This window comes from Kosakonia sp. H02, from assembly GCA_030704225.1.
In the GTDB taxonomy this organism is placed as follows: Bacteria; Pseudomonadota; Gammaproteobacteria; order Enterobacterales; family Enterobacteriaceae; genus Kosakonia.
In genome coordinates, this window is the sequence record CP131915.1 from 4,318,856 (window position 1) to 4,373,934 (window position 55,079).

The 55,079-nt window shown below is 53.9% G+C and carries 62 protein-coding genes and 1 other annotated feature (2 of these 63 running past the window's edge); of the genes, 20 read left to right on the top strand and 42 right to left on the bottom strand.

Annotated elements, in window-relative coordinates:
* The 26 genes from rpsD to rpsJ form a co-directional block, all read right to left on the bottom strand.
* Positions 1-535, bottom strand: partial view of a 30S ribosomal protein S4 gene (rpsD, locus tag Q5705_20300; protein ID WLI76876.1) — the 5' portion only. It extends 86 nt beyond the left edge of the window; 535 of the gene's 621 nt are visible here — the first part of the coding sequence; the start codon lies at positions 533-535; the stop codon falls past the left edge of the window.
* 34 nt (positions 536-569) lie between these two features.
* Positions 570-959: a 30S ribosomal protein S11 gene (rpsK, locus tag Q5705_20305; protein WLI76877.1), complete on the bottom strand. Its 390-nt coding sequence runs from the start codon at positions 957-959 to the stop codon at positions 570-572.
* Between the two features lie 16 nt (positions 960-975).
* On the bottom strand, positions 976-1,332 hold the full coding sequence (gene rpsM / locus Q5705_20310) for a 30S ribosomal protein S13 (GenBank protein WLI76878.1): 357 nt from the start codon (positions 1,330-1,332) through the stop codon (positions 976-978).
* Positions 1,333-1,478: 146 nt separating this feature from the next.
* Positions 1,479-1,595, bottom strand: a complete 117-nt coding sequence (gene rpmJ, locus Q5705_20315; GenBank protein ID WLI76879.1) for a 50S ribosomal protein L36 — start codon at positions 1,593-1,595, stop codon at positions 1,479-1,481.
* Between the two features lie 30 nt (positions 1,596-1,625).
* Positions 1,626-2,957 (bottom strand): preprotein translocase subunit SecY, encoded by a 1,332-nt coding sequence (gene secY, locus Q5705_20320; protein WLI76880.1) that lies wholly within the window; start codon positions 2,955-2,957, stop codon positions 1,626-1,628.
* A gap of 7 nt (positions 2,958-2,964) precedes the next feature.
* On the bottom strand, positions 2,965-3,399 hold the full coding sequence (gene rplO, locus Q5705_20325) for a 50S ribosomal protein L15 (GenBank protein ID WLI76881.1): 435 nt from the start codon (positions 3,397-3,399) through the stop codon (positions 2,965-2,967).
* 3 nt (positions 3,400-3,402) lie between these two features.
* Positions 3,403-3,582 carry a 50S ribosomal protein L30 gene (gene rpmD / locus Q5705_20330; protein ID WLI76882.1) on the bottom strand — a complete coding sequence of 60 codons (180 nt, stop codon included), beginning with the start codon at positions 3,580-3,582 and terminating at the stop codon, positions 3,403-3,405.
* A 6-nt stretch (positions 3,583-3,588) separates the two neighbouring features.
* Positions 3,589-4,089, bottom strand: a complete 501-nt coding sequence (gene rpsE / locus Q5705_20335) for a 30S ribosomal protein S5 (GenBank protein WLI76883.1) — start codon at positions 4,087-4,089, stop codon at positions 3,589-3,591.
* A 14-nt stretch (positions 4,090-4,103) separates the two neighbouring features.
* A complete protein-coding gene (rplR, locus tag Q5705_20340) occupies positions 4,104-4,457 on the bottom strand; it encodes a 50S ribosomal protein L18 (protein ID WLI76884.1) in 354 nt (117 codons plus the stop codon).
* Positions 4,458-4,466: 9 nt separating this feature from the next.
* Entirely contained in the window at positions 4,467-5,000 is a 534-nt protein-coding gene (rplF, locus tag Q5705_20345) for a 50S ribosomal protein L6 (protein ID WLI76885.1), read from the bottom strand.
* A 12-nt stretch (positions 5,001-5,012) separates the two neighbouring features.
* Positions 5,013-5,405, bottom strand: a complete 393-nt coding sequence (rpsH, locus tag Q5705_20350; protein ID WLI76886.1) for a 30S ribosomal protein S8 — start codon at positions 5,403-5,405, stop codon at positions 5,013-5,015.
* 33 nt (positions 5,406-5,438) lie between these two features.
* Positions 5,439-5,744, bottom strand: coding sequence for a 30S ribosomal protein S14 (gene rpsN / locus Q5705_20355; protein ID WLI76887.1), 306 nt, complete (start codon positions 5,742-5,744; stop codon positions 5,439-5,441).
* 14 nt (positions 5,745-5,758) lie between these two features.
* The gene (gene rplE / locus Q5705_20360) at positions 5,759-6,298 is read right to left on the bottom strand and encodes a 50S ribosomal protein L5 (protein ID WLI76888.1); all 540 of its coding nucleotides are present in this window, start codon (positions 6,296-6,298) and stop codon (positions 5,759-5,761) included.
* A 14-nt stretch (positions 6,299-6,312) separates the two neighbouring features.
* A complete protein-coding gene (rplX, locus tag Q5705_20365) occupies positions 6,313-6,627 on the bottom strand; it encodes a 50S ribosomal protein L24 (protein ID WLI76889.1) in 315 nt (104 codons plus the stop codon).
* Positions 6,628-6,637: 10 nt separating this feature from the next.
* A complete protein-coding gene (gene rplN, locus Q5705_20370; protein ID WLI76890.1) occupies positions 6,638-7,009 on the bottom strand; it encodes a 50S ribosomal protein L14 in 372 nt (123 codons plus the stop codon).
* 165 nt (positions 7,010-7,174) lie between these two features.
* Positions 7,175-7,429 carry a 30S ribosomal protein S17 gene (rpsQ, locus tag Q5705_20375; protein WLI76891.1) on the bottom strand — a complete coding sequence of 85 codons (255 nt, stop codon included), beginning with the start codon at positions 7,427-7,429 and terminating at the stop codon, positions 7,175-7,177.
* The gene (rpmC, locus tag Q5705_20380) at positions 7,429-7,620 is read right to left on the bottom strand and encodes a 50S ribosomal protein L29 (GenBank protein WLI76892.1); all 192 of its coding nucleotides are present in this window, start codon (positions 7,618-7,620) and stop codon (positions 7,429-7,431) included. The genes rpsQ and rpmC overlap by 1 nt, the downstream gene beginning before the upstream one ends.
* Positions 7,620-8,030, bottom strand: coding sequence for a 50S ribosomal protein L16 (rplP, locus tag Q5705_20385; GenBank protein ID WLI76893.1), 411 nt, complete (start codon positions 8,028-8,030; stop codon positions 7,620-7,622). The genes rpmC and rplP overlap by 1 nt, the downstream gene beginning before the upstream one ends.
* A 12-nt stretch (positions 8,031-8,042) precedes the next feature.
* A complete protein-coding gene (gene rpsC, locus Q5705_20390) occupies positions 8,043-8,744 on the bottom strand; it encodes a 30S ribosomal protein S3 (GenBank protein ID WLI76894.1) in 702 nt (233 codons plus the stop codon).
* Between the two features lie 17 nt (positions 8,745-8,761).
* Positions 8,762-9,094 carry a 50S ribosomal protein L22 gene (gene rplV, locus Q5705_20395; protein WLI76895.1) on the bottom strand — a complete coding sequence of 111 codons (333 nt, stop codon included), beginning with the start codon at positions 9,092-9,094 and terminating at the stop codon, positions 8,762-8,764.
* A 14-nt stretch (positions 9,095-9,108) separates the two neighbouring features.
* Positions 9,109-9,387, bottom strand: a complete 279-nt coding sequence (gene rpsS / locus Q5705_20400; GenBank protein ID WLI76896.1) for a 30S ribosomal protein S19 — start codon at positions 9,385-9,387, stop codon at positions 9,109-9,111.
* 16 nt (positions 9,388-9,403) lie between these two features.
* Entirely contained in the window at positions 9,404-10,225 is an 822-nt protein-coding gene (gene rplB / locus Q5705_20405; protein ID WLI76897.1) for a 50S ribosomal protein L2, read from the bottom strand.
* 17 nt (positions 10,226-10,242) lie between these two features.
* Positions 10,243-10,545, bottom strand: coding sequence for a 50S ribosomal protein L23 (rplW, locus tag Q5705_20410; GenBank protein ID WLI76898.1), 303 nt, complete (start codon positions 10,543-10,545; stop codon positions 10,243-10,245).
* Positions 10,542-11,147 (bottom strand): 50S ribosomal protein L4, encoded by a 606-nt coding sequence (gene rplD / locus Q5705_20415; GenBank protein WLI76899.1) that lies wholly within the window; start codon positions 11,145-11,147, stop codon positions 10,542-10,544. The genes rplW and rplD overlap by 4 nt, the downstream gene beginning before the upstream one ends.
* A gap of 10 nt (positions 11,148-11,157) precedes the next feature.
* Complete coding sequence (rplC, locus tag Q5705_20420) at positions 11,158-11,787, bottom strand: 50S ribosomal protein L3 (GenBank protein WLI76900.1); 630 nt, start codon at positions 11,785-11,787, stop codon at positions 11,158-11,160.
* 32 nt (positions 11,788-11,819) lie between these two features.
* Complete coding sequence (gene rpsJ / locus Q5705_20425; GenBank protein ID WLI76901.1) at positions 11,820-12,131, bottom strand: 30S ribosomal protein S10; 312 nt, start codon at positions 12,129-12,131, stop codon at positions 11,820-11,822.
* A gap of 378 nt (positions 12,132-12,509) precedes the next feature.
* Here rpsJ and Q5705_20430 point away from each other — a divergent pair, with 378 nt between their 5' ends.
* Entirely contained in the window at positions 12,510-12,965 is a 456-nt protein-coding gene (locus Q5705_20430; GenBank protein WLI76902.1) for an A24 family peptidase, read from the top strand.
* Here Q5705_20430 and bfr read toward each other — a convergent pair.
* The 11 genes from bfr to tssB all read right to left on the bottom strand — a co-directional run bounded on the left by bfr (position 12,962) and on the right by tssB (position 27,464).
* A complete protein-coding gene (gene bfr, locus Q5705_20435) occupies positions 12,962-13,438 on the bottom strand; it encodes a bacterioferritin (protein ID WLI76903.1) in 477 nt (158 codons plus the stop codon). The two genes, Q5705_20430 and bfr, sit on opposite strands and share 4 nt — an antisense overlap.
* Positions 13,439-13,510: 72 nt before the next feature.
* The gene (bfd, locus tag Q5705_20440; protein WLI76904.1) at positions 13,511-13,705 is read right to left on the bottom strand and encodes a bacterioferritin-associated ferredoxin; all 195 of its coding nucleotides are present in this window, start codon (positions 13,703-13,705) and stop codon (positions 13,511-13,513) included.
* Positions 13,706-14,068: 363 nt separating this feature from the next.
* Complete coding sequence (locus Q5705_20445; GenBank protein WLI76905.1) at positions 14,069-15,751, bottom strand: DUF2235 domain-containing protein; 1,683 nt, start codon at positions 15,749-15,751, stop codon at positions 14,069-14,071.
* Positions 15,748-18,306, bottom strand: coding sequence for a type VI secretion system tip protein VgrG (vgrG, locus tag Q5705_20450; GenBank protein WLI76906.1), 2,559 nt, complete (start codon positions 18,304-18,306; stop codon positions 15,748-15,750). The genes Q5705_20445 and vgrG overlap by 4 nt, the downstream gene beginning before the upstream one ends.
* On the bottom strand, positions 18,303-20,954 hold the full coding sequence (tssH, locus tag Q5705_20455; GenBank protein ID WLI79071.1) for a type VI secretion system ATPase TssH: 2,652 nt from the start codon (positions 20,952-20,954) through the stop codon (positions 18,303-18,305). Before tssH ends, vgrG begins: the two co-directional genes overlap by 4 nt.
* Positions 20,955-21,127: 173 nt before the next feature.
* Positions 21,128-21,619: a type VI secretion system effector Hcp gene (gene hcp, locus Q5705_20460; GenBank protein ID WLI76907.1), complete on the bottom strand. Its 492-nt coding sequence runs from the start codon at positions 21,617-21,619 to the stop codon at positions 21,128-21,130.
* A gap of 4 nt (positions 21,620-21,623) precedes the next feature.
* Positions 21,624-23,360, bottom strand: a complete 1,737-nt coding sequence (locus Q5705_20465) for an OmpA family protein (GenBank protein WLI76908.1) — start codon at positions 23,358-23,360, stop codon at positions 21,624-21,626.
* A gap of 2 nt (positions 23,361-23,362) precedes the next feature.
* Positions 23,363-24,016, bottom strand: coding sequence for a type VI secretion system protein TssL, short form (gene tssL, locus Q5705_20470; GenBank protein ID WLI76909.1), 654 nt, complete (start codon positions 24,014-24,016; stop codon positions 23,363-23,365).
* Positions 24,013-25,350 carry a type VI secretion system baseplate subunit TssK gene (gene tssK, locus Q5705_20475; GenBank protein WLI76910.1) on the bottom strand — a complete coding sequence of 446 codons (1,338 nt, stop codon included), beginning with the start codon at positions 25,348-25,350 and terminating at the stop codon, positions 24,013-24,015. The genes tssL and tssK overlap by 4 nt, the downstream gene beginning before the upstream one ends.
* 15 nt (positions 25,351-25,365) lie before the next feature.
* On the bottom strand, positions 25,366-26,913 hold the full coding sequence (tssC, locus tag Q5705_20480; protein ID WLI76911.1) for a type VI secretion system contractile sheath large subunit: 1,548 nt from the start codon (positions 26,911-26,913) through the stop codon (positions 25,366-25,368).
* Between the two features lie 32 nt (positions 26,914-26,945).
* The gene (tssB, locus tag Q5705_20485; protein WLI76912.1) at positions 26,946-27,464 is read right to left on the bottom strand and encodes a type VI secretion system contractile sheath small subunit; all 519 of its coding nucleotides are present in this window, start codon (positions 27,462-27,464) and stop codon (positions 26,946-26,948) included.
* A gap of 461 nt (positions 27,465-27,925) precedes the next feature.
* Here tssB and Q5705_20490 point away from each other — a divergent pair, with 461 nt between their 5' ends.
* The 16 genes from Q5705_20490 to Q5705_20565 all read left to right on the top strand — a co-directional run bounded on the left by Q5705_20490 (position 27,926) and on the right by Q5705_20565 (position 46,741).
* Entirely contained in the window at positions 27,926-28,906 is a 981-nt protein-coding gene (locus Q5705_20490) for a DUF2931 family protein (protein WLI76913.1), read from the top strand.
* A gap of 14 nt (positions 28,907-28,920) precedes the next feature.
* Entirely contained in the window at positions 28,921-29,598 is a 678-nt protein-coding gene (locus tag Q5705_20495) for a DUF2931 family protein (GenBank protein ID WLI76914.1), read from the top strand.
* Between the two features lie 339 nt (positions 29,599-29,937).
* Positions 29,938-30,204 (top strand): PAAR domain-containing protein, encoded by a 267-nt coding sequence (locus tag Q5705_20500; protein WLI76915.1) that lies wholly within the window; start codon positions 29,938-29,940, stop codon positions 30,202-30,204.
* A 3-nt stretch (positions 30,205-30,207) separates the two neighbouring features.
* Entirely contained in the window at positions 30,208-31,368 is a 1,161-nt protein-coding gene (locus tag Q5705_20505; GenBank protein ID WLI76916.1) for a type VI secretion protein, read from the top strand.
* Entirely contained in the window at positions 31,352-34,753 is a 3,402-nt protein-coding gene (locus Q5705_20510) for an ImcF-related family protein (protein ID WLI76917.1), read from the top strand. The genes Q5705_20505 and Q5705_20510 overlap by 17 nt, the downstream gene beginning before the upstream one ends.
* Positions 34,753-36,330 (top strand): type VI secretion system protein TssA, encoded by a 1,578-nt coding sequence (tssA, locus tag Q5705_20515; protein WLI76918.1) that lies wholly within the window; start codon positions 34,753-34,755, stop codon positions 36,328-36,330. The genes Q5705_20510 and tssA overlap by 1 nt, the downstream gene beginning before the upstream one ends.
* 24 nt (positions 36,331-36,354) lie before the next feature.
* Positions 36,355-38,118 (top strand): type VI secretion system baseplate subunit TssF, encoded by a 1,764-nt coding sequence (gene tssF, locus Q5705_20520; GenBank protein WLI76919.1) that lies wholly within the window; start codon positions 36,355-36,357, stop codon positions 38,116-38,118.
* Positions 38,073-39,173: a type VI secretion system baseplate subunit TssG gene (gene tssG, locus Q5705_20525; GenBank protein ID WLI76920.1), complete on the top strand. Its 1,101-nt coding sequence runs from the start codon at positions 38,073-38,075 to the stop codon at positions 39,171-39,173. Before tssF ends, tssG begins: the two co-directional genes overlap by 46 nt.
* Positions 39,154-39,690, top strand: a complete 537-nt coding sequence (gene tssJ / locus Q5705_20530) for a type VI secretion system lipoprotein TssJ (GenBank protein ID WLI76921.1) — start codon at positions 39,154-39,156, stop codon at positions 39,688-39,690. The genes tssG and tssJ overlap by 20 nt, the downstream gene beginning before the upstream one ends.
* Position 39,691: 1 nt before the next feature.
* Positions 39,692-40,135 (top strand): type VI secretion system baseplate subunit TssE, encoded by a 444-nt coding sequence (gene tssE, locus Q5705_20535; GenBank protein WLI76922.1) that lies wholly within the window; start codon positions 39,692-39,694, stop codon positions 40,133-40,135.
* Positions 40,136-40,217: 82 nt separating this feature from the next.
* On the top strand, positions 40,218-41,432 hold the full coding sequence (locus tag Q5705_20540) for a VasL domain-containing protein (GenBank protein WLI76923.1): 1,215 nt from the start codon (positions 40,218-40,220) through the stop codon (positions 41,430-41,432).
* A 134-nt stretch (positions 41,433-41,566) separates the two neighbouring features.
* The gene (locus Q5705_20545; protein WLI76924.1) at positions 41,567-42,004 is read left to right on the top strand and encodes a DUF2946 domain-containing protein; all 438 of its coding nucleotides are present in this window, start codon (positions 41,567-41,569) and stop codon (positions 42,002-42,004) included.
* A gap of 62 nt (positions 42,005-42,066) precedes the next feature.
* Entirely contained in the window at positions 42,067-43,419 is a 1,353-nt protein-coding gene (locus Q5705_20550) for a PepSY-associated TM helix domain-containing protein (protein ID WLI76925.1), read from the top strand.
* Positions 43,420-43,598: 179 nt separating this feature from the next.
* Positions 43,599-44,669: a 3-deoxy-7-phosphoheptulonate synthase AroF gene (aroF, locus tag Q5705_20555; GenBank protein WLI76926.1), complete on the top strand. Its 1,071-nt coding sequence runs from the start codon at positions 43,599-43,601 to the stop codon at positions 44,667-44,669.
* 9 nt (positions 44,670-44,678) lie between these two features.
* Positions 44,679-45,800 (top strand): bifunctional chorismate mutase/prephenate dehydrogenase, encoded by a 1,122-nt coding sequence (gene tyrA / locus Q5705_20560; GenBank protein WLI76927.1) that lies wholly within the window; start codon positions 44,679-44,681, stop codon positions 45,798-45,800.
* A gap of 68 nt (positions 45,801-45,868) precedes the next feature.
* Complete coding sequence (locus tag Q5705_20565) at positions 45,869-46,741, top strand: SMP-30/gluconolactonase/LRE family protein (GenBank protein ID WLI76928.1); 873 nt, start codon at positions 45,869-45,871, stop codon at positions 46,739-46,741.
* Here the strand turns inward: Q5705_20565 and pheA are convergent.
* From pheA to bamD, 4 genes are all read right to left on the bottom strand, one after another.
* A complete protein-coding gene (gene pheA, locus Q5705_20570; GenBank protein WLI76929.1) occupies positions 46,738-47,898 on the bottom strand; it encodes a bifunctional chorismate mutase/prephenate dehydratase in 1,161 nt (386 codons plus the stop codon). The two genes, Q5705_20565 and pheA, sit on opposite strands and share 4 nt — an antisense overlap.
* Before the next feature lie 22 nt (positions 47,899-47,920).
* Positions 47,921-48,046 (bottom strand) — a sequence feature (Phe leader region).
* A complete protein-coding gene (pheL, locus tag Q5705_20575; protein WLI79072.1) occupies positions 47,995-48,045 on the bottom strand; it encodes a pheA operon leader peptide PheL in 51 nt (16 codons plus the stop codon). Its footprint overlaps the feature before it by 51 nt.
* Positions 48,047-48,147: 101 nt before the next feature.
* Entirely contained in the window at positions 48,148-48,486 is a 339-nt protein-coding gene (gene raiA / locus Q5705_20580; protein WLI76930.1) for a ribosome-associated translation inhibitor RaiA, read from the bottom strand.
* Positions 48,487-48,754: 268 nt separating this feature from the next.
* The gene (bamD, locus tag Q5705_20585; protein WLI76931.1) at positions 48,755-49,492 is read right to left on the bottom strand and encodes an outer membrane protein assembly factor BamD; all 738 of its coding nucleotides are present in this window, start codon (positions 49,490-49,492) and stop codon (positions 48,755-48,757) included.
* Between the two features lie 131 nt (positions 49,493-49,623).
* Here bamD and rluD point away from each other — a divergent pair, with 131 nt between their 5' ends.
* The 3 genes from rluD (at position 49,624) to clpB (ending at position 54,035) form a co-directional block, all read left to right on the top strand.
* Positions 49,624-50,604 carry a 23S rRNA pseudouridine(1911/1915/1917) synthase RluD gene (gene rluD, locus Q5705_20590; GenBank protein WLI76932.1) on the top strand — a complete coding sequence of 327 codons (981 nt, stop codon included), beginning with the start codon at positions 49,624-49,626 and terminating at the stop codon, positions 50,602-50,604.
* The gene (yfiH, locus tag Q5705_20595) at positions 50,601-51,332 is read left to right on the top strand and encodes a purine nucleoside phosphorylase YfiH (GenBank protein WLI76933.1); all 732 of its coding nucleotides are present in this window, start codon (positions 50,601-50,603) and stop codon (positions 51,330-51,332) included. Before rluD ends, yfiH begins: the two co-directional genes overlap by 4 nt.
* A 129-nt stretch (positions 51,333-51,461) precedes the next feature.
* Positions 51,462-54,035, top strand: coding sequence for an ATP-dependent chaperone ClpB (gene clpB / locus Q5705_20600; protein ID WLI76934.1), 2,574 nt, complete (start codon positions 51,462-51,464; stop codon positions 54,033-54,035).
* 260 nt (positions 54,036-54,295) lie between these two features.
* Here clpB and Q5705_20605 read toward each other — a convergent pair whose 3' ends face one another.
* Positions 54,296-55,079, bottom strand: the 3' portion of a protein-coding gene (locus tag Q5705_20605; protein WLI76935.1) for a site-specific integrase. 266 nt of this gene lie beyond the right edge of the window; the window shows 784 of its 1,050 coding nt (coding positions 267-1,050); its start codon lies off the right edge, out of view; its stop codon occupies positions 54,296-54,298.

Genomic DNA, 55,079 nt, shown 5'->3' on the forward strand with positions numbered 1-55,079 from the left:
CCATCTTGCCAGCATCAACTTCCAGCCAGGTTGGCTTTTCACGCTGCTCAGCCAGCTCCAGAGCGGCTTTCACGCGAGACTGCTTTTTCGCTTTCTCACGAATGCTAACCACGTCATTCGGACTAACCTGATAAGAAGCGATGTTAACAACACGACCGTTTACCATGATTGCTTTATGGCTAACCAGCTGACGTGCTTCTGCACGAGTGGCACCAAAGCCCATACGGTATACAACGTTGTCCAGACGACCTTCCAGCAGAGCCAACAGGTTTTCACCGGTGTTGCCTTTCAGACGTGCTGCTTCTTTATAGTAGTTACGGAATTGACGCTCCAGCACACCGTAGATACGGCGAACTTTTTGCTTTTCACGCAACTGCACACCATAGTCAGACAGACGCGGTTTACGCGCACCATGCTGGCCAGGAGCTTGTTCAATTTTACACTTGGTATCGATCGCGCGAACGCCAGACTTAAGGAACAGGTCTGTGCCCTCACGACGGCTCAGCTTGAGCTTAGGACCCAAATATCTTGCCATTTTCTTTCTCCAACAATCCTAGAAAACGAGCGCGTTATACGCGACGTTTTTTCGGCGGACGACAACCGTTGTGAGGGATCGGAGTCACATCAGTAATATTAGTGATGCGGAAACCAGCGGCGTTCAGAGCACGAATAGTAGATTCGCGACCCGGACCCGGTCCCTTAACCATAACTTCCAGATTCTTGATGCCGTATTCTTTTACGGCTTCAGCGCAACGCTCTGCTGCAACCTGAGCTGCAAACGGAGTGGATTTGCGAGAACCACGGAAACCGGAACCACCGGCTGTTGCCCAACCCAGTGCGTTACCCTGACGATCAGTAATAGTAACGATGGTGTTGTTGAAAGAAGCATGGATATGAGCCACGCCGTCAGAGACTTGTTTTCTTACACGTTTACGTGCACGAATTGGTGCCTTTGCCATTATTCAATCACCCCGATTATTTCTTGATCGGTTTGCGCGGACCCTTACGGGTACGTGCGTTGGTCTTGGTACGCTGACCGCGAACCGGGAGACCACGACGATGACGCAAACCGCGGTAGCAACCAAGATCCATCAGGCGCTTGATGCTCATGCTAACTTCACGGCGCAGATCACCTTCAACGACAAATTTGGCAACTTCGTCACGCAGCGTGTCGATTTGTTCTTCAGACAGCTCACTGATCTTAACATTCTCAGCGATGCCCGCAGCAGCCAGGATGGCTTGAGAGCGGGTTTTGCCGACACCGTAGATCGAGGTTAATGCGATCACAGCATGTTTTTGATCAGGAATGTTAATGCCTGCTATACGGGCCACTATGCACTCCTATAATTTTACTTGCACGCCCCATGCTGAAAAGCCCGTTTTCAGGATACTCAAATGGAAACGTACAGACATACAAAAGATTGGCTGGCTAATCTAGCCAGCTCAACCCAACTTTGCAAGAAAAATATGCGAAATAATCAGCCTTGGCGCTGTTTATGTTTCGGCTCGGCACTGCAAATCACACGGATGACACCATCACGTTTAACGATTTTGCAGTTACGGCATAATTTCTTGACGGAAGCACGAACTTTCATTTTTACTCTCCGTAACTTCTCGGGCGACCATTAACGGCCATAGCCTTTCAGGTTCGCCTTCTTCAATGCAGACTCATACTGACTAGACATCATCAGAGTTTGCACTTGAGCCATAAAGTCCATAATCACGACAACAACGATAAGCAGTGACGTCCCACCGAAGTAGAACGGTACTTTCATCGCATCACGCATGAACTCCGGGATCAGGCAGATAAAAGTAATATAAAGCGCACCAACCAAAGTCAGGCGGGTCATTACTTTATCGATATACTTCGCCGTTTGTTCTCCCGGACGAATTCCTGGTACAAATGCACCGGACTTCTTCAGGTTATCTGCTGTTTCACGCGGGTTGAAAACTAACGCCGTGTAGAAGAAACAGAAGAAGATGATTGCAGACGCATAGAGTAACACATAAAGCGGTTGCCCAGGCTGCAAATACAGCGAAATTGTTGTCAGCCAGTTCCAACCAGTACCGCCCCCGAACCATGACGCGATGGTTGCCGGGAACAGAATAATACTGGAAGCGAAGATTGCCGGGATTACCCCCGCCATATTCACTTTCAGCGGTAAATGTGTGCTCTGAGCAGCATAGACACGACGGCCTTGCTGGCGTTTAGCGTAGTTAACCACAATACGGCGTTGACCACGTTCAACGAAAACAACAAAGAACGTCACTGCGAATACTAATACTGCAACCAACAGCAACAGGAGGAAGTGCAGGTCGCCTTGACGCGCTTGCTCGATTGTATGGGCAATGGCTGGCGGGAGTCCCGCCACAATGCCGGCAAAGATAATGATCGAAATACCGTTACCGATACCACGTTCAGTAATCTGTTCACCGAGCCACATCAGGAACATTGTTCCTGTAACCAGACTCACAACAGCGGTGAAGTAGAATGCAAAGCCCGGGTTCATTACCAGGCCTTGCATACCAGGCATATTCGGTAAACCGGTAGCAATACCGATCGACTGAAATATGGCCAACACCAGAGTACCGTAGCGGGTGTACTGGCTGATCTTGCGACGACCAGACTCCCCTTCTTTCTTCAACTCTGCCAGAGTCGGATGAACGACCGTTAGCAGCTGGATAATAATCGACGCCGAAATGTACGGCATGATACCCAGAGCAAAGATAGAAGCACGGCTGAGAGCACCACCAGAGAACATGTTAAACATTTCAATGATGGTGCCACGCTGTTGTTCAAGCAGTTTGGCAAGTACAGCGGCATCAATACCAGGGATCGGAATAAAAGAGCCAATACGGAACACAATCAACGCACCGATAACAAACAGCAGTCTGCGTTTCAGTTCGCCAATTCCACCCTTGGCACTTTGAAAATCTAATCCCGGTTGTTTAGCCATCTGCTACTTATTCCTCAATTTTACCGCCAGCAGCTTCGATAGCAGCACGAGCGCCTTTAGTCACACGCAGGCCACGCACAGTTACCGGACGAGCTACTTCACCAGCCAGGATCACTTTCGCGAACTCGATCTGGATACCGATAATGTTAGCCGCTTTCAACGTGTTCAGGTCGACTACGTCGCCTTCTACTTTAGCCAGATCGGACAGACGAATTTCTGCCGTGATCATTGCTTTACGAGAAGTGAAACCGAATTTCGGCAGACGACGGTACAGAGGCATCTGACCACCCTCGAAACCACGACGTACGCCACCGCCAGAACGAGAATTCTGACCTTTGTGACCACGACCGCCGGTTTTACCGAGGCCAGAACCGATACCACGACCCAGGCGTTTACCCGCCTTTTTGGAGCCTTCGGCCGGAGACAGAGTATTTAAACGCATCTCTTACTCCTCAACTTTAACCATGAAGGAAACCGCGTTGACCATACCGCGAACCGCAGGAGTATCCTCACGTTCAACAGTATGACCAATACGACGCAGACCCAGGCCAAGCAGCGTTGCCTTGTGTTTCGGCAGACGACCGATTGCACTGCGGGTTTGAGTGATTTTAATAGTCTTTGCCATGGTCAATTACCCCAGAATTTCTTCAACGGATTTACCACGCTTGGCAGCGACCATTTCTGGAGACTTCATATTTTCCAGACCATCAATAGTTGCACGAACCACGTTAATCGGGTTAGTGGAACCATATGCTTTGGCCAGAACGTTATGAACCCCAGCGACTTCCAGAACGGCGCGCATTGCACCACCGGCGATGATACCGGTACCTTCGGAAGCCGGCTGCATGAATACACGAGACCCAGTGTGAGTACCCTTAACAGGGTGCTGCAGGGTGCCGTGGTTCAGCGCGACGTTAATCATATTGCGACGGGCTTTTTCCATCGCTTTCTGGATCGCTGCCGGAACTTCACGCGCTTTACCGTAACCAAAACCTACGCGACCGTTACCATCGCCAACAACAGTCAGAGCTGTGAAGGAGAAAATACGACCACCTTTTACGGTTTTAGATACGCGGTTAACCGCGATCAGCTTTTCCTGCAGTTCGCCAGCTTGTTTTTCGATGTGAGCCATCTTACACCTCTACCTTAGAACTGAAGGCCAGCTTCACGAGCAGCATCTGCCAGTGCCTGGACGCGACCATGATATTGGAACCCGGAACGGTCAAAAGACACATCTTTAATGCCTTTTTCCAGAGCGCGTTCAGCAACAGCTTTACCTACAGCTGCGGCCGCGTCTTTGTTACCGGTGTACTTCAGTTGTTCAGAGATAGCTTTTTCTACAGTAGAAGCAGCTACCAGAACTTCAGAACCATTCGATGCGATTACCTGGGCGTAAATATGACGCGGGGTACGATGTACCACCAGGCGGGTCGCACCAAGCTCTTTGAGCTTGCGGCGTGCGCGGGTCGCACGACGGATACGAGCAGATTTCTTATCCATAGTGTTACCTTACTTCTTCTTAGCCTCTTTGGTACGCACGACTTCGTCGGCGTAACGAACACCCTTGCCTTTATAAGGCTCAGGACGACGGTAGGCGCGCAGATCTGCTGCAACCTGGCCGATCACCTGTTTATCAGCGCCTTTCAGCACGATTTCAGTCTGAGTCGGACATTCAGCAGTGATACCCGCCGGCAGTTGATGGTCAACAGGATGAGAGAAACCCAGGGACAGGTTTACAACATTCCCTTTAACCGCTGCACGATAACCTACACCAACCAGCTGCAGCTTCTTAGTGAAGCCTTCGGTAACACCGATAACCATTGAATTCAGCAGGGCACGCGCGGTACCAGCCTGAGCCCAACCATCCACGTAACCATCACGCGGACCGAAGGTCAGAGCATTATCTGCCTGGTTAACTTCAACAGCATCGTTGAGGGTACGAGTCAGCTCGCCGTTTTTACCTTTGATCGTGATAACCTGACCGTTGATTTTTACATCAACGCCGGCAGGAATAACGACCGGTGCTTTAGCAACACGAGACATTTTTTCCTCCGATTAGGCTACGTAGCAGATAATTTCGCCACCAAGACCAGCCTGGCGCGCTGCACGATCAGTCATAACACCTTTAGAGGTAGAAACAACTGCGATACCCATACCACCCATAACTTTCGGCAGCTCATCTTTTTTCTTATAGATGCGCAGACCTGGGCGGCTGATACGCTGAATGCTTTCTACCACAGCTTTACCCTGGAAGTATTTAAGAGTCACTTCCAGTTCCGGCTTGGTGTCGCCTTCAATTTTGAAATCTTCAATAAAACCTTCTTCCTTCAGCACGTTGGCAATTGCCACTTTCAGCCTGGAGGAAGGCATGGTGACCGCAGCTTTGTTCGCGGTCTGACCGTTACGGATACGGGTCAGCATATCCGCGATCGGATCTTGCATGCTCATCTGTCTTTACTCCCGTGATTCAATTGGTGACAATTACCAGCTAGCCTTTTTCAGACCCGGGATTTCACCGCGCATAGCGGATTCACGGACCTTGATACGGCTCAACCCGAACTTCCGCAGGAAACCATGCGGACGACCAGTTTGACGGCAGCGGTTACGCTGACGAGACGGGCTGGAATCACGCGGCAGACTCTGCAGCTTGAGAACAGCGTTCCAACGATCTTCGTCGGAAGCGTTCACATCAGAAATGATCGCTTTCAGTTCAGCGCGTTTCGCGAAGTATTTTTCAGCTAAAGCTACGCGTTTAACTTCGCGTGCTTTCATAGATTGCTTAGCCATGGAGTAACCCTACCTTACTTGCGGAACGGGAAGTCAAAGGCAGCCAGCAGAGCACGGCCTTCTTCGTCAGATTTCGCAGTAGTGGTAATGGTAATATCCAAACCACGCACGCGATCGACCTTATCGTAGTCGATTTCTGGGAAGATGATCTGCTCACGGACACCCATGCTGTAGTTACCACGACCGTCGAAAGACTTAGCGGACAAGCCACGGAAGTCACGGATACGAGGTACAGCAATAGTGATCAGGCGCTCAAAGAACTCCCACATGCGTTCGCCACGCAGAGTCACTTTACAGCCGATCGGATAGCCCTGACGGATTTTGAAGCCCGCAACGGATTTGCGCGCTTTGGTGATCAACGGTTTTTGACCGGAGATTGCTGCCAGGTCAGCTGCTGCGTTATCCAGCAGTTTCTTGTCAGCGATCGCTTCACCAACACCCATATTCAGGGTGATCTTCTCGACCCGAGGGACTTGCATGACAGAATTGTAGTTAAACTCAGTCATGAGTTTGCTAACTACTTCGTCTTTGTAGTAATCATGCAGTTTCGCCATCGTACTACTCCAAATTACTTGATAGTTTCGCTGTTAGACTTGAAGAAACGGACTTTTTTGCCGTCTTCGAATCTAAAGCCTACACGGTCAGCCTTGCCAGTTGCCGCATTGAAGAGCGCAACGTTAGAAACCTGAATTGCAGCTTCTTTTTCAACGATGCCACCCGGTTGGTTCAGGGCCGGAACCGGCTTCTGATGTTTCTTAACCAGGTTAATACCTTCAACAATGATCTTGCCGGAAGACAGAACATTTTTTACTTTACCGCGTTTACCTTTATCTTTACCGGTTAACACGATAACTTCGTCATCACGACGGATTTTCGCTGCCATGATTCGCTCCTTAGAGTACTTCTGGTGCCAGAGAGATAATTTTCATGAACTTCTCGTTACGAAGTTCACGAGTTACCGGCCCAAAAATACGCGTACCGATAGGTTGCTCGCTATTATTGTTCAAAATAACGCATGCATTACCATCGAAGCGAATGACAGAACCGTCCGGGCGACGAACACCCTTCTTGGTGCGCACCACTACCGCCTTCAGCACATCACCTTTTTTGACCTTACCACGCGGAATTGCTTCTTTGATGGTGATCTTGATGATGTCGCCTACGCCTGCGTAGCGACGGTGCGAGCCACCCAGAACCTTGATACACATTACGCGACGTGCACCGGAGTTGTCGGCGACGTTCAGCATAGTCTGTTCTTGGATCATTTTAGTGCTCCGCTAATGTCAACTACTACTGAAGACCCTAAAATCAGGGTCGATAAAAAGCCCCATATCGGGGGCGCGGCATTATAACACCGGTTCCCAGAGATGGGTAGAAAAAATAAACGGCCCATTTCTGAGCCGTTTATTCGTTAGAGAACGCGTACTGTATTACAGAACCGCTTTCTCTACAACGCGAACCAGCGTCCAGGATTTAGTCTTGGACAGCGGACGGCATTCGCGGATTTCAACCACGTCGCCGGTGCCGCATTCGTTGTTCTCGTCATGTACGTGCAGTTTAGTCGTACGTTTGATGAATTTACCGTAGATCGGGTGTTTCACGAAACGTTCGATAGCTACAACAATGGATTTCTCCATTTTGTCGCTAACAACACGACCTTGCAGAGTACGGATTTTATCGGTCATTACGCACCCGCCTTCTCAGTCAGTAAAGTCTTAACGCGTGCGACATCACGACGCACTTGCTTCAACAGGTGAGTCTGTTGCAGCTGGCCACTTGCAGCCTGCATACGCAGGTTGAACTGCTCGCGCAGCAGGTTAAGCAGCTCGGTGTTCAGCTCTTCAACGCTCTTTTCACGCAGCTCTTTTGCTTTCATTACATCACCGTCTTAGTTACAAAGGTGGTTTTAATCGGCAGTTTTGCTGCTGCCAGCTCGAAGGCTTCACGGGCCAGCTCTTCCGGAACACCGTCCATTTCGTACAGGACTTTACCCGGCTGAATCAAGGCAACCCAATACTCTACGTTACCTTTACCTTTACCCATACGAACTTCCAGCGGCTTCTCGGTGATCGGTTTGTCCGGGAATACACGGATCCAGATCTTGCCCTGACGCTTAACGGCACGAGTCATAGCACGACGTGCTGCTTCGATTTGACGAGCGGTCAGACGACCACGGCCAACAGCTTTCAGACCGTAAGTGCCGAAGCTCACATCCGTGCCCTGCGCGAGACCACGGTTGCGGCCTTTGTGCACTTTACGGAATTTTGTACGCTTTGGTTGTAACATCAGCGACGCTCCTTATTTACGGCCTTTACGCTGCTGCTTTTTAGGTTGAGCAGCCGGTTTTTCCGGTTGTTCAACTGCAGCCATACCACCAAGGATCTCACCTTTGAAGATCCACACTTTTACGCCGATTACACCGTAAGTGGTGTGCGCTTCGGAGGTGTTGTAGTCAATGTCAGCGCGCAGAGTGTGCAGCGGAACGCGACCTTCACGGTACCATTCGGTACGTGCGATCTCAGCGCCACCCAGACGGCCGCTAACTTCAACTTTAATACCTTTAGCGCCCAGACGCATGGCGTTCTGTACAGCACGCTTCATAGCACGACGGAACATAACACGACGTTCCAGCTGAGAAGTGATGCTGTCAGCAACCAGTTTTGCGTCCAGTTCAGGTTTACGAACTTCGGCGATATTGATCTGAGCAGGAACGCCAGCGATATCCGCTACGACCTTGCGCAGTTTTTCAACGTCTTCACCTTTCTTACCGATAACGATACCCGGGCGAGCAGTGTGAATGGTTACACGAATGCTTTTAGCCGGACGCTCGATAACGATACGAGATACAGACGCTTTAGCCAGTTCCTTCGTCAAGAACTGACGTACTTTAAAATCGCTGTCCAGGTTGTCAGCGAATTCTTTGGTGTTCGCAAACCAGGTAGAGTTCCATGGTTTTACAATACCCAGGCGAATACCATTAGGATGTACTTTCTGACCCATTGCTAGTCTCCAGAGTCTCAGCGATCGGACACAACCACAGTGATGTGGCTGGTGCGCTTCAGGATGCGATCTGCACGACCTTTTGCACGCGGCATAATGCGCTTCATGCTCGGGCCTTCGTCTACGAAAATTTTCGTAACTTTCAGATCGTCAATGTCAGCGCCATCGTTGTGTTCAGCGTTAGCAATGGCAGATTCCAGAACCTTCTTGACCAGTACAGCCGCTTTCTTGTTGGTGTAGGTCAGAATATCCAGGGCCTGCGACACTTTCTTACCGCGAATCAGGTCAGCAACAAGGCGAACCTTCTGAGCAGAAGAACGAGCATGGCGATGTTGAGCTAAAGTTTCCATCTCTTCCTCCTACCTTATTTCTTCTTCGCTTTTTTATCAGCAGCGTGGCCGCGATAAGTACGAGTCGGTGCGAATTCACCCAGTTTGTGACCGACCATTTCGTCGGAAACAAATACCGGAACGTGCTGACGACCATTATGGACAGCGATGGTCAAACCGATCATGTTAGGAAAGATCGTTGAACGACGGGACCAAGTGCGCAGGGGCTTCTTGTCTCCGCTTTCCACCGCTTTCTCTACCTTCTTCAGCAAGTGCAGGTCAATAAAAGGACCTTTCTTGAGAGAACGTGGCATGGCTTATCCTCTAAAATTATTTGCTACGGCGACGTACGATGAATTTATCAGTACGCTTGTTGCTGCGGGTCTTCTTACCTTTGGTCTGAACGCCCCACGGAGTTACCGGGTGCTTACCAAAGTTACGACCTTCACCACCACCGTGTGGGTGGTCGACCGGGTTCATCGCAGTACCGCGAACGGTAGGACGAACACCACGCCAGCGTGCAGCACCTGCTTTACCCAGAACGCGCAGCATATGCTCAGCATTGCCAACTTCGCCCAGAGTAGCACGGCACTCTGCTTCTACTTTACGCATTTCACCAGAACGCAGACGCAGAGTGACATAGGCGCCATCGCGAGCAACGATCTGAACGTAAGTACCAGCAGAACGCGCCAGCTGACCGCCTTTACCTGGTTTCATTTCTACGTTATGAACGGTAGAACCAACCGGGATATTGCGCATCGGCAGGGTGTTGCCTGCTTTGATTGCAGCATCAACGCCAGACTGAATCTGGTCGCCAGCTTTCAGGCCCTTAGGGGCCAGGATGTAACGGCGTTCGCCATCTTTGTACAGAACCAGCGCGATGTTCGCGGAACGGTTCGGATCGTACTCAAGACGTTCAACAACTGCCGGGATACCATCTTTGTTGCGTTTGAAGTCAACAAGACGGTAAGCCTGCTTGTGGCCACCACCGATATGACGAGTGGTGATACGGCCATTGTTGTTACGACCACCGGATTTGCTGTTTTTTTCCAGCAACGGAGCAAAAGGTTTGCCCTTGTGCAGCTCAGGGTTAACCACTTTAACTACGTGGCGACGACCCGGAGATGTCGGTTTACATTTAACAACTGCCATTGTATTACTCCTCCGACTTACTCAGCGCCGCCAACGAAGTCCAGATTCTGGCCTTCTTTCAGGGTGACGTAAGCTTTTTTCCAGTCGCTACGACGACCGATACGCTGTCCGTGACGTTTAACTTTCCCTTTAACTACCAGGGTGTTAACGACTTCGACTTCGACTTCAAACAGTTTCTGCACAGCAGCTTTGATTTCTGCTTTGGTCGCGTCTTTTGCAACTTTGAGAACGATGGTGTTGGTTTTTTCCATCGCAGTAGACGCTTTTTCAGAAACGTGCGGTGCACGCAGCACCTTCAGCAGACGTTCTTCACGAATCATGCCAGCATCTCCTCAACTTGCTTAACAGCATCAGCAGTCATTACGACTTTGTCGAAGGCGATCAGGCTAACCGGGTCGATACCAGTCGCGTCGCGAACATCAACCTTGTGCAGGTTGCGCGCGGCCAGGAACAGGTTCTCGTCCAGCTCACCGGTGATGATCAACACATCTTCCAGAGCCATGTCTTTCAGTTTCTGAGCCAGCAGCTTGGTTTTCGGTGCTTCAACAGAGAACTGCTCGACAACGATCAGACGATCCTGACGTACCAGTTCGGACAGGATGCTTTTCAGCGCGCCGCGGTACATCTTTTTGTTAACTTTTTGACTGTGGTCCTGCGGACGCGCAGCGAAGGTTACGCCACCAGAACGCCAGATCGGGCTCTTAATAGAACCTGAACGAGCACGACCGGTGCCTTTCTGGCGCCACGGTTTTTTACCGGAACCAGTTACTTCAGCACGGGTCTTCTGAGCACGAGTACCCTGACGAGCACCAGCTGCGTAAGCTACAACAACCTGGTGTACCAGCGCTTCGTTAAAGTCACGACCGAAGGTAGTTTCGGAAACAGTCAGCGCGCTCTGCGCGTCTTTCAATACTAATTCCATTGCTATCTCCTCACGCCTTCACAGCTGGTTTAACGATCAGGTCGCTACCGGTTGCACCCGGGACAGCACCTTTAACCAGCAGCAGGTTGCGCTCAGCGTCAACACGTACTACGTCCAGGCTCTGAACGGTTACGCGCTCATTACCCAGCTGACCTGCCATTTTCTTGCCCTTGAACACTTTGCCCGGAGTCTGGTTCTGACCGATAGAACCCGGAACGCGGTGAGACAGGGAGTTACCGTGGGTAGCATCCTGGGTACGGAAGTTCCAGCGCTTAACGGTACCTGCGAAACCTTTACCTTTAGAGGTGCCAGTTACGTCAACTTTTTTAACTTCAGCAAACAGCTCAACGCTAATATCCTGACCTACGGTGAACTCTTCGCCTTCAGCAAGACGGAATTCCCACAGACCACGGCCAGCTTCTACGCCAGCTTTAGCGAAGTGACCCGCTTCCGGCTTGGTTACACGGTTAGCTTTTTTAGCACCGGTGGTAACCTGAATAGCACGGTAGCCATCGTTAGCCAGATCTTTAACCTGAGTAACGCGGTTTGCTTCAACTTCGATTACGGTTACTGGGATAGAAACGCCATCTTCAGTGAAGATGCGAGTCATGCCCACTTTTTTACCGACTAAACCAATCATTGTTTCAACCTCTCAATCGCTCGATGACCTGATCAACCCAGGCTGATCTGCACGTCTACACCGGCAGCCAGATCCAGACGCATCAGAGCATCAACGGTTTTCTCGGTTGGCTCAACGATGTCAACCAGACGCTTATGAGTGCGGATTTCGTACTGATCACGCGCATCTTTGTTGACGTGCGGAGAGATCAGAACGGTAAAGCGCTCTTTGCGGGTCGGCAGCGGGATCGGACCACGTACTTGCGCACCAGTGCGCTTCGCAGTCTCGACGATTTCGGCGGTTGATTGATCGATCAGACGATGATCAAACGCTTTCAAGCGGATACGGATTCTTTGGTTCTGCATGAGACCAGAGCTCCAATTATTTATAGACGGAAATAATTACTCCTCACACCCATTACGATTGATGGGGGAGTGTAATCGTTCTTACGTAGCCCCCCGATTGGGGGCATTGTTAGCGGTTAAAAACCCCGCCATGGTTCAAATCGAACCAGCCGTCAATTACGACAAGCCCGCGCATTATACGTAAATCTGAGTCAGACGCAAGTGCCGTTTAGAAATTACACAACTCAGGGCACACGCTCGCAAGAACAATGAAGATGTAACTCGCCAGTATGCTTTCCTGGAAAGCCTCTCGCAATTTCGTCACTACCCGCTTTGTTTTGTTCTTCTTTTTGCCCATTCTTCGCTCATCGGATTGATTATTCATAAGGCAGGGACGCTATGCTTTTTCTTTCTATTTATCTGTTACTGAACTTGATTCTTGTCGGGTATGACATACGCCGTGGCTTGTTACCCGATCGTTTCACCTGCCCTCTTCTCTGGTCAGGTCTCATTTGGCATTGCACTTCCCGCGTATCGTTTTTACCGCAGGCGGTCATGGGTGCCGTGGTGGGTTATGCAGGGTTTGCTCTTCTCTATTGGGGTTATCGGTGGTTGCGAGGTCAGGAAGGTCTGGGATATGGCGACGTAAAATACCTCGCCGCGCTTGGTGCATGGCATGGTTGGGAGAACCTCCCTGCACTGGTGTTGATCGCGTCACTCCTTGCCTGCTGCGTTGTTGGCATCAAAGCGCTTCGTTACCGGAAGTGGCAGGCAATAAAAAACCCACTGCCTTTTGGGCCATTTCTGGCAGCAGCGGGTTTACTGATCGGCTATCCGATTTTGATGCAGTCTTAATCTTCAACTTTGATTTGCGACTGGAGGTAATTCTGGACACCAATTTTAGCTATCAGATCGAGTTCTGTTTCCAGCCAGTCAATATGATGCTCTTCATCAGCCAGGATCTTAATCATCATGTCGCGGCTAACATAATCATGAATGCTGTCGGCATAAGCGATAGCTTCACGCAGGTCTTTTGCGCCTTCCAGTTCCAGACGAAGGTCTGATTGCAGCATCTCTTCGACATCTTCGCCAATCCCGAGCTTGCCTAAATCCTGCAAATTCGGCAGTCCTTCAAGAAATAAAATGCGCTCAATATACAAATCGGCATGTTTCATTTCATCGATGGATTCATGGTATTCGACATCGTTGAGGCGCGTCAGGCCCCAGTTTTTAAACATTCTCGCGTGGAGAAAGTATTGGTTTATTGCGACAAGCTCATTTCCCAATAATTTATTGAGATAATTTATGATTTTAACATCACCTTTCATTATATAGTCCCTCCGCTTCCACTTATTGAAGCGTAGATGGGGCTACAAGGATGTCAAAAAAAAGATAGAGCTTCAGGCGATCTCTTTGTATTCCGGCATCTGCGTCAGCTCGTCCTGCATAATCTCTCTTGCTGCACGAACGCATTTACCGCACTGGTTTCCTACCGGAATAAATTTACGGAGTTGTTGAAAGGACTGAGGGTGAAACTGGCGCACTGCCTGGCGGATTTTCTTATCACTTACACCATTACACAAACAAACGTACATGAATCACTCCCGTTCACTTTATGCACAAAATTCTAAATGAGAATGGTTACGATTACAATAGCACGACTGTAAAGGTGTTCAGAGAGGTAATCAAAATGCGAACAAAAATGTCTGGCGACAAATTGCGGGTAACAAAAAGGGCACCGGAGTGCCCTTTTTAATTCGAAGCTAAATAATTAGCTCAGAACTTTTGCTACAACGCCCGCGCCAACGGTACGGCCGCCCGGCGTAGGGCAGCTTCCTATAGCCCCACGCCGTCGTGCCGTCGGCTGACGGGGAATTCCCTGTGGTGCAACTGGTCACTGACACGAATAAAAGCGCAGTAAGAAACTTTTTATGCATAGATATTTTCCAGCCTGTGCATTAATGGTCGGATATCGCAACGTCACTGTTTTCTACCGCGCTATCCTGTATCCGCTGCTGGTCGTCCATGTACCATACAGAACGTATCCAGTGGTCGTTAGGCTTATGTGGGAAGAGAAAGGCTTTATCTTCTTTCGGGCCAAAGCGTTGGATAAATACTTCTCCTGTTTTAGGATCAACCCATACATTACGATCCGACTCAATATTCCAGTGGGCTGAGCAATGGGTATATTTACCAATAAGGTTTAATTCCACGTCGGTAAAGGGTTGATATTCCTGCCCCAGACGCACCGCCTTTCCTTGTGCAATTGCTTTGTCAGACAGAATAATTAACTCAGTTGGAAGTTGTAATTCTGTATTGGTTTGGCGTATAGGCTCAAAAAAAACCCCGGCCTCCTGAGCCGCATCCAGCATTACGCGCAAACTGACGTTGGCCCAGTTATTCGGGATGGCCATTCGCTCAAAAAAGACTGCGGCCCCCACTTGCTTTTGAATAATTCCAGCCCGGCGCTGGTTATTATTTTTTACACCAACAGAACGCACTTTAGTCGTTAATTTTCCGTGCGGTAATAGGTATTTTAATGACGGAAGAGAACCCAATATTTCTCTGTCTTTCTCCGCGTTACGATACACCTGAGTATCCGTTTCTCTGGTATCGTCACTCACTATTTCGAACTGGGGGCAACTCAGAAACTGGCTTTCATTTTCCTGCAATGGTGAACCGGGTGGGTTATAACCTCCGCCAATATCTGAATGTGCACCAGGCAATGCCAGCTCAGGCCACATGTCTCTAATGCTATTCAGGCTGAAGTTATAACGGTATTCATTCATGGCTGTTATCTGAAAGACCTTCTTCGCGACAGAAGGTCGCAACTCCAGATTCACCTGCGGATTACTGCGTCCATGAACATCGAAGAAGTTGTCGATGCCCCCGATAGCCGCCACGGTGTCGAAAAGGCCAATAAACCTGACTTCACCCGATGGTTTCCCGTCATAAAAATCGCCGCGCAACCCGTCAAGAATAGCGTCTGCAATGGCTGGGTCTTGCTCCATGACGCGATTGGCAAAGTGCCTTGCGGCAGCGGCACCGCGGCTAAAACCAAAAATATCAAACTGAATTTTTGCGATACAGAAATCTGGGTTCGTATTAAACCCCATAAATTCTGCTATTACGTTTGCTATACCTGTTATCGCCTCATCAGTTTTTGTCACTACCCCTTCATACCTATCCAGAACACTTGTACCCAACCCCATACCAATGTTCGAATCTGCTTTCCCTGCCGCCGTACCGATCCCGGAAATATAAGTTTTGATTTGAGCTGATGTTTGGTTATCTGATAGAGCCTGAGTTGGTAAATAGAGTATATTCAACCAGTGAATATTCGAATAATATCCGCGATAGCTGCCATTCGAAGTATTGTCCTGGCTAATTTCTTTGTAAAAAGCTTCGCAGCTTTGCGCATCGTTTTGGTTTATCCCCTGATGGAAAGCGCTACAGCCATTGAATTGTAGTAACCGGAATGCAGTGTTTTCTCTGTTATTCCCCGTACCGTCGAAAAATAGCCCGATGGTTAATGTTACACCGCGCACCGGTCTTTTTTTTGCGATAACCGTTTTCAGTTCCTGATGAATACTGGTTTTATGAGTGCCGTTTGCGACATCATTAGCCTGGTATTTTATCATTCCGCACCTCCACTGTTTTTCCCAACTGGAGTACTGGCTTTAACGTTACCGAATTCAATATTTAGCGATGAGGGAAATGACGTATTTATCAGAGCTGTTTTGCCATTATTATCCGTCACGCCCTGCAATACTTCACCTTCTGCTGTTGTTATCCGATAAGGCGTTGACGGCTGTGGTTTTCCTGCCTCATCGGTCAGGATAAATCCGCCCCCAAACCCAGATGGCATTTCAACAGGCGCTATATCCAGACTGGCTGCGCCCAGCTTTTGCACATTGGTACCTTTCAGCAGGATATTTCCCGGACAACCCAGTTCGATATTCCCCCCGCTCAGTTTGATCCAGGCTCCGCCACAGGTGAGGACGAGTTCCTGGCTGGCAGAGACAGTTACTTTTCCTTCAGCGCTTTGAATATTAATGTCTTTTTGAGCGCTGACTGATAAAGCGTCACTCTGCGCCTGCACAGTCATTAGACCTTTTGCCGCCACCATTTGCATACCCTGGCCATTCGCAAGCAAGCTAACAGACCCGCCTGCCGCAACGGTGAACGACTGACCCGTGCTGATATCAGTGTTATCTCCCGACATAATTCCTACACTTTCACTTCCCGAGGCGATACGCAGTGCCCTGGCACTGACCATGCCAATCCCCTCAGGCGCATGCAATAACATTCCCGGCGCGGTGAGATCGCTCAACGAGGCGCTTAACCGCTGTTGACTAAGCACATCGCCTTCGGTTGTTTTCGCTGAGATTGCTGCCTTTGCCATACTTCTGGCCAACGTTAACGCCTGCTCAAGTTGCCGGATGGCATCACCCATCTCAATCATCTGCTCTTTTGCATCAGGTTGAAGATCAGCACTAATAAAGACGCCTTTACCACCGCGGATACTTATCCAGTCATCCGTTCTCAGCTCAGCCCCTTCGCCCCGCAATTTTCTTGCGGCATCGACATTGTGGCCTAAATTCAACTGCGTCTTGCCGCCATACTCCGTGCTGAGCTTGATATGCTCTTCGCCACGTTTGTCTTCCATCCGCAGTTTGTTCAGCCCTGCGGTTCTTATCACGTTCCGGGTGCTGTTCTTTTCCGTCACATGATCAACATGACGTGAGTCATGCAGGGCATGGGCTATATAGGGCCGGTCCGGGTCACCTTCGTGGAAGGCAATCGCCACTTCGGTACCCTGGATAAGCGGAAAGTGAAAACCGTAGGCATCTCCGCCGTAGGGTTTGGCCAGACGCACTGGCATGCTCTCCTGGCCCTGGCTTTTTTCATCTGTATCCGCATCAAATTTCACCCGGTAATGCCCGGCGTCGTCCTGCCAGGCGTAGATTTCCGCCTCTTTCGCGCTGGTCACGCGGGCCATCATCGTGCCGGTCACTTTCGGGCGGGGAAGCAGGGGCGGACGCCAGCAGAGCCTTTCATAGTACGGTACGCCAGTGAACCTCACCTGTAGCGATACTTCCCGGCTGCCGGTGAAATTGAGCTTCGTCAGCAAGATCTGCTCCCGGAACGAGGCCGGTAACGTCGGAGGAAACGTGTCGGTGATAGTCAGCACCTGCGCCGGAAAGAGAGTGGAATCCGTGCTTTTCCCGGTCACGGTTGTCTGGTTCGCCAGAAAGCGTTCGTGATCAAGGCGGGCATAAAAGTTGGCTGTTTCAGAGCCCGGATCCCATTTATCACCCAGTTGCGTATGACGAGGAAAGTAGTGATACACCTCACCGTAATTTATGTCGTCACCCTCGCCGTACGTCATGTCCGCCGGTGCGGAATGCAACAGATATTGTGCTTCGCGGTGGTTGTAGTCTTTGGTGGTGACGTTAGCCTCTACCACGTTATGCTCCACACCCAGACCCCAGACTGAATCCGCCCCGCTGTCACTCATACCGGACGGGCTGTTAATCATCAGTTTTTTGTCAAATAACAGCGCCGACTGGTTGTCCCCGAAGTGGATCACTTCGGTCTGCGTATCCGGTTGCAGGGTGAAGAAGTAAAAAATCCCCACTTCAGCGAGCAGACGCTGAATGAACGCCAGATCGCTTTCCTGGTACTGGTTAATCTGTTCCCGTTTCGGGTAGACCTTTTGAAGGCTGAATTCAGACTCCCAGCCTTTAAGTCCGTGCTCCGTCAGGATCTGCGCCACCACATCCGGCACGGATTTGTTCACGAAAAAACGGTGAGAGCGGTACTGGCGTTGCAGCAGCGCCAGAAAAGGCTGTAGCACGATTTCATAGGTCACCTGATCGCGGGAGCCGCTAAGGCGACGAAATGCGGTGACCGTACCATGAACCGTTTTCATGGTGGCCGACGGCTGAAGCGCGCCCGCCAGAGTATCCGGCAGGGTTCGCATGGTAAAGGTGGCGCCTTTGCGCAAAACCTGCCGGGGCTGAATATCGGGGTCAGAGCTGGTAAAGCGAATGGTGTAGTGGTAAAGCTCGCTCAGACCCTCATGGCCTTTAAAATCTTCCACATCGGCAACCACCCCACTGTCGGCAACCGTCAGGGTGTAGCGATTCAGAACGCCGGTAAGGGCATTTTTAAGCGTATCTGTCAGACTCATGCGGTGGCACCTTCTGTCGTCAGCGCCATGACAATGCCATCCTCTTCTTGCCAGCTCAGATGCAAGTAGTCCGGGCGCGTTTTTGCGGCCAGATGTGTCAGCAGCTGCTGGCTCAGTACCGGCAGTATTTGCTGGTTAAGCAGACTGTCGATATTGCGTGCCCCGGTGTCCGGCAACAGGCAGGCGACGGTGAGCGCACCATACAGACTTTCATCAATGATGGTGCGGATGCCGTAGTGGTTAGCCAGACGCTGTGCCACTTTATCCAGCTTCATGGCCACAATGGTGCGCATAGCCGGTTCGCTTAACGGCCGGTAAATGATGGTCTGAAAGCGTGCCAGCAGTGCGGGCTGGAAGTGATCACGCAGCAGCGGGCGCAGGTGTTCCTGCAAATCTGTATCCGTGGCTTCCGGCTGCGCTTGCAGCAGATCCATCATCGGGTCACTACCGAGATTAGAGGTCATCAGGATCACGGTGTTACGGAAGTCGATTTCACGCCCTTCGCCGTCGCGCATAAAGCCGCGATCGAAGATCTGGTAGAACAGGTTCATTACATCGCGGTGGGCCTTCTCCACCTCATCAAGCAGTACCACGCTGTAAGGACGCTTACGTACCGCTTCAGTGAGAATACCGCCCTGCCCGTAACCCACATATCCCGGTGGTGAGCCCTTAAGTTGCGAAACGGTATGTGGCTCCTGATACTCTGTCAGATTAATGGTGATGAGAGACTTCTCGCCGCCGTACAGGGCATCGGCCAGAGCGAGTGCAGTTTCCGTTTTGCCGGTCCCGCTGGGCCCGGTCAGCAGAAAAACCCCCTGCGGCGCGTTGTCTGCCGTCAGGCCCGTTTTTGATGCCCGCAGGCGCTGCGCAATGGCGCTAAGCGCCGCATCCTGGCCCACCACCCGCTTGCCCAGCCCGCTTTCCAGGGTAAGCAGCCCGGTCTGCTCATCTTTCATTAATGAAGAGAGAGGCACACCGGTCCAGTCGGCAATCACTTCCGCCACGGTGTGGGTATCCACATCCGGCCGGATAAGCGCACCGTCCTGTTGCAGAACATCCAGCTCTTGTTGCAGGGCGTGAAGGTCAGCCTGGCGACGATTATCCTGGCGGCAGTCCATCAACTGCCGGATAAGCTGCATCTCCACCCGTGCCCGGCCTTCCTGCCTCTCCAGTTCAGCCTGAAGTTCCCCGCGCAGGGTTTCAATCGTATTCAGACGTTCGTTATGCTGGCTGGTACCGATCGCCGTGTCTTCACCCAGCGCCTGCGCTTCCATGCCGAGGGCCGTCAGCTGTGCTTTCAGGCGGGTGATGGCTTCCGGTACGGTATCAAGGTTCATACGTACCCGGGCGCTGGCTGTATCAAGCAAATCCACCGCCTTGTCCGGTAACTGGCGGCCGGTCAGGTAACGGCGGGAAAGTGAGACAGCGGCTTTCACTGCCTCGTCAGTGATATGCACACCGTGATGTTGCGCATAGCGGGATTTCAGCCCCCGGAGCATCAGGCAGGCGGTATCGTCGTCCGGTTCGTCCACTGACACCCGCTGAAAACGGCGCTCCAGCGCAGCATCGCGCTCGAAGTATTGTTTGTATTCGCTCCAGGTGGTGGCGGCGATGGTACGCAGTTCGCCCCGCGCCAGGGCGGGTTTAAGCAGGTTCGCCGCATCTGCGCCGCCTGCCTGGTTGCCCGCACCGATGATGGTGTGCGCCTCGTCGATAAACAGCAGAACCGGCGTGGGGGATTGCTGGACGGCATCGATGACGTTTTTCAGACGCTGTTCAAACTCACCTTTCACCCCTGCGCCCGCCTGTAGCAGGCCGAGATCAAGGGTGCGCAGGCTGACCGGCTTCAGGCTTTCCGGTACGTTACCTTCATGAATGCGCAGGGCCAGACCTTCAACCAGTGCGGTTTTGCCAACACCCGGCTCGCCGACCAGAATCGGGTTGTTTTTACGACGTCTTGAAAGAATATCCACCATCTGGCGGATTTCGTTATCGCGGCCAAAGACCGGATCGATGCGACCTTCGCGTGCTTTAGCGGTGACATCCTGGGTGAATTTGTCGAGCGCATTCTGTAACGCCGGGTTGAATGCCCCTTCTTTAACATCTGCGCACGCCGGGCGATCAATCAAATCCACGTCACTGCTGTAACGCTGCGCCAGTTCAGCGTCCAGCTGCACTTCGGGCCGTTCGTCAGACTGCGCATCAAGCAACGGACGCAGACGCGCCAGCTGGCTTTGCCCCAGTGTTAATAATGGCCACAGGGCGTCACAGCGTGCGAGTTTTGGCTTATCAACCAGCGCCATCAGCAGATGGACGCTTCTGATCTGTTCTTCACCGGCAAGCGATGCCATCAGCCAGGCTTCCTGCATCAGCGCCTGAATATTGTCAGACAGCTGCGGGCGGCTGCGCACCGAGCGCGGCAGTGAATTCAGCCAGCCGAGCATCTCCTGCCACAGCGAATCCATATCCCATTCATAACGGCGCGACAGCACCGTCAAATCACCTTGTCCCTGCTCCAGCAACTTCAGCAGCCAGTGCTCAGGCAGAATTTCCGCATGTGCCCGGGTCTGACACAGGGAAGCCGCTCCTTCCATGGCACGGGCACAATAAGGGTTGAGACGACGCAGGAGGACTGCCGGGTTTTCCATCTTCTTTAAACTCGCTGTCAGGAGACCATCAGGCACGCTACCGCCCATCGCTATTCCTTGTGGTAAGGAGCCAAAGCGCATCAGGTCAGATTTCTCGGTTGTATGAGGTTTTTCTGAACACCCGCATGGCAGGCGCTCAGAAAACTGCGGACAGGGCCCTGTCCGCATCAGGTTTACGCCGTGGCGCGTTCGTTCCAGGAATCGGAATGAATGATGTTGCCGTCTTTGTAGGTCCAGGTGATTTTTTCGTAGCGCAGTTCGATCTGCTCGAGGTGGTTATGTTTCTCGTAAGAAGGATCTTTGATGTCATGCATTACAGGATGCACTTTCACCACTTTCACGTTTTCAAGCCTGGTGTTGAAGTATTCCACCTCCTGACCTGCGTCATTGATTTTGTACCACTTGAATTCCGCTGACTTCAGGGTCTGGCCGGTCGTCACCGCCTTGTACAGGTACGGGCTGGAGGAATCGATTTCCTTGGTGAAAAGGAATGGTGTGTGGATACGCGTGCCGGTCAGCTTGCCGGTGTTGTTATCGGTCGGGATGTACAGATTGTGTTTCTGTGCCACCACTTCGATGCTGCCTTCACGATCCTGAACATCCACGGACCCTTTGATGTCCGCGCCGCCGTCGTCTTTCAGCCAAAGATAAACAGGAATTGCCATGGAATTACTCTCCATTTAATTGTGATGCGTCATCTTCCTGCGATGACGCCGGGATTTCGCCAGGTAGTGGACAGGCATACGCCTGCGGTACCAGGCTGATTTCGACACGGCGGTTAAGCACGCGGCCTTCCGGCGTGTCATTGGTTGCGATCGGGCGGCTTTCGCCATAGCCCTGCACCGCAAAACAGCTTTCCGGCACGTCGCCGGTGTCACGCATCCAGTCACGCACCGCTTCGGCGCGCTTAAGTGAAAGCAACTGGTTCAGCTTCGGGTTGCCGGTGTTATCGGTGTGTCCGGACACGAGTACCAGCCAGCCCGGTTTCGCTTTGATGCCCACCAGTGAATTGACCAGCATCCTGGTGGAGCCGGTTTTGAGCACGGACTGACCAGAATCGAACAGCGACATACTGTCGAGACGCACCGTCTTCGGCTCCTGAACGACACGCTTACTCACCGGGCGTGAAGGGGATGGCGGTGCCCAGTCGCTGAGGACAGCGTCGACCGGTGCAGCCAACCGCTGCCCCTGATACAGCCCCAGCCCGTAGCGCATAGGCGTCCCGCGACGCAGCCAGTCATCCAGCAGGCGCCGGTCAGCGTTCAGACGTTGTTGTGCCTGTGTTTTGGACGCGGGCGGGTGCCCATCCTGGCGGTGGTAGAGCGCCAGATGATCACCGACACTGCGAACCAGGCGCTGGTTATTAATAAAGGAGGCCAGCATCGCCAGCAGCAGAAAAAGCCCCGCTATCAGCCCGGCCTGACGCCAGCGCTGCATACTGCGGCTGAGCCCCCGGCGGCGCGACAGCCCCACCAGCAACATATCCGGCAGTGGAAGTACGTCCTGACACGCCGCGGCTGATGGCGGTAGTGCGGTGAGGCTGGCGATATGCTGCTGCCAGAGGTTGTCTTCGTGCGCCGCCACCGGCGTCAGGCAAAGCGCCACGCCAACGGGGCGCAGGCCCGGCAGATCCCCCTGGCGGGTGTTCATCGCTGAACTCACGGAGCGGTCGTACCAGCTCAGCACACCGTCCAGCCAGAAGGCTTCACTGAGACGGGAGAGACGCACTTGCGCCGGGCTCTCCCGCAGCCAGTCAGTCACGGGGAGGGCTCCCTGGCCGGGAAGCTGAACCCGGACACCCGGCAAGTCAGGCATCACGGTAAACCATCGCGCAGGGGGGACATTCTCAGACGTGTCAATCTGTGAAGGAGCAGAGACCATCACGGCAGCCAGCAGCGGCGGCAGGCCGTTCAGCCAGGGACGACACAGCACAATTGCCCGCTGCCAGGTACGCAGCACCTGTCCGAAAGACTCGTCCGACGTATGCTGCTCAGGAAGAAGCGCAAGCATGACGGTCATCTGGGGTAACAGCGCCGGACGCAGGGTCGCCAGTTGTTCAGCCAGTAACGGAAGCTGCTCCGGGTTCTTTACCTGTAAATACCAGCCCTGACGGCTTTCCCGGAACGGCTGGCCGGGGACGAACCATGATGCGGCGTCACCGGCCATGAGCAGCACGCTCCCCGCAAAATCTTCCGGAGGCAGATGGTCAGCGCTGAAGCGGCTCAGGGCATCACGACGTGAATGGTGGTGACGCCACTGATGCCACAGCCCCCCACCGCCGGCCACCAAAACCAGCAGGCTCAGGCCCCACCGGCTGGTGGTCGAAAGCGGCCAGAAACCAAGAATGAGCCACAAGGCCAGAAGCAGTGCCAGTATCGTCAGCAGAAGGCGGGAACGTTCAGGCATGCTCATCTCAGCCCTGTAATCCGTGCAACCTGGCCTGCCAGCGAGGACGAGAGCACAAACCAGAGTACTGTCAGCACGACAATCCCCGTGCCCCATGACAACCAGTACAACAGACGCCCGGTGTGTCGACTGGAAGTGCGAACCACAACAGGTGCATCCTGGCTGAGCACAAAGGGTGGCACCCTTTCGCCGAGAGCACGCACCACATCTTCACGACGCTCATCATCCTGCGTACGGTACTGGCCGGTGAATCCGAGCTGAACAGTGCGGTACAGGCACATCAGAACCGCTGTATCCGGTGCCGGAGATTTCAGTTGGTCGCGAATACGTTCCCAGAGTTCTTCGCCAGCGTTGAGCGTGGCGAAAAAATGCGCCTGCAATGGATCTTTCTGCCAGGTTCGCCAGCCATCATCCTTTTTCCCGCGGTTCAGGACACTTTCGTCCAGCAGGGCGCAGAAGGCATACAGCATGGTGTCGCTACCCGCCTGGCTGAAGCCCGCTTCAGCCAGTTGTTCACGGGCTTGCATGACCAGCTTGCGTGCCCGGCGGTACAAGGCCTGTCCATCCTGTACCTCCTGACCACAGCGCAACTGGCTTACCATCAGCCAGCCGGGGTAAAAAATCTGTTCTGCCTGGCTTATTTCAGGGTGTTTCATGTGCGCAGTACCGCAAAGAGTTCCAGTTTCACATCACCCAGCGAGGCTGGCGTGTAGAAGGTGCAACTGCCCGCATCCAGCATGGCCCGGGCAGCACTGCTGCTTAAATCCAGCGCGAAATACTGGTTTTCCAGGCGCAGCGGAATAGCCGCCGGGACATGGGCAACCGGCCGGATAACCATGCCGCTTAGTGCCACGTTGATCACCTCTGAGACGTCATCCGGGCTCCCGGCCTTGCACAGTTGCGGAAACTTCGTCTGTAGCTCATGTGCCGGCATGGAGGAGCGCACCGAGAGCCAGAAATCGGCCCCTTCCCGCAGGCGGGCATCGTGCAGCGCGCCTTTCCACATCACGCCATCCTGTTTCAGTTCAATAGAGACCACTCTGGACGGCAAGCTGGCTTCCAGCAGTTTGTCCAATAGGGAGAGCAGCGGCGGAAAGACCTGTTCCGGCATATCGTGACGGTACGGCGGAATGTCACGCGTATCGTGTTCGAGCGAGAAGGTCAGCAGGCTACCGGCAAGCCTTGCGAGTTCGCGATAAACCAGTTCCGGATGGCGTTCCGGTACGTCAAACAACTCGGCCAGCACCGGCTCTGCACTGTTCAGGGCATTAAGCAGCCAGAACAACGACACATCGGCGACGGCGAAATCCGCAAGCCGCGCATTGCTTTCACGGCGCATAGCCATCAGCCGCAGCCGCCGGGCCTGTAGGCGATGCTGCAAATCAGCCAGGCCGGACACCAATTCCGGGCAGGCTGACAGGGCGAGTAAAGGCGGGATAAAGGTGCTGTCACGCCGCCACTGCCCCTGTGCATCACGGATCAGTCGGGTGACCGGGCAAGTCAGGTACGCGGCGTTCTCCTGGTGCGCCAGCCGCAACGTCAGGGTGTGGCGCAGTACGGCCAGTTCGCTACGCTCATGTCCCGCCAACTCCTGTACGGTGACCCGCTCGGCTTTCCAGCGACGAGGCCGCTCACTGTCACTGCCGTCATCGAGATTGCCGCCATTCGCACTGAGCAGCGGCAGGGCCAGCACAATGTCCACGGAGGCCCTGTCAGAAACAGGCGATAAATCACAGACCGGGGGCAAATTGTCAGACAGATCGGTATCAATGAGCGTGCCGTCAGGAAAGCGAACAATCAGACGGGTCGCGTTGAGACGAGAGAGTGCCAGCAGACCATCGTCAAATTCAGCGGCTATCACCCCCCACGGATGAGCCAGCCCCATACGAGCAACGATATCCGTGATATGGGTATCCCATATAGCCTGTTGCTGAAACTGTTGCGGGGCCAGAAAGGCCCCGTCTTCCCATAACGGGCGAAAGATTTTCATCCCTGATGCTCCGCGTTACGCTTTTGCTTTGGGCATCTGAGAAACGAGAGACAGGTTTACGTCCATGCCTTCCACCTGGAAATGCGGGATAGCGTAAAGCTTGACCCGGAAGAAGCCCGGATTGTCGTCGATATCTTCCACCAGCACTTTTGCATCGCGCAGCGGGTGAGATGCCTGCAATTCGTCGCCCGGATCGGTCATTTCCGTAACCAGGCCGCGGATCCAGGTGTTCAGCTCCAGCTCCAGCACGCGGCGATCTTTGGTGGTACCGATATTTTCACGCTGAATCAACTTCAGGTAGTGTGCGATACGCGACAACAGGAAGATGTACGGCAGACGGGCGTTGATACGGCTGTTGGCCGTTGCATCTGCGGTGTCGTACAGGGCTGGTTTCTGTGTCGAGTTTGCCGAGAAGAAGCAGGCATAATCGCGGTTTTTATAGTAGGACAACGGGATGAAACCGAGATTAGCAAATTCAAATTCGCGGGTTTCCGGGATCATCACTTCTGAAGGGATCTTCACCTGATTACCGGTGCCCAGGTCATACAGATGAATAGGCAGATCCTGCACCGCACCACCGGCCTGCGGCCCGCGGATCTGCACGCACCAGCCATTGTTGATAAAACTGCGCACCATATTCGCCGCAAAGGCGAAAGAGGCATTGGTCCACAGGTACTTATCATGGTCAGGGCCTTTAACCTCTTCAACGTAGTTGAAACTGCGTACCGGCACAGTATCGGGGCCATACGGAAGACGTCCCAGCACGCGCGGCATGACTAGCCCGATATAGCGGCTGTCATCTGTCTCACGAAAGGATTTCCACTTGATGTATTCCGCCCGGTCAAAGTAGTTGCCAATATCTTTAATCGCGGCGACGTCTTCCATCGACTCCTTGAGGAAGAATTTGGGGCCTGCGGAGCCGATAAACGGCATATGAGCGGCAGCAGAGACTTTTGAAATATTGCGCAGCAGCGCCACATCCTGAGCGGATGCATCAAATTCATAAGCAGAAATCAGAGCGGCAACAGGCTCTCCACCCGGGGTATCGTATTCATCAATGTATGTGTGTTTATACAGACCACTCTGGATGACCTCCGGTACGTCTTCAAAGTCCTGACGCAGGTCATTTTTGGACATATCCAGCAGTTCGATTTTCACGTTCTGGCGAAAATCAGTTTTATCGATCAGCGACTTAACACCCTGCCACAGAGATTCAACGGACTGAAATTCTTCATGATGCATCACTGCATCCAGCTGACGGCTGATCTGGAAGTCCAGCTCGGCGATATGATGGTCTATCAGGTTTCTGTCCAGTTTTTCGATTTTCGCGCCTGATTTCGACAGGCACTCCAGAAATACCTGCATGCCGGCAGTCAGTCGTTCGTCGGCAGTCGCATCAGACATCGCCTGCGCATCCTGCCAGATATCCAGTGCGCTCAGCCCGGCCACAGGATTCAGGTTGATTTTCTCAAACAGAGAGGCGTACACACCCTCTGTAGCCGGACGTTCCAGCGTCACGCTTTCGCCACCAGAACTCTTTTCATTTTGTACAGACATGAACATTCCTTGGTTAATCCGTTAAAAAGTTGCGACCGTTACGGCTGTTCCGGTGTCATGGCAGGTTGTGCTGATGCCAGCGCAGACAGTTCGATGCGCAGTTCCGCACTCAGCGCCGGGTCGAGCAGGATTTTTTCCAGCTCTTTACGGAACGTCTGGTTATCCAGCAGATTGGCCTTCAGATCACGGAGCAGATTGCGCATAGCGAGCATGGCTTTCAGTTGGGGGATCTGCCGGGCTACCTGCTCCGGCGAAAAGTCCTTCATGTTCTTAAATGTCAGGCTGACAGCATTTTCGCTACCATCATCGGCAAGCGTATTTTTAACGGTGAGGTTAACTTTTGGGGAATATTCGGAAAGAACGCTGTCGAAGTTATTTTTGTTAATGCTTGTTTTTTCACGTTCAGATAACGGTGCTGTTTCCTGCCCATTACTGAAATCACCCGCTATTAATAGTTTCAGTGGTAATTCCGTTTTCTTACTCGCCCCGCCCGTATGCAAGTCAAGCTTTAGATTAATACGTGCCTTGGGCACTTCGCTCTGGAAACTGTCGGCCATATGAGTTTTCCTCTGTTTATCCCTGTGCGCGCGTTTAATACCGCATTTATTTTCGCGCAATATTAGGTACGGACATACAAAAACACCACACTCATACAACCCACCAATAAATAAAAAGAAAAATCCTAAGAAAATTCTTTTTATTTATTAAGAAACCCCTTCAATAAAACCAGAAATTTAACCAGAAATTATTTATCAAACAAATAACGAAAACACAAAATAAAAAAATACGAAATACTTCTATAACAATATCCCTTAGCTATAATAAAATGACATTTATTGATGAAAGCTATAAAATATCCAGGGCAAATTCAAATTAACTCAGGGATAGGCAAATAATTTACCAAGGGAATATATGCAAACAGAAAACCCAATGAAGAATCTGAAATTTATCCCTACAAAAAGCTCCCCGCAGGGTAATGCCGGTCACTTAAGGTGACCGGCATTGTTTTTTAAGGTTGATGTTGCGGTTCTGCTGGGACTCGGTCATTGATAAAAAGAGCTACGAAACGCTGGTGATCTTCAGGCAGGGCACCCGGGAGCAGATGGTGACACTGTATACGGACAGTTACCGTCCGGATGAGAAATATTACCGCGATACGATGATTATCGGGCTGGCTCCCGGCGGTAGGGTCAGTGTCTGGCTGGATAATCTTGGCGACCCGGTGGTGCCCCAGACGGATGCAGAGATAACCACCGTGTCCGGGGAGCAGATGAGGATGTGCCGGGGGGTGACCAACAGTGATTTTACATACGGGTACGATCAGGACATCAGGAATTTTATCAAAGATAAAACTTATACCTGCCTGATCCTGGGCGGCTGTACCGCTGGGCAGTCCCCGTCAGCCGGCGGCACGACGGCGTGGGGCTATAAAAAACTGCCCTACGCCGAATGGAAGTTCCTGTTTATCTATCCCCGGGCGCTGCCGGCGCTGGCCACCCGGGCGCTGATGGTGGACGCGGAGGGATACAAAACCACCTATCAGTACATTGATAACACCGAGCCGAGCATGGTCAGCGTGGGACGCTGGAATGACCATCTGGGAGGCGTGCAGGCTTATTACAACAAGGGCAGGGCGCTGCCGGTGATGCTGCGGTTCTGCTGGGACTCGGTCATTGATAAAAAGAGTTATGAAACGCTGGTGATCTTCAGGCAGGGGACGCGGGAGCAGATGGTCACGCCTTTTACGGACAACCGCTGGAACGAAACCTACTACCGTTCAACCATGATCATCGGGCTGGCTCCCGGCGGTAAGGTCAGTATCTGGCTGGGGGACCGGGGCAATGCAGTGGTGCCCCAGACGGACGCAGAGATAACCACCGTGTCCGGGGAGCAGATGAGGATGTGCAGGGGAGTGACCAAATATCCTGATGGCTATGTTTACTATGGGGATACACCTGATTTTATCAAAGATAAAACCTACCCCTACGGCAGCTGGTGACAGGGAGCGGGAACATGTACGGATACCGGAAAGCACTGATGATTTTTACCTGCCTGGTCCTGGGCGGCTGTACCGCAGGACAGTCCCCGTCAGCCGGCGGCACGACGGCGTGGGGCTATAAAAAACTGCCCTACGCCGAATGGAAGTTCCTGTTTATCTATCCCCGGGCGCTGCCGGCGCTGGCCACCCGGGCGCTGATGGTGGACGCGGAGGGATACAAAACCACCTATCAGTATATTGATGCCACAAGGCCGAGCATGGTCAGCGTGGGACGCTGGAATGACCATCTGGGCGTGACACAATCCTATTACAACAAGGGCAGGGCGCTGCCGTTGATGCTGCGGTTCTGCTGGGACTCGGTCATTGATAAAAAGAGCTACGAAACGCTGGTGATCTTCAGGCAGGGCACCCGGGAGCAGATGGTGACACTGTATACGGACAGTTACCGTCCGGATGAGAAATATTACCGCGATACGATGATTATCGGGCTGGCTCCCGGCGGTAGGGTCAGTGTCTGGCTGGATAATCTTGGCGACCCGGTGGTGCCCCAGACGGATGCAGAGATAACCACCGTGTCCGGTGAGCAGATGAGGATGTGCCGGGGGGTGACCAACAGTGATTTTACATACGGGTACGATCAGGACATCAGGAATTTTATCAAAGATAAAATCTACCCCTACGGCAGTTGGTGATATTCACCCTGAAATAAGGGATGCATTAAATAAATAACTGCATAGTGAGTTTTATATTTACCATGGGGAATTTCTGTTCTTATAAAGGATGGTAGTGTTCATGTGAAGGATGAGTCTAAGTTATTTGCTGTGAATACTATTCCTAAATCTAGAGAAATAGTTTCAATAAAAATGATAGTAGTACACCCATTTTTTATATAAGTGGCTTGTCACTGTATTTAAATGAATGTTGGTAGGTGATGATTTATATTTGATGGGTAATGGGACTCGCAGGTTAGTATGTTTTATTTTTATTCGCTAATATTATTTTTTCTAATTAATTTAAAGAAGAATAGCGTCATGTCTAAAGGCTTCGTTTTACTTGGTGATAAAACCACACATGGTGGTGCTGTTATTTCCGCGTCATCCACCATGGTTGTTAACGGTAAAAAAGTCGCTTTGGTGGGAGATAAGGTGAGCTGTCCGAAGGATGGTCACGGTACCAACACTATAATTGAAGGCTCAACGGAATGGTCGTCTGACGGTAGGGCCATTGTTGTCGACGGCTGTAAATGTCAGTGCGGATGTCAGGTGATCTCCAGTACACCAGCGTGTTCAGTAGGATAAGTCATGGGCTGGAAAAGAACGAAAGTCGTAATAACAGAGTTATCACCAGAACCATCCTTGATTCGCTGGGCTGTATGCGGCGTATTTATGGCGATTGCTGGAATAGCATTATTCATGTTCCATACTTCCGGCATAGTGAAAGTAGTGTCTAAGTTTAATATCTGGTGGGTTTCCTTGTCACCGTTCGGAACATGGTTATTATTTTGCTGTCTTCGTGGTTGGTTTTGGGGAAAGGAAGTTGATAAGCATGAATTTATGAAGAAAGAGATTGAGTTTGCTCAGAAAAAATGGGAGGCCTGGGCTGAGCGGTATTTAGCGATCCCCGCTAGTTGCATTTTTTTACCCGATAAAATAACAGTTGCATACCTGCACGATAATTTCCCGCAGCAGTATGGTCTCATCAGAAAAATAAACTATCTGCCTGACACTATCTCCCCGGCATACAGCGCTGTGGAGGTTCTGCTTAAAGGGATAAACGATGCCCTGCGTCAGCTTCCTTCGAATCTCCGGTTAAAAGTCACGCTACTCACGGATTTGCCGATGGACGGGTTAACTGAATCTTTTTCCGCAGCATGGATATCTTTGTTTCCACAACGTGCTGTACCAGAAGATATTGCCATTACTCGCGCCTTTTCCATGAGCCTGGTAGAAGAACGTCTGAAGCAGTCAGTTCTGACAGTGGATTTGCTGCTGGTCATGCAACTGCGTGGAGGGGAAACATATTCTGACGGACTGGCCGCGCTGTTACTGACCAGCGATGACGTGGCACAAAAATACCGGCTGCCGCACGCTGCCCGCCTGCTGCGCCCGATGCCGCTCAATATGGATACGTTCGACGAGGATTTTACGCTATTCCTCGACACCCAGACGGTGGCCTGCCGCACAACGTGTGTGCTGGGCGACAGTCGCAACTGGGAAGAAGTGGCCGCGCAGCTGATGACCATCGGGCGCGCCCATGATGCAGCCTGGGAGCCTGCTGAACGTAATATGCTGGAACGATGGTGCGGTATCCCGGGACCCGCAGCTGCCTGGCTGCTGACGGCACTGGCGGCCGATCTGGTCGCTCTGCATAACAACACCTCCCTTCTGACGTTGTTCTCCTCCGGGGAAGAGCGCTTTATCAGTACCGTCACCGCAGGGAATGAAGATGAACACATCGGTTAATCTGTTTGGCCGCCTTGGTCTAGTCGGGATCGTACTTGCTGGCGTGACCGTGTTCTGGTGGCTGATTGTCCGCTACGGCGCCCGGGTAGGGATCGAGACCCGCAGCGAGCAAATCCTTGCGCTGGGTGTTATCTGCCTTGGGCTGGCGTTTATCCGCTATCTGTCTGCCATCAAAAAATATATGCAGGAGCTGGCCCACCGCCGCAAGGTACGTCAGGACAATGGCTTACCAGAGGATGAATTCCGGCTGGTACAGACACCGCCGCATAACGTTATCGTTACTGACATTCGCCAGGTGCTGCGCCATCAGTATGGCCGACTTTGGTCCCGTAATATTCGCATTCTGCTGGTCACCGGACGTATTCCGGACGTAGAACAACTGACACCTGGACTCACTGAGCAACTCTGGCAGGAAGATCAGGGAACCCTGCTGCTCTGGGGCGGTGATCCGGCACAGCCGGAGGATCAGGCCTGGTTTACGGCGCTGCGTCGTCTGCGCCACCGCCCGGCTGATGCGCTTATCTGGGTGACCGGATCCCTGAGCGGGGATAAAGCCGCCTCTCTGACGGACGATGCGCTGGACAGCCTTTCCCGTGCCATCAGTGCACGCTATGAATGTCTTGGCTGGCGGCTGCCTCTTTTCGTCTGGTCATTGAAGGCTCCGGTCGAAGGCAGTGCCGGGCGTATCACCCAACCGGTGGGATGTCTGCTGCCGTCAGAATGCCGGCCGGATACATTGAACACACAGCTTCAGGCACTGATCCCGGGGCTGGTAGAGCAAGGGATACAACAGGTATGTGCCGCGCCGGAGCACCACTTTCTGTTGTCGCTTGCCGAAAGACTCACTCATGACTTGCCTGCTGTCAGCGGGCCGCTGTCCGCACTACTGAATCCGTACCGGCCGCTGCCGCTGGCAGGCGTGGTTTTTAGTTCGGCAACCTCCGGTGGCGCACGTACCGTGAAGCACCACTGGGGCATGGATAACCGCTGGAACGTGCTGCCTGATTCGATGAAGACACTGCCCGCCGGGCTGTGTCCGCGCAGACCGGGATTCAACTGGTATCGGGCGCTGTCGGTCACTATCGCGGCGTTAATGGCGCTGTGGTTCGCGGGGATGATTGTCGCTTTCTTTGGTAACCGCAGCCTGGTTGCCGGGGCACAGGAACAGGTCCGGCAGGCACAGGACAGCAAGACATCGCTGTCCGGATGCCTGTACGCGCTGGCAACGTTGCAGAAAACCCTCGCCCGGTTGCAGTATCGCGAAGCGCACGGCACTCCCTGGTATCTGCATGCCGGGATGAACCAGAACGCAGACCTGCTGGCGGCTGTGCTGCCCCGTTACGGGGAAAGTGCTTTACCCCTTCTGCGTGATGCCGCCGCTGAGCATCTTCAGCAACAACTGGGAACGTTTGTGAAGTTACCGCCGGACAGCCCGCAGCGCAGCCGGAAGGCAAAAATGGCGTATGACCAGCTCAAGCTGTACCTGATGCTGGCGCATCCGAAGCGCATGGACGCCGTCTGGTTCAGCAGCACGCTGATGCGCGAGTGGCCCCGGCGTACCGGCGTGGCGGAGGCTTTCTGGCAGGTTAATGGCCCGGCACTGCTGTCATTTTATGCCGCGCAGTCCGTTGCATATCCGCAGTGGCGACTGTCGCCCGATGACGGGCTCATCAGCCAGAGCCGTACTCTGCTGGTCCGCCAGATGGGCGTTCAGAACAGCGATTCCACCCTGTACCAGAAAATGCTCGCACAGGTCGCGCACCAGTTCGCCGACATGCGCCTGGCGGACATGACCGGTGATACGGATGCGAACCAGTTGTTCTCCACTGATGAGACAGTACCAGGGATGTTTACCCGCCAGGCGTGGGAAGATGCCGTTCAACCGGCCATTGAACAGGTAGCAAAAGGGAAGCGCGAAGAGATGGACTGGGTCCTGACAGACGGCTCCCGGGCATCGCCGCCGCAGGCCTCACCGGAGGCGGTGAAACAGCGCCTGATGGCGCGCTATTTTGCAGACTTCAGCGGAGCCTGGCTTGATTTCCTTAACAGCCTGCGGCTTCGAAAAGCGGAAACACTGACCGATGCCATTGATCAATTGACCCTGATGGCCGACGTGCGTCAGTCCCCCCTGGTTGCGCTGATGAACACGCTGAACGTCCAGGGGCGCACGGGTCAGACAGGTGAGGCAATGACCGACTCACTGGTCAAATCGGCGAAAAATCTGCTTGCCCATGACAGGCAACCGGCGATTGACCAGGGGGCTGTTGCGCACGGGCCGCTCGATGCCACCTTCGGCCCCGTACTGGCCTTGATGGATAATCAGACCGGCAGCAGCGCAGCGCTGAGCCTGCAAACCTTCCTGACCCGCGTAACCCAGGTTCGCCTGCGCCTGCAACAGGTCACCAACGCTCCGGACCCCCAGGCCATGACCCGGACGCTGGCGCAAACCGTGTTTCAGGGCAAGGCCGTGGATTTAACCGCTACCCGGGACTATGGCAGCCTGATGGCAGCCGGGCTCGGTCAGGAGTGGAGCGGATTCGGGCAGACGGTGTTTGTCCGTCCAATGGAGCAGGCCTGGCAGCAGGTACTGAATCCCGCAGCAGACAGCCTCAATGCCCGGTGGCGTACTGCCGTCGTGGATGACTGGAACAGTGCATTTTCAGGCCGTTATCCGTTTAACGATGTCAGCAGCGATGCCTCGCTCCCACTGCTGGCAAAATACCTTAACACTGACTCCGGGCGCATCACCCGCTTCCTGCAATCCAGTCTGAACGGTGTGCTGCACCGGGAAGGCAGTCGCTGGGTACCGGACAGCATTAACGCCCAGGGGCTGACGTTCAATCCGGCATTTCTGAAAGCCATTAACACCCTGAGTCAGATAGCCGACGTGGCGTTCCCCAATGGTGAAGCGGGTCTGCACTTTGACCTGCGCCCTGGAACTGCGGCGGGCGTCATGCAGACCGACCTGATTATTGATAGCAAGAAGCTGGTTTACGTTAACCAGATGCCCGTCTGGACGCGTTTCACCTGGCCTGCCGACACGGAAGCGCCGGGAGCCAGCTTACGCTGGATAAGTACGCAGGCCGGTACCCGACAGTATGCTGACCTGCCCGGCAACTGGGGCTTTATCCGCCTGCTGGACAGGGCTAAACGTGAGGCGTATCCAGGCACGACCAGTAGCTGGAGCCTGCGCTGGGAAGCGCCGGATGGACGCGAGCTTCACTACACCCTGCGTAGCGAAGCCGGTGAGGGGCCTCTGGCGCTGCTCGCGCTGCGTAACTTCTCCCTGCCGGAGACAATTTTCAGCGTGAATGCCCCTCTGCTCCCGCCACCCGCCGACGCTGATTTCCTGCAACCCCCCGACGCCATTGAAGGAGTTGACTAATGGCAACACTCCACACTCTGCTTAACGCCTGCCAGACCGGACCGGAAGCGCTAAGTAAGCAGACACAGAGCCGTATTGCCCTCTGGGACAACTGGCTCATGCCCGTTACCGGGGATAATCCGGTCGGGGATGACCCCGGATATGACGATGATTTCCAGCAGATGCGCGAGGAGGTCAATAAACTCTCCGGCGCGGATACCGGCCTCGTCTGCACACTGGCAGAAAAGCTGCTGACCACCACAGCGAAAGATATCCGGGTGGTCACTTACTATATCTGGGCCCGCCTACAGCGCGACGGAGAAAGCGGCCTGGCTGACGGGCTGGAATTGCTGGCCGGGTTGTTGCAGCGTTTTGGCCCGGACCTGCATCCGCAGCGTGACCGCAGCCGACAGGCAGCCCTTGAATGGTTGTGCAGTTCCCGAATGCTTGACAGCCTGTCCCTGCACCCGGAGGTGGCGAAAGAAGACGCTCTGCGTATCGCCGGCGCGCTGTGGCTTACGGAACAGACCTTCGGGGATGCGTCCTCTCGTCCGGCGCTGGGGGCGCTGTATCAGGCTCTGGAGTCCCGTCTGATGAAAGCCGGTGGTGTCGATGCGATTGTGCCGCAGAACGTGGCGGACGCTCCGCCCCCCGCGACCGGCAACAGTGCCCCTGTGCTGAGCGGCATTACATCGGGTCAGGACTTGCTTTCGCAGGCGCGAGTACTCGCAAAATACCTGCGCGATCAGCCCGACGGCTGGCTGTCCGGCCACCATCTGATGAAAAGTATTCGCCACGACACCCTTCAGCAATTGCCGCCGTTGTCGGCGGACGGCAGAACCCGCATTGAGCCGCCGAAACCGGATCAGCGGGCGTTGTTGAAGCGGTTATATTTGCAGCAAAGCTGGCTGGAGTTGCTGGAGCAGGGTGACGGCATGTATACGCGCGGAGCCAATCATCTGTGGCTGGACTTGCAATGGTATACCCACCAGGCGCTGCTGAAATCCGGGCGCGACATACTGGCAACCATTATCCAGAACGATCTGAACGGGTTGCTCTCACGCCTTCCCGGGCTTGAGACCCTGGCCTTTAATGATGGAACGCCGTTTGCCGACGAGGTGACGCTGAACTGGATCCGTCAGCAGGTCATGAATAACGGTGATCGCTGGCAGGAAGAGACTGTAACTGCCGTCTACGAAGACAATGACATCCTGGCGCTGGAGCCGGAAGCCCTACAGCTTGCAGACAGTGAGGGGGTAGATGCTGCGCTGACGTGGATCCAGAACCGTCCGGGCATCCATTCACCGCGTAGCTGCTGGTTGCAGCGCCTGTTGATGGCACGGGTGGCCGAACAGACGAGTAAAAATGAACTGGCGCTTCACCTGCTCTGTGAACTGGACGAGCATGCCTCCCGGCTCACCCTGCCGCTGTGGGAGCCGGAACTGCTGTTTGAGATTAAGGCCCGCCGTCTGAAATTGCTGCGCATGAAAGCCGGGCGCAGTGAGAGCGATAAGACCCGTCTGCAACCCGAAATGGAACGCCTGCTGGCCGGGCTTGTAGCGGTCGATCCTGCCCGCGCAGCCGTGCTGTGCGGCTAATCCTGAAGGGAACTGACAACGATAATGGACGATTTAACCCTGCGTTATTTTGACGCCGAGATGCGTTACCTGCGCGAAGCGGGTCGGGAGTTCGCCCGGACTCACCCTGACCGGGCAGCGATGCTTGACCTCGACAAAGCGGGCACACCCGACCCGTACGTGGAGCGCCTGTTTGAAGGCTTTGCCTTTTCCATGGGCCGTCTACGCCAGAAAATTGATGATGACCTGCCGGAGCTGACCGAAGGGCTGGTCAGCATGCTCTGGCCTCACTACCTGCGCACTATCCCGTCCCTGTCTGTGGTTGCGCTGACGCCGCAGTTGTCGGCAATGAAAATGGCCGAAGTGGTGCCTGCGGGGCTTGAAATCACTTCCCGGCCCATTGGCGCAAAAAATACCGTCTGCCGTTACCGTACCACCCGGGATATGCCGCTTAATCCGATAGCGGTGGAAGGCGTGGCTATGTCAACAGAGCCGGACGGACGCTCATTGTTGCGGATCCGCTTTGCCTGTAGCCCGCAGGCGGACTGGGCTCAGTCTGACCTGAGGCGCCTTTGTTTCTATCTTGCCGCTGAGTCTCCCGTCAGCAGCACCCTGCACCTGATGATGACCCGGCGCCAGGCCGCCATGTATCTGCGTTTGCCGGGGCAGGGCGACAGGATCCCCCTGAACGGCTGGTTTTCGCCCGGTGGTTTTGCGGAGGAAGACCGCCTGTGGCCCAAAGGGGACAGTGCCTTTAGTGGCTACCAGTTGTTGCTGGAATATTTCACCTTCCGGGAGAAGTTTATGTTCGTTCACCTCAACGGGCTGGAGAACATGACGTTGCCCGCAGGAACGGTGGGGTTTGATATCGAGGTGGTACTGAACACGCCGTGGCCTGCCGACCTGCCAGTGACGAACGATGCCCTGCGCCTGCACTGCGTCCCGGTGATTAACCTCTTCACCCTCGAAGCTGACCCGCTGACTATCAGCGGTCTGGAGAGCGAATACCTGCTGCGCCCGAAGCGCCTCCAGGACGGACACACGGAAATCTATTCCGTGGATGCAGTGACGGGATCCGGACGTACCGGCAGTGCGGACTATGTCCCCTTTACCAGTTTTCGTCATCGGGGCGGTATGCTGCGCCGCGATGCGCCGGAACGCTACTACCATACCCGCGTGAAGCGGGGTGTCACAGGCATGCATGACACCTGGCTGATTCTGGGCGGACAACAGTGGGAAGCTGACAGAATGGCGGAGCGGGAAACAATATCGCTGCGCATTACCGGGACTAACGGCCAGTTACCCCGTCGCGCGTTGCAAAGCACTCTGCTTGACAGCTGCGAGCAGACGCTGCAAACCCGCGTCGCTGTGCACAATCTTTGTAAACCCACCTTACCCGTCTATCCGCCAGCAGAAGATCGTTTTCACTGGCGGGTGATGAGCCACCTCGGGGCCGGTTTTCTGAACATGATGAGCAGCGCCGAAGTCCTGCGCGGCACGCTGGCGCTCTATAACTGGACGGACGACGAACTGAATAACCGGCGTCTGGACGCTATTCAGGATGTAAGGCATCACCGTATTCAGCGGTTTGAAGAGGGGTTTCTGCTGCGCGGTCTGGATGTGGAAGTGACCCTTGACAGCAACGGCTTTACCAGCGAGGGCGACATCCATCTCTTTGGAGAGATGCTCAACCGCTTCCTGGCGCTGTATGCCGACATGAACCAGTTTAACCAGCTCACGCTGATTGTTCAGCCAGAAGGAAAATGCATCCGGTGGAAAGAGAATCACAGCCCGCGTCTGCCCGGCTGATAGCGCAGTACAAGGCGCATCTGCCCTATACCAGTTTTTACCGCCTCGGTCAGTTGCTGGAACAGAGTCAGCCCGGTTCGCCCGTTATCGGCAGTAGCTGGCAGCCAGGTCTTGAGCCGGTGCGTTTTCGCCCGCACCCGGGCATGGGCTTTCCGGCCAGTGAAATCAAAGGCGCGGAAGAGCCGGAGCACCCACACCTGCCGCCGACGGTGCGCGTTACCTTTATGGGGTTATATGGCGTCGAATCGCCACTGCCGACCCACTATATCGATGACATCGCACAGCGGAGGGAGGGGTATGAAGCAGCGACGGATTTTCTCGATATTTTTAACCACCGCCTTATCGCTCAGTACTACCGCATCTGGCGGAAATACTCGTATCCGGCCACCTTTGAAGCGGGTGGGCAGGACAATACTTCACAGTACCTGCTGGGTCTGGCCGGGCTCGGTATTCAGGGGTGCGCGCGCAATATTGCCGCGCCGGTATCGCGCTTTCTGGCTCTGCTGCCGGCGATGCTTCTGCCAGGGCGCACAGCAGAAGGCCTGACCTCGCTGGTCACTCTGCTGGCACCCTCGACTCACGCCCGCATCTGGCATCATGACCGTCGGCGCATTCCACTGAGAGCGCCGGTTGCCATGCGTGTACGCCAGCCGGTAAGCCTGAAAGGACGTCCGGTCATGGGGGATCACGCCACCGATGTGAATGGCCAGGTGCTGCTGCAACTCTCCACCGGGGATGCGCAGGAAGCACAGGGTTGGCAGCCTGGTGGCCAGTTGCACGCCGATCTACTGGCACTGCTGCACGTCTACATCGGAAGTCGTCTGGACGTGCGCCTGCAACTGTGCGTAAACCGCGAACTGCTGCCGGATGCCCGGCTTAGTGTTCATCCTGATACGGACAGCCCACAACTGGGACGCACAGCGGTCATGAAACCGCTGACTTCCCGACCCTTATCTGCACCCGGGTCATTCACCATTAATCTGGGTCGCTATCAGCGGGTTCAGGAAAATTATCAACAAAAGGAGACCGATGAGAATGGCGATTACCGCTGGTAAAACCGGCTCTGGCCTGGCAGCCGTGGCGCTTGCCCTGCTACTGGCGGGCTGCGGGCTGACGCAAAAAGTAACGGACGGCACGGTGTCAGTGACAAAGTCCATTTTTTTCAGACAGGTGAAAACCCTGCACCTTGATATCCGGGCGCGTGAAGCGGTTAACAGCAATGCGAGTGGCATATCGTTGTCCACTGTCGTGCGCATTTACCAGCTGAAGGATCGTAAGGCCTTTGACAGTACGGATTATCCGTCGCTGTTCGCCAGCGACAGTCAGGCGGTGAAAGGGGAGGTCGTGGCACAAAAAGATATCCGGCTCCAGCCCGGCGGTGCCGTGTTAGTGGATTTGCCGATGGAGGAGGAGGCACAGTATGTGGCCGTCGCGGCGATGTTTCTCGCCCCGGACCAGAAAAATAATACCTGGCGGGTGGTGCTTTCCCGGGATGACCTTGACCCGGACAAACCCCGTATTATCGAGGCTGGTGAAAACCGGTTGGCGCTGAAGCCCGTGGAGGATAAATAGCATGCCGCGTCCCTCCCTGTATGACGTGCTGTTCGGCAATGTTGCCGGGGGGCTGGATCTGCATCAGATCAGTGAAACTCACCAGCTTATTCTGTCGGTGCTCGACAATATGCAGCGCATCCTGAATTGCCGTGCCGGTACGCTGGCGCATCTGCCAGATTACGGTATCCCTGATATGACGAAGATCCTTCAGGGAATGCCCGGAACCGCCCATCAGATGATGGCGACCCTTTCAGATGTGTTGCTGAAGTACGAGCCGCGTCTGAAAAGCCTGAACGTGGTGCTGCTCGAACAGACGCAGCCCGGCGAGCTCCGTTATGCCATCGATGCGGAGCTAAAAGGGGTGGGGCTGGTGCGCTACGGTACGGAACTGATGCCGGAAGGGCGCGTCCTGCTGCGGCATCTTAAGCAGCAACACTATCTCGACAGTAAAGCTCAAATCTGAGCCATATCATTCCTGTCAGCGAATACCTGTCAGCAAAGCCATAATTTCTCCGAAGAAGAGTTTCAAAGTGAAAAGCCATAACATGCTAAAAACAGGCGGTGACCCGCGGGTGCAGCCGGATTATGCCGCTCTGCGCGATGAGCTGGCGAAGCTTACTCATCCCGCGCGACCGGATGTTGACTGGTATCGCGTGGAGGAACTGAGTCTGTCGCTGTTTCGCCAGAATGGCGTTGAATTGCAGACCCTTTCCTGGTACACGCTCGCACGAACCCGTATTGCGGGAATGGCAGGGCTAAACGAAGGGCTTGCCATTATTGAAGCGCTACTGACGCATCAATGGGGATCGTTCTGGCCGCAGCCGGTTCACGCGAGGGTGGAAATCCTGGCGGGACTCAGCCAGCGCCTGCAATCGACGCTGCGCACGCTAACGCTCAATTATGCTGAACTGCCGCTGGTTTACCAGGCGGAACTCCACCTCAACGCCCTGTGCGATGCGCTTCAGCGTCTGGAGCTCAAAAATGCCAGCCATTTCGCAGAGCTAAGTACTTTTATGCACAATGCCGCGACAAGACTGGAAAACCTGGACAGTCACCACAACGACAGCGCGGCTGTCGTTCTTTCCTCCGCAGCCGCCCAACCCTTTGCACGACAGGCTGATCCGCTGGTTTATGTTGCTCACGGAGCACCTACAGAACCACGTGTTGTCATGCTCCCCTCTGTACTTCCCTTCTGGCGACCGTGGCGGATATTTGTTGCCGGTATGGTGACGATGCTGGGCGTTAGCACTGCCGGTCAACTGGCCTGGCGCAGTATCAATCCACAGCCGGTTATCCCTGTGCCGGTTACATCCAGCACGGCATCCCTGGCGGCACTTGAGCAGCTTTCACCGTTGTGGCAGCAGGAATATGGTTTTGTGCTGGCCGCCAGAGCCGAGCCCGCAGAGGCAGAAAAACTGAAGACGCAGTGGCAGCAATATATCACCGGGAATGCCCTGCCCCCTGAGGTACTTTCAGGCTGGCATCAGGGCATGGAAGGGCTTCAGATATTGACTCACCGCCTTAACGCGCTGGATGAGCGTAAAGGTAAATACCTTACTGGCTCCGAACTGAAGTCGATGGTGTTTGCCATAACGCAAAACTTTGAGCATACGGTTCCGGTGGAAGAGCAACTGTATCAACTGAGCCGCAGATCGAGCGGAGCGCCACTGCCGGCCCCCTTGCTGTTGCAGACGGATATCCATCTGAATCAGTTACTGAACCGTTATGCCCTGATAAAACAACAGGCAATAACGCCTTAAATCACCTTATATTCATGCGGCCTGAGCGAGCTGTAATACCCGACGATAAAGACAAACACCCGCAATGCCGGGAGCGCCTGGAAAAGCGGAGTAACTAAGTTTTGCAGGCGCTTTTTGCCACTGATTACATTACAATGCCGCCTCGACCTGGAGGAGATGCGGTGAAGAACGCTTTTCATCATAATGCAGCGCAACGTGCAGCCACATGGCTGGCGCTGTTTGCGATCCTGCTTATCCTCGTCGCCCCATTGATTTCCACTACCCTGCAACAAGATCCCATGAGTGCCATGCCCGGTATGCATCACGAGATGAGTATGCCGATGCCCGCGCATCATGAGATGTCTCACCATGAACATTCTCCGCAGAGCCTGCCGGTGGATCACGCCGAAGCCTGTGGTTACTGCGTGTTGCTGGCTCACGTTCCAGGCCTGATTTTCCTGATTGTTTTCCTGCTGCTCGGCCGCGTGCTGCGCATGAGCAAAAGACCCGCGCGGCAAAAAAACCGGCACTGGTACATTTTTCCTGGGCTTTGGCCGGACACCCGCGCGCCGCCGCAACACTGCTTTTCCTGACATAAAAAACAGTTCGTTCGCCTAAGCGAAACGGCACATTTTTACTCTTCCTGAGGAAAAGTATGACTTCCTGCACCCCTCGTGCGGCGTGGCTTAACCTGCTGCGACGCCTGCATTTTTACATCGGCCTGTTCGTTGGCCCCTTTATCTTTATCGCGGCCCTCAGTGGCACGCTGTATGTGGCGACGCCGCAACTGGAAAACTGGCTCTACCAGGATGCGCTTTATGGTGTTGAGAGTGGCGAACATCAGCCGCTGGCTAAGCAGATTGCGGTTGCCGAACAGGTCACCGGCGGCCATTTGCGCCTGCATGCGGTGCGCCCTGGACTCAGCGGGAATAACACCACGCGCGTGATGTTTTCCGACCCGCAACTCGGCGTGTCGGAAAACCGCGCCATCTTTATTGATCCGGTCACGCTGCACGTGACAGGGGATATGACGGTCTACGGCACCAGCGGGATCTTGCCGCTGCGCCAGTGGATTGACTATTTCCATCGCTCGCTGCTGCTTGGCGATATCGGTCGCAACTACAGTGAGCTGGCGGCGTCATGGATGTGGATCGCCGCCCTCGGCGGGATTGCGCTGTGGTTTTTTACCCGGCCCAAACGGCGGATCACAAACAGGATACAAAACCACCGTCGTTTGCATGTCACGCTGGGCTGGATCCTGTTGGCTGGCATGGTGTTGTTTTCCGCCACCGGCCTGACCTGGTCACAGTGGGCAGGCGGCAATGTTGATAAGATGCGCGCAGCCTTCGGCTGGATGACCCCGCAGGTTAACACCCAGCTTCACGGCGCGGCAGAGGCGGTTGATCCCCATGCGGAACATCATATGCAGCATGAGGGAATGAACATGCCGGATATGACGCCGGATCTTACGCAATTCGACGCGGTGCTGCGCCGTGCGCAGGAAGCCGGAATTACCGCCAGCAAAGTTGAAATCCGCCCGCCGCGTAGCATGGATACAGCCTGGACGGTGACGGAAGTCGATCGCGGCTGGCCCACGCGAGTAGACGCGGTGGCAATCAATGGCAGCACGCTGGCGGTGGTCGATCGCACCCGCTTTGCTGATTTTCCCTTAATGGCGAAACTCACGCGCTGGGGCGTAGACTTTCATATGGGCATATTATTCGGGGTTGTGAACCAGGTGGTGTTGATTGCCTTTGGCTGCGCCCTGTGCGTGATGATTGTTGTGGGTTATCGCCTGTGGTGGATCCGCCGCCCGGCAATGGCGAATGACACTCTGTTGCATTGCTGGTCAGGTCTGGGTATTGCCGCGCGTGTTTGGGTCGCGATGGTCGCGCTGTTATTGGGGCTGGCGATGCCGGTAATGGGCGGCAGCCTGCTGCTGTTTTTACTGATTGATGCGCTGCGCTGGAAACGCCTCGCTCAGCGTACAGTCGTCACACAAGGATAACGACAAGCTGCGAAGTGTAAAAATATAATTACACCTCGCAGCAATGAATAAGCTACTTAAATTGGTTGTGTAAAGTAATATGTACGGATTGTGGATTGAAATCTTTACCGGATATGGTAAGGTGGCGTTTCCCTCACCTGAGGAAAACCTATCGCACACGAGCCATACAGGAATCCATCATGCAAAAAGACGCGCTGAACAACATACACATCACCGACGAACATGTTCTGATCACTCCGGAACAATTAAAAACAGCTTTCCCGCTTACTGCTGAACAAGAAGCGCAAATCGCGCAGTCTCGCCAGACCATCTCCAATATTATTGCCGGTCGCGATCCGCGCCTGCTGGTGGTCTGTGGCCCTTGTTCGATTCACGATCCAGAAGCTGCGATTGAATATGCTCGTCGATTTAAAACCCTTGCCGCAGAGGTCAGCGATAGCCTCTACCTGGTGATGCGCGTCTATTTTGAAAAACCCCGTACCACCGTTGGCTGGAAGGGGCTGATTAACGATCCGCACATGGATGGCTCGTTTGATGTGGAAGCAGGCCTGAAGATTGCGCGTCGTCTGCTGGTTGAGCTGGTCAGTATGGGGCTGCCGCTGGCGACCGAAGCACTGGATCCGAACAGTCCGCAGTTCCTGGGCGATCTGTTTAGCTGGTCAGCGATTGGCGCGCGTACCACGGAATCGCAGACACACCGCGAAATGGCGTCGGGTTTGTCGATGCCGGTTGGTTTTAAAAATGGTACCGATGGCAGCCTGGCGACCGCAATCAATGCGATGCGCGCCGCCGCCATGCCGCACCGCTTTGTAGGTATCAACCAGGCCGGGCAAGTTTGCCTGCTGCAAACCCAGGGTAACCCGGACGGGCATGTGATTTTGCGCGGCGGTAAAGCGCCGAACTACAGCCCGGCAGATGTCGCCCAGTGTGAAAAAGAGATGCAACAGGCGGGACTGAAACCGTCGCTGATGGTAGATTGCAGCCACGGTAATTCCAATAAAGATTACCGCCGCCAGCCTGCCGTTGCCGAGTCTGTGGTCGCGCAAATTAAAGATGGAAACCGCTCGATTACCGGGTTGATGATTGAAAGTAATATTCATGAAGGCAATCAATCTTCAGAGCAGCCGCGCAGCGAAATGAAGTACGGCGTTTCCGTGACCGATGCCTGCATCAGTTGGGAGTCGACCGAAGCGCTGCTGCGTGAAATCGATAACGATCTGCGTAACAGCCTGGCGGCGCGTTTTGCATAAGAGGGTGTTATGGTTGCTGAACTGACCGCGCTGCGCGATCAAATCGATGAAGTGGATAAGGCGCTGCTGGATTTGCTGGCGCGCCGTCTGGAGCTGGTGGCGGAAGTGGGCGAAGTCAAAAGCAAATATGGTCTGCCGATTTATGTCCCCGAGCGTGAAGCCTCCATGCTGGCTTCGCGCCGCAAAGAAGCGGAGTCGCTGGGAGTTCCGCCGGATCTGATTGAAGACGTGCTGCGCCGTGTAATGCGCGAATCCTATTCCAGCGAAAACGATAAAGGCTTCAAAACCCTGTGTCCTGAACTGCGCCCGGTTGTTATTGTTGGCGGCGGCGGCCAGATGGGGCAACTGTTTGGCAAGATGTTGACGCTGTCGGGCTACCAGGTGCGGACGCTGGAGAAAGAGGATTGGGCGCAGGCGAGCGAGCTGGTGGCCGATGCAGGCATGGTGATTGTCAGCGTACCAATTCACGTTACCGAGCAGGTTATCGCCAAATTGCCTCCGCTGCCGGAAGACTGCATTCTTGTTGATCTCGCGTCGGTGAAAAGTGGCCCGTTGCAGGCGATGCTGTCGGCGCACAAAGGGCCAGTGCTGGGTCTGCACCCAATGTTTGGCCCGGACAGCGGCAGCTTAGCCAAGCAGGTGGTGGTCTGGTGCGACGGGCGTCAACCGGAAGCGTACCAGTGGTTTCTGGAACAGATTCAGGTATGGGGCGCGCGTTTGCATCGCATCAGCGCGGTCGAACACGATCAGAACATGGCGTTTATCCAGGCGCTGCGCCACTTTGCTACCTTCGCATACGGTCTGCATCTGGCCGAAGAGAATGTGCAGCTTGAGCAGTTGCTTGCGCTCTCGTCGCCGATTTACCGGCTTGAACTGGCGATGGTCGGACGCTTGTTTGCCCAGGATCCGCAGCTTTATGCCGACATTATTATGTCTTCTTCCAGCAACCTGGCGCTGATCAAGCGCTACTACAAACGTTTCGGCGAAGCGATTGGTTTGCTGGAGCAGGGCGATAAACAAGCCTTTATCGACAGTTTCCGCAAAGTGGAGCACTGGTTCGGCGATTATGCCCAGCGCTTCCAGAGCGAAAGCCGTGTCCTGCTGCGCCAGGCGAACGACAGCCGGGCGTAAGTGCAAAAGCCGTTTATACTGAAAAGCCAGTGGTGATCCGCTGGCTTTTTTCATTTAAGGGATGCGCAATGGCTGAACTGCAAACGCTGTTTGATTACACCGGGCATTTGCCGGAATGTCCGACCTGGAGCGAATCAGAACAGGCGCTCTACTGGGCCGATATTCTGGAAGGTGAAATTCATCGTTACCGGTTGGCAACGGGCGAGCATACGGTGCTCTCCTTTCCCGAAGAAGTGGGCTGTTTCGCGATCCGCGAGAAAGGCGGTTTTATTGTTGCCATGCGCCAGGCCATCTGGCTGAGCGATGAGCGCGGTTTGCTGCGACAAAAAGTGTGCGATAACCCGTCGAACCCGCAACTGGCGCGTTTTAACGATGGCGGCACCGATCACCTTGGCCGTTTCTATGCGGGCACCTTCTGGGCACCGGGCGATTACAACGGCGCGCTGTTGCTGCGTGTAGACAACGACTTAACGCCAAAAGTGGTGCAGTGCGATATCCACGGCGCTAACGGCCTCGCATTCAGCCACGATAAAAAATGGATGTTCACGTCGGATACGCCGAACGGCGTGATTTACCGTACGCCATTGGATGAGCAGGGCGAGCCGGGGAAACGTGAGGTTTTTCGCCGCTTCAATGAAGGGGAAGGCATTCCCGATGGCGCGGCCATGGATATTGAAGGGTGTTACTGGAGCGCAATGTTTGATGGCTGGCGTATTGCCCGTTTTTCGCCGCAGGGTGAGCAGTTGGAGGAACATCGTTTGCCGGTGCGTTGCCCGACGATGGTCTGCTTTGGCGGTGATGATATGAAAACGCTGTTTATTACCACTACGCGTGAAAATATGGACGACGACGAAGTGGCGCAATATCCGCTTTCCGGCGCTATCTTCACCCTGCCTGTTTCGGTGGCAGGGGTGAAGAAACCGCTCTTTAAAGAGGGTTAAACCGGGTCGACGGGGACCACGTTTTCGCCCGGGTAGCAACCGAGGACTTTCAGCGAACGGGTGATAGTGCCAAGTTCGCGCAGCGCTTTTTGCATCGCCGGGGAGTGCAGGTTGGCCTGAATATCGAGATAAAACATCTCTTCCCACGGGTTGCCATGAATCGGGCGCGATTCCAGTTTGGTCATAATCAGATTGTGATTGCGCAGCACCAGCAGCGCTTCGACTAACGCACCTGCTTGTTGGCCTGTCGCCATCAGCACGGTTGTTTTAGCCGGAACCTGATCGGAAACATCAATTGCTTTACGCGCCAGCACCACAAAACGGGTGATGTTTTGTGTCTGGTTTGCCAGGTTGCGCTCCAGCACCTGCAAACCGTACAGCGCGCCGCCAGCTTCATTACCCAGTGCCGCCACATGCGGTGAATTCATCTGCGCCACTTTTTCCATCGCCGCGGAGGTACTTTCGCAATACTCAATTTTCCACTGCGGATAGCGGTTCAGAAACTGGCTGCACTGCTGGAAAGGCTGCGGGTGGCTGTAAACCGTTTCAATCTGCTCAAGTTGTGTGGTGCCGGAAACCAGCACGCAGTGATCGATGGGCACGGTGAGTTCACCAACGATCGACAAACTGGTGTGCTGGAGTAAGTCATAGACGTCGTTAATCGCCCCGGAACTGGTATTTTCCAGCGGGACGACGGCGTAATCCGCTTGACCCGTCTCGACCTGATTAAAAATGTCGTGGAACTTTGCGCAGCCGCTTTCAATAAATTGCTCAAAATGGCGTGCGGCATACTGGCGCGCGGCCAGATGCGAATAGGATCCTTTCGGCCCGAGAAAGGCGATGCGCGCAGAGTGGGGATTGGTTTTATTCAGGTGCTGCTGGAGCAGCGCTTGTTGGGTAAGGACGGAATCTTCAATGATGAGCTGAAACAGGCGGGTGATGTAATGAGCATCCAGATGATGCGTTTTGCCCAGTTCAATTAAGCGCTCAAGTAAATCCCGTTCGCGATCGATATCGCGCACCGGGCGATGGGAATCCAGCTTGGCCTTGCCAACTTCAATCGAGAGCTGGCGGCGTTCGGCCAGTAGAGTCAGCAACTGCTCATCCAGTGCACTGATCTTTATGCGTAAATCCAGTAAGGGGTTTTCAGCCGTCATGTTGTTGCCTTTCATTGTTATCAATAAAAAAGCCTCCCGGCGGGGGAGGCTTTATTGTTCGTCTTCGCATTCTTTATCACAAAACGAATCGCCTCCCTAATTGGGGAAGGTAAAAAAGAATGCGAAGAAGAACGGAACAAGTTGCATGGTGTTTTCCTGTGAGTGACCGAAGTACAGTACCCGCACTGTTTTTGCCCTGTCAATAAAAAACGCGCCCGCAGGCGCGTTGCGATGGACTCAATGTAGAGACTACTCTTCTTCTTCCTCAACGAAGCTTGCGTCTTTCACCGATGTTGCGGCGCGACGTGCTTCACCTTTGTGTTGCACTTTATTGAGCTGCCGTTCCAGCTTGTTAATCAAGTCATTGATTGCGATGTACATATCGTCATGTTTCGCGCTGGCAACCAGTTGTCCGTTTGGTGTGTTAATCGTTGCATCGGCGGTAAAGCCCTGGGGCTCTTTCGACAGGATGATATGCGGGTTTATCAGTTGAGTTTGCCATTTATCCAGTTTGGCGAGACGGTCTGTGACATGCTGGCGGATTGCCGGAGTAATTTCCATTTGTTTACTGGTAATGTTCATTGTCATAAATTTTACCTCTCTGTCTTTCCGTCTAAGTAATTTCAGCATACCGTGCCTTATGTCAAAAAGCGTGATGAAAATCACATTGTTTTGTCACTTTTTGTCAAAGAAAAGGTTTTGTGAGGCAGGGCAGGAAGAGGGCAAATATACCTTGTAGAAGCCTGGATTAGCGGTCATAGTTGACAGGATGCATTGCAGCTAAACCGGTTCAGCTAAAAATGCTCTGGATAAAAAAACGGCAACCCTGAAGCTGCCGTTGTGCATTTTGTAAGCGTTATGAATTGCTGTTGTTGGCCGCAATAATTTTTGCCACTTTGTCCGCCTGCGCATTCAGTTGCAACTCGCGGTAGGCTCGTTCCATCAACGGCAGCGCATCGTGGGTCGCTTTCGTATCCGGGAAGTCACGCAGCATACCTTCTACGCGATTTGTCACCGCAACCCAGGCACCGCGATCGGTGTAGTATTCCGCAACCGAATATTCATACTTCGCCAGACGATCTTTCAGGTACACCAGACGCTTAGTCGCATCGGTAACGTACTGACTTTGCGGATAACCACGTACCAGCTTGGAGAAATCGTTGAATGCGTCACGCGCATGTGCCGGATCGCGATCGCTGCGATCAACCCCGAAGAAACCCTGCAATGCACTGTCATCCAGCGCCATATTGGTCAGGCCGCGCATATACATCACATAATCGATGTTGGGATGCGTCGGATTGAGGCGAATAAAGCGGTCGATGGCGGCTTGCGCCAGCGGTAGATCGGCATTTTTGTAGTAAGCGTAGATGAGATCCAACTGCACTTGTTGTGAGTAAGGACCAAACGGATAACGATTATCCAGCGCTTCCAGTTGCGTTATTGCCGCCTTCCAGTTACCGTCTTGCAGCTTTTGCTGGGCTGTCGCGTAGATTTCATTTGGCGGATTATCAGGCACCACTTCCTTTGAACCGGAGCAACCCGCCAAAGCCAGACTCAACGTGGCGGCTGCCACCAGATATTTCAAGCGCGTCATAACGTTTAGACTTTCCTCAGAATGTTCATGCGGGAGATTCTTTATTCCTGCTCCCGACTAAGACCAGCTACAATAGCACACTATATTAAACGGCGAAGCCGTAAAACCCAACGTTAACGAAGAAGCTGTATATGGCACAACTGGTACAACTCACCGCAACGGTATCCGAAAAACAACTCGGTCAACGCTTAGATCAGGCTTTGGCCGAATTGTTCCCGGATTATTCACGTTCGCGTATAAAAGAATGGATTCTCGACCAGCGCGTGCTGGTCAACGGCGTCGTTAGCGACAAACCGAAAGAGAAAGTGTTGGGTGGAGAGCGCATTGCTATTAATGCGGAAATTGAAGAAGAAGCGCGCTTTGAGCCGCAAGATATCCCACTGAATATCGTCTATGAAGATGATGACATTATCGTCATCAACAAACCGCGCGACCTGGTTGTTCATCCTGGCGCGGGTAATCCTGATGGCACAGTGCTTAATGCATTGCTGCATTATTATCCGCCGATCGTCGATGTTCCACGTGCCGGGATTGTCCACCGACTGGACAAAGATACCACCGGTTTGATGGTGGTGGCGAAAACCGTGCCAGCGCAAACGCGGCTGGTTGAATCTTTACAACTGCGCGAAATCACCCGCGAATATGAAGCCGTGGCAATTGGTCACATGACCGCAGGCGGCACGGTTGAAGAGCCTATCAGCCGCCATCCGACCAAACGCACCCATATGTCGGTGCACCCGATGGGCAAACCGGCGGTGACGCATTACCGCATCATGGAACATTTCCGCGTCCATACACGTCTGCGTCTGCGTCTGGAAACGGGCCGTACGCACCAAATCCGTGTGCATATGGCGCATATCACCCACCCGCTGGTGGGCGATCAGCTTTATGGCGGCCGTCCTCGCCCGCCGAAAGGTGCATCAGACGATTTCATTGATGCGCTGCGTAAGTTTGACCGCCAGGCGCTCCACGCCACAATGCTGCGTCTTTATCACCCGATCAGCGGTATCGAAATGGAATGGCACGCGCCAATCCCACAAGATATGGTGGATTTAATCGACGCCATGCGCGCAGATTTTGAAACCCACAAGGATGATGTCGCCTGGTTATGACCAAACTGATCCTCCCGGACTGGCCGCTACCGAAAGGCGTGGCGGCATGCAGCTCGACGCGTATTGGCGGCGTAAGCTTGCCTCCCTATGATTCGCTGAACCTGGGCGCACATTGCGGCGACAATATTGCGCGCGTGGAAGAGAACCGCACACGCCTGTTTGCCGCAGCTGGCTTACCTTCAAAACCCGTGTGGCTTGAGCAGGTGCACGGCATTGACGTGTTGAAGCTTAGCGGCGAACCGTATGCGTCGAAACGGGCGGATGCCTCTTATAGCAACACGCCCGGCACAGTTTGCGCGGTGATGACTGCGGACTGTTTGCCGGTGCTTTTCTGTAACCGCGACGGAACCGAAGTCGCTGCCGCCCATGCGGGCTGGCGCGGGTTGTGCGCAGGCGTATTAGAGGAAACAGTGGCGTGCTTTGCCGATAAGCCAGAAAACCTGCTGGCATGGTTTGGCCCGGCGATCGGCCCGCAAGCCTTTGAAGTTGGACCTGAAGTGCGCGACGCGTTTATCGCCCATGATGCGCAAGCCGACAGTGCTTTTCGCGCGCATGGCGAGAAATATTTTGCGGATATTTACCAGCTTGCACGTCAGCGGCTGGCAAGCGTTGGCGTAGAGCACGTGTTCGGTGGCGAGCATTGTACCTTTAGCCAGAAGGATGATTTTTTCTCATACCGCCGGGACAAGACGACCGGGCGTATGGCAAGTTTCATTTGGCTGATATAACCTAAAGAATCAAGACGATCCAGTACGCGTAAGTTTTCTTTCGCATAATTCAGGTCATTCACCTTGAATAATTGAGGGATGACCTCATTTAATCTCCAGTAGCAATTTTGACCTGTTATGGGAGGAGTTATGCGTCTGGATCGTCTTACCAATAAATTCCAGCTTGCTCTTGCCGATGCCCAGTCACTCGCACTCGGGCACGACAACCAATTCATCGAACCCCTTCATTTAATGAGCGCCTTGCTGAACCAGGAAGGCGGTTCGATTCAACCTTTATTAACCTCTGCCGGCGTGAATGCTGGCCAGTTACGCACCGCTATCGAACAAGCGATAAGCCGCTTACCGCAGGTGGAAGGCACCGGCGGCGATGTGCAGCCATCGCAGGATTTGGTGCGTGTGCTTAACCTTTGCGACAAGCTGGCGCAAAAACGGGGCGACAACTTTATATCGTCAGAACTCTTTGTTCTGGCTGCGCTGGAATCACGCGGCACGTTGACCGATTTGCTGAAATCAGCCGGTGCAAATACCGCGAATGTGACTCAGGCAATCGAACAAATGCGTGGGGGAGAAAACGTGAATGATCAGGGAGCAGAAGACCAACGTCAGGCCTTGAAAAAATTTACCGTTGATCTGACCGAGCGTGCCGAACAGGGCAAGCTTGACCCGGTGATCGGTCGTGATGAAGAAATTCGCCGTACTATTCAGGTCTTGCAACGGCGTACCAAAAACAACCCAGTACTGATTGGTGAACCTGGCGTCGGTAAAACTGCCATCGTTGAAGGGCTGGCGCAGCGCATTGTGAACGGCGAAGTGCCCGAAGGCCTGAAAGGCCGCCGTGTGTTGGCGCTGGACATGGGGTCGCTGGTGGCGGGAGCAAAATACCGCGGTGAGTTTGAAGAGCGCTTAAAAGGTGTGCTCAACGATCTGTCGAAACAGGAAGGCAACGTCATTCTGTTTATTGACGAACTGCATACCATGGTCGGAGCCGGTAAAGCGGACGGTGCTATGGATGCGGGGAACATGCTGAAACCAGCGCTGGCCCGCGGTGAGCTGCACTGCGTAGGCGCAACCACGCTGGATGAGTATCGTCAATATATTGAAAAAGATGCGGCGCTGGAACGTCGTTTCCAGAAAGTGCTGGTGGCAGAGCCGACGGTGGAAGACACCATCGCTATTTTGCGTGGTCTGAAAGAGCGTTATGAGCTGCACCACCATGTGCAGATCACTGACCCGGCGATTGTCGCGGCGGCAACGCTGTCGCATCGCTACATTTCCGACCGACAATTGCCGGATAAAGCTATCGACCTGATTGATGAAGCGGCATCCAGCATTCGTATGCAAATCGACTCCAAACCGGAAGAGCTCGACCGGCTCGATCGCCGTATTATCCAGCTTAAGCTGGAACAGCGGGCGTTGATGAAAGAGTCTGATGAGGCCAGCAAAAAACGCCTCGACATGCTCAACGAAGAACTGGAAGACAAAGAGCGTCAGTACTCTACTTTAGAAGAAGAGTGGAAAGCCGAAAAAGCCTCGCTCTCAGGAACGCAGACCATTAAGTCGGAGCTGGAGCAGGCAAAAATCGCAATGGAACAAGCGCGGCGCAACGGCGACCTGGGCAGGATGTCCGAATTGCAGTACGGGAAAATCCCTGAGCTGGAAAAACAACTGGCCGCTGCAACTCAGGCGGAAGGCAAAACCATGCGTCTGCTGCGTAACCGCGTGACGGATGCCGAAATTGCTGAAGTGCTGGCGCGCTGGACCGGCATTCCTGTGTCGCGGATGATGGAAGGCGAGCGGGAAAAATTACTGCGTATGGAGCATGATCTGCACCATCGCGTGATTGGTCAGGACGAAGCGGTTGAGGCCGTTTCGAACGCCATTCGCCGTAGCCGCGCGGGCTTGTCAGATCCGAACCGGCCGATCGGTTCGTTCCTTTTCCTCGGTCCGACCGGGGTAGGTAAAACCGAGCTGTGCAAATCGCTGGCGAATTTCATGTTCGATAGCGACGATGCGATGGTACGTATTGATATGTCTGAGTTTATGGAAAAACACTCCGTTTCTCGTTTGGTCGGTGCGCCTCCGGGATATGTCGGCTACGAAGAAGGGGGTTACCTGACGGAAGCAGTTCGTCGTCGCCCTTATTCCGTCATCCTGCTGGATGAAGTGGAAAAAGCGCACCCGGATGTTTTCAACATACTGTTGCAGGTGCTGGACGATGGCCGTTTGACGGATGGGCAGGGCAGAACGGTAGACTTCCGTAATACGGTAGTCATTATGACCTCTAACTTGGGTTCCGATTTGATTCAGGAACGTTTTGGCGATCTGGATTACAGCCATATGAAAGAGCTGGTGTTAGGTGTGGTTAGCCAGAACTTCCGTCCGGAATTCATCAACCGTATTGATGAAGTAGTTGTGTTCCATCCGTTGGGTGAACAACACATTGCGTCTATTGCGCAGATCCAGTTGCAGCGTCTGTATAAACGTCTCGAAGAGCGCGGCTATAGCGTGACCATCTCTGACGAGGCGCTGAAACTGCTCGGTGCGAACGGGTACGATCCGGTATATGGTGCCCGTCCTTTAAAACGTGCAATCCAGCAACAAATAGAAAACCCGCTGGCGCAGCAGATCCTTTCCGGCGAACTGATTCCGGGCAAACCGGTGCAGCTTGTTGTGAAAGACGATCGAATTGTTGCTGTGCAGTAAATAGTAAAGATGAAAAACGGGCCCTATGGGCCCGTTTTTGTTTAATAAACCGCCAGGAATGGCGCTTTTAAGCGGTTTTTGCCTGGAAAGTGAGCGAACGGCAACTTTTTTCAAATTAAGGGTTGTCAGCCAGAATTAACTCCCTATAATGCGCCTCCACTGACACGGCACAACCGCTTTTCCAGGCGCTCCCGGCATTGCGGGTGTTTGTCTTTATTTTCGGCCAACCCATCACGCGTTAAGTGCATTGAATTGCAGAGCTATGCACCTTCTGTCGCCGTTTTGTCGCCACTTAAATAAGAGAGCGGGTTAAGGCTTACCGCCTCTTCAAGATGGTCTGGCGCGAAGTGAGCATAACGCATAGTTTCGCGGATATTGGCGTGGCCGAGGATACGTTGCAGCACCAGGATGTTGCCGCCATTCATCATAAAATGTGACGCGAAGGTGTGACGCAGCACGTGGGTTTTCTGCCCTTCCGCAAGCGCAATGTCGGTGGTGACCAGCATCTTCGTAAACGCCGGGTAGCACGGCTGGAATAGCGGCCCCTTCAGCGGCGCAAGCTCATCGAACAACCACTGCGGAATTGGCACGGTGCGGTTTTTACCGCCCTTGGTTTTTACAAAGGTGAGCTTGTTGGGCGAAAGCTGCGTCCGGGTCAGGCTTTCCGCTTCACGCCAGCGCGCGCCGGTGGCAAGACAGATTTTCACAACCCGCGTCAAATCCGTATGACCGTAACGCTCACAAGCAGCAAGCAGCCCGGCGATTTGCGCCTGCGTCAGCCAGGACATTTCACGCTCTTTCTCACGAAAAGCGCGCACGTTCTCAAGGGGATTGGGCAGCGACCATTCGCCGAGACGCCGCAGTTCGTTGAACACCGCGCTCAAATAGTGCTGCTCGCGGTTTACCGTCACCGGCTTCACTTTCCACTTCGCTTTGTCAGGGGTGTAGCCGTTATCGATCTCCCCGCTTAGCCGCTGGTCACGGTAGTGCGCCCAGGCTTTGGCGGTCAGTTGCGCAGCAGTCGGGTCGCCAAGCCCGCGACAG

What these genes read in the sequence shown, in the direction of transcription:
- rpsQ (WLI76891.1), bottom strand. Translation starts at nt 7,429, where the DNA reads ATGACCGATAAAATCCGTACTCTGCAAGGTCGTGTTGTTAGCGACAAA.
- clpB (WLI76934.1), top strand. Translation starts at nt 51,462, where the DNA reads ATGCGTCTGGATCGTCTTACCAATAAATTCCAGCTTGCTCTTGCCGAT.
- Q5705_20550 (WLI76925.1), top strand. Translation starts at nt 42,067, where the DNA reads ATGACTTCCTGCACCCCTCGTGCGGCGTGGCTTAACCTGCTGCGACGC.
- Q5705_20505 (WLI76916.1), top strand. Translation starts at nt 30,208, where the DNA reads ATGGGCTGGAAAAGAACGAAAGTCGTAATAACAGAGTTATCACCAGAA.
- bfr (WLI76903.1), bottom strand. Translation starts at nt 13,438, where the DNA reads ATGAAAGGTGATGTTAAAATCATAAATTATCTCAATAAATTATTGGGA.
- tssC (WLI76911.1), bottom strand. Translation starts at nt 26,913, where the DNA reads ATGTTCATGTCTGTACAAAATGAAAAGAGTTCTGGTGGCGAAAGCGTG.
- yfiH (WLI76933.1), top strand. Translation starts at nt 50,601, where the DNA reads ATGACCAAACTGATCCTCCCGGACTGGCCGCTACCGAAAGGCGTGGCG.
- bamD (WLI76931.1), bottom strand. Translation starts at nt 49,492, where the DNA reads ATGACGCGCTTGAAATATCTGGTGGCAGCCGCCACGTTGAGTCTGGCT.
- rpsC (WLI76894.1), bottom strand. Translation starts at nt 8,744, where the DNA reads ATGGGTCAGAAAGTACATCCTAATGGTATTCGCCTGGGTATTGTAAAA.
- rpsK (WLI76877.1), bottom strand. Translation starts at nt 959, where the DNA reads ATGGCAAAGGCACCAATTCGTGCACGTAAACGTGTAAGAAAACAAGTC.
- pheA (WLI76929.1), bottom strand. Translation starts at nt 47,898, where the DNA reads ATGACGGCTGAAAACCCCTTACTGGATTTACGCATAAAGATCAGTGCA.
- rpmC (WLI76892.1), bottom strand. Translation starts at nt 7,620, where the DNA reads ATGAAAGCAAAAGAGCTGCGTGAAAAGAGCGTTGAAGAGCTGAACACC.
- rluD (WLI76932.1), top strand. Translation starts at nt 49,624, where the DNA reads ATGGCACAACTGGTACAACTCACCGCAACGGTATCCGAAAAACAACTC.
- Q5705_20545 (WLI76924.1), top strand. Translation starts at nt 41,567, where the DNA reads ATGCCGCCTCGACCTGGAGGAGATGCGGTGAAGAACGCTTTTCATCAT.
- rplF (WLI76885.1), bottom strand. Translation starts at nt 5,000, where the DNA reads ATGTCTCGTGTTGCTAAAGCACCGGTCGTTATTCCTGCCGGCGTTGAT.
- vgrG (WLI76906.1), bottom strand. Translation starts at nt 18,306, where the DNA reads ATGAGTCTGACAGATACGCTTAAAAATGCCCTTACCGGCGTTCTGAAT.
- tssL (WLI76909.1), bottom strand. Translation starts at nt 24,016, where the DNA reads ATGAAACACCCTGAAATAAGCCAGGCAGAACAGATTTTTTACCCCGGC.
- secY (WLI76880.1), bottom strand. Translation starts at nt 2,957, where the DNA reads ATGGCTAAACAACCGGGATTAGATTTTCAAAGTGCCAAGGGTGGAATT.
- tssA (WLI76918.1), top strand. Translation starts at nt 34,753, where the DNA reads ATGGCAACACTCCACACTCTGCTTAACGCCTGCCAGACCGGACCGGAA.
- tssG (WLI76920.1), top strand. Translation starts at nt 38,073, where the DNA reads ATGCATCCGGTGGAAAGAGAATCACAGCCCGCGTCTGCCCGGCTGATA.
- rplX (WLI76889.1), bottom strand. Translation starts at nt 6,627, where the DNA reads ATGGCAGCGAAAATCCGTCGTGATGACGAAGTTATCGTGTTAACCGGT.
- rplN (WLI76890.1), bottom strand. Translation starts at nt 7,009, where the DNA reads ATGATCCAAGAACAGACTATGCTGAACGTCGCCGACAACTCCGGTGCA.
- rpmD (WLI76882.1), bottom strand. Translation starts at nt 3,582, where the DNA reads ATGGCAAAGACTATTAAAATCACTCAAACCCGCAGTGCAATCGGTCGT.
- rplC (WLI76900.1), bottom strand. Translation starts at nt 11,787, where the DNA reads ATGATTGGTTTAGTCGGTAAAAAAGTGGGCATGACTCGCATCTTCACT.
- Q5705_20565 (WLI76928.1), top strand. Translation starts at nt 45,869, where the DNA reads ATGGCTGAACTGCAAACGCTGTTTGATTACACCGGGCATTTGCCGGAA.
- Q5705_20465 (WLI76908.1), bottom strand. Translation starts at nt 23,360, where the DNA reads ATGCCTGAACGTTCCCGCCTTCTGCTGACGATACTGGCACTGCTTCTG.
- tssK (WLI76910.1), bottom strand. Translation starts at nt 25,350, where the DNA reads ATGAAAATCTTTCGCCCGTTATGGGAAGACGGGGCCTTTCTGGCCCCG.
- rplB (WLI76897.1), bottom strand. Translation starts at nt 10,225, where the DNA reads ATGGCAGTTGTTAAATGTAAACCGACATCTCCGGGTCGTCGCCACGTA.
- rplO (WLI76881.1), bottom strand. Translation starts at nt 3,399, where the DNA reads ATGCGTTTAAATACTCTGTCTCCGGCCGAAGGCTCCAAAAAGGCGGGT.
- tssJ (WLI76921.1), top strand. Translation starts at nt 39,154, where the DNA reads ATGGCGATTACCGCTGGTAAAACCGGCTCTGGCCTGGCAGCCGTGGCG.
- bfd (WLI76904.1), bottom strand. Translation starts at nt 13,705, where the DNA reads ATGTACGTTTGTTTGTGTAATGGTGTAAGTGATAAGAAAATCCGCCAG.
- rpsH (WLI76886.1), bottom strand. Translation starts at nt 5,405, where the DNA reads ATGAGCATGCAAGATCCGATCGCGGATATGCTGACCCGTATCCGTAAC.
- Q5705_20495 (WLI76914.1), top strand. Translation starts at nt 28,921, where the DNA reads ATGTACGGATACCGGAAAGCACTGATGATTTTTACCTGCCTGGTCCTG.
- raiA (WLI76930.1), bottom strand. Translation starts at nt 48,486, where the DNA reads ATGACAATGAACATTACCAGTAAACAAATGGAAATTACTCCGGCAATC.
- Q5705_20500 (WLI76915.1), top strand. Translation starts at nt 29,938, where the DNA reads ATGTCTAAAGGCTTCGTTTTACTTGGTGATAAAACCACACATGGTGGT.
- rpsE (WLI76883.1), bottom strand. Translation starts at nt 4,089, where the DNA reads ATGGCTCACATCGAAAAACAAGCTGGCGAACTGCAGGAAAAGCTGATC.
- aroF (WLI76926.1), top strand. Translation starts at nt 43,599, where the DNA reads ATGCAAAAAGACGCGCTGAACAACATACACATCACCGACGAACATGTT.
- rplR (WLI76884.1), bottom strand. Translation starts at nt 4,457, where the DNA reads ATGGATAAGAAATCTGCTCGTATCCGTCGTGCGACCCGCGCACGCCGC.
- Q5705_20510 (WLI76917.1), top strand. Translation starts at nt 31,352, where the DNA reads ATGAACACATCGGTTAATCTGTTTGGCCGCCTTGGTCTAGTCGGGATC.
- rplD (WLI76899.1), bottom strand. Translation starts at nt 11,147, where the DNA reads ATGGAATTAGTATTGAAAGACGCGCAGAGCGCGCTGACTGTTTCCGAA.
- rpmJ (WLI76879.1), bottom strand. Translation starts at nt 1,595, where the DNA reads ATGAAAGTTCGTGCTTCCGTCAAGAAATTATGCCGTAACTGCAAAATC.
- rplW (WLI76898.1), bottom strand. Translation starts at nt 10,545, where the DNA reads ATGATTCGTGAAGAACGTCTGCTGAAGGTGCTGCGTGCACCGCACGTT.
- rplV (WLI76895.1), bottom strand. Translation starts at nt 9,094, where the DNA reads ATGGAAACTTTAGCTCAACATCGCCATGCTCGTTCTTCTGCTCAGAAG.
- tssF (WLI76919.1), top strand. Translation starts at nt 36,355, where the DNA reads ATGGACGATTTAACCCTGCGTTATTTTGACGCCGAGATGCGTTACCTG.
- rplP (WLI76893.1), bottom strand. Translation starts at nt 8,030, where the DNA reads ATGTTACAACCAAAGCGTACAAAATTCCGTAAAGTGCACAAAGGCCGC.
- tssB (WLI76912.1), bottom strand. Translation starts at nt 27,464, where the DNA reads ATGGCCGACAGTTTCCAGAGCGAAGTGCCCAAGGCACGTATTAATCTA.
- rplE (WLI76888.1), bottom strand. Translation starts at nt 6,298, where the DNA reads ATGGCGAAACTGCATGATTACTACAAAGACGAAGTAGTTAGCAAACTC.
- rpsJ (WLI76901.1), bottom strand. Translation starts at nt 12,131, where the DNA reads ATGCAGAACCAAAGAATCCGTATCCGCTTGAAAGCGTTTGATCATCGT.
- rpsN (WLI76887.1), bottom strand. Translation starts at nt 5,744, where the DNA reads ATGGCTAAGCAATCTATGAAAGCACGCGAAGTTAAACGCGTAGCTTTA.
- Q5705_20540 (WLI76923.1), top strand. Translation starts at nt 40,218, where the DNA reads ATGCTAAAAACAGGCGGTGACCCGCGGGTGCAGCCGGATTATGCCGCT.
- hcp (WLI76907.1), bottom strand. Translation starts at nt 21,619, where the DNA reads ATGGCAATTCCTGTTTATCTTTGGCTGAAAGACGACGGCGGCGCGGAC.
- Q5705_20490 (WLI76913.1), top strand. Translation starts at nt 27,926, where the DNA reads ATGTTGCGGTTCTGCTGGGACTCGGTCATTGATAAAAAGAGCTACGAA.
- Q5705_20430 (WLI76902.1), top strand. Translation starts at nt 12,510, where the DNA reads ATGCTTTTTCTTTCTATTTATCTGTTACTGAACTTGATTCTTGTCGGG.
- tyrA (WLI76927.1), top strand. Translation starts at nt 44,679, where the DNA reads ATGGTTGCTGAACTGACCGCGCTGCGCGATCAAATCGATGAAGTGGAT.
- tssH (WLI79071.1), bottom strand. Translation starts at nt 20,954, where the DNA reads ATGGAAAACCCGGCAGTCCTCCTGCGTCGTCTCAACCCTTATTGTGCC.
- Q5705_20445 (WLI76905.1), bottom strand. Translation starts at nt 15,751, where the DNA reads ATGATAAAATACCAGGCTAATGATGTCGCAAACGGCACTCATAAAACC.
- rpsS (WLI76896.1), bottom strand. Translation starts at nt 9,387, where the DNA reads ATGCCACGTTCTCTCAAGAAAGGTCCTTTTATTGACCTGCACTTGCTG.
- tssE (WLI76922.1), top strand. Translation starts at nt 39,692, where the DNA reads ATGCCGCGTCCCTCCCTGTATGACGTGCTGTTCGGCAATGTTGCCGGG.